Annotated in this window: 52 protein-coding genes and 3 pseudogenes (1 of these 55 only partly in view); 25 read left to right on the forward strand and 30 right to left on the reverse strand. The window is 73.8% G+C overall.

Translation table 11 applies throughout. The annotated features are described in order from the left end of the window. Positions 1-22: 22 nt before the first annotated feature. Positions 23-643 carry an L-threonylcarbamoyladenylate synthase gene (locus tag AC3IX6_RS01475; RefSeq protein ID WP_489368339.1) on the forward strand — a complete coding sequence of 207 codons (621 nt, stop codon included), beginning with the start codon at positions 23-25 and terminating at the stop codon, positions 641-643. Positions 644-710: 67 nt separating this feature from the next. Here the strand turns inward: AC3IX6_RS01475 and AC3IX6_RS01480 are convergent, their stop codons facing one another. The 6 genes and pseudogenes from AC3IX6_RS01480 to AC3IX6_RS01505 form a co-directional block, all read right to left on the reverse strand. Next, entirely contained in the window at positions 711-962 is a 252-nt protein-coding gene (locus tag AC3IX6_RS01480) for a hypothetical protein (RefSeq protein ID WP_489368340.1), read from the reverse strand. A 237-nt stretch (positions 963-1,199) separates the two neighbouring features. Then, positions 1,200-1,490 (reverse strand): helix-turn-helix domain-containing protein, encoded by a 291-nt coding sequence (locus AC3IX6_RS01485; protein WP_489368341.1) that lies wholly within the window; start codon positions 1,488-1,490, stop codon positions 1,200-1,202. Positions 1,491-1,577: 87 nt separating this feature from the next. Beyond that, positions 1,578-1,948, reverse strand: a pseudogene (locus tag AC3IX6_RS01490) (MFS transporter); the annotation flags it as partial. Positions 1,949-1,957: 9 nt separating this feature from the next. Beyond that, positions 1,958-2,845, reverse strand: coding sequence for a hypothetical protein (locus AC3IX6_RS01495; RefSeq protein ID WP_489368342.1), 888 nt, complete (start codon positions 2,843-2,845; stop codon positions 1,958-1,960). Between the two features lie 77 nt (positions 2,846-2,922). After that, the gene (locus AC3IX6_RS01500; protein WP_489368343.1) at positions 2,923-4,266 is read right to left on the reverse strand and encodes a uracil-xanthine permease family protein; all 1,344 of its coding nucleotides are present in this window, start codon (positions 4,264-4,266) and stop codon (positions 2,923-2,925) included. Between the two features lie 89 nt (positions 4,267-4,355). Continuing rightward, positions 4,356-5,486 carry an aryl-sulfate sulfotransferase gene (locus AC3IX6_RS01505; RefSeq protein ID WP_489368344.1) on the reverse strand — a complete coding sequence of 377 codons (1,131 nt, stop codon included), beginning with the start codon at positions 5,484-5,486 and terminating at the stop codon, positions 4,356-4,358. Between the two features lie 161 nt (positions 5,487-5,647). On the opposite strand from AC3IX6_RS01505, the gene AC3IX6_RS01510 reads away from it, so the two are divergent. Next, positions 5,648-6,259, forward strand: coding sequence for a helix-turn-helix domain-containing protein (locus AC3IX6_RS01510; protein WP_489368345.1), 612 nt, complete (start codon positions 5,648-5,650; stop codon positions 6,257-6,259). Between the two features lie 64 nt (positions 6,260-6,323). On the opposite strand, the gene AC3IX6_RS01515 is transcribed toward AC3IX6_RS01510, so the two are convergent. Further along, complete coding sequence (locus AC3IX6_RS01515) at positions 6,324-7,475, reverse strand: AI-2E family transporter (protein ID WP_489368346.1); 1,152 nt, start codon at positions 7,473-7,475, stop codon at positions 6,324-6,326. A 271-nt stretch (positions 7,476-7,746) separates the two neighbouring features. Between AC3IX6_RS01515 and AC3IX6_RS01520 the strand changes: the two genes are divergently transcribed. From AC3IX6_RS01520 to AC3IX6_RS01550, 7 genes are all read left to right on the forward strand, one after another. Beyond that, positions 7,747-8,118, forward strand: coding sequence for a hypothetical protein (locus AC3IX6_RS01520; protein ID WP_266901870.1), 372 nt, complete (start codon positions 7,747-7,749; stop codon positions 8,116-8,118). A gap of 216 nt (positions 8,119-8,334) precedes the next feature. Next, entirely contained in the window at positions 8,335-12,318 is a 3,984-nt protein-coding gene (locus tag AC3IX6_RS01525; protein WP_489368347.1) for an nSTAND1 domain-containing NTPase, read from the forward strand. A gap of 240 nt (positions 12,319-12,558) precedes the next feature. Next, positions 12,559-13,431, forward strand: a complete 873-nt coding sequence (locus tag AC3IX6_RS01530; RefSeq protein WP_489368348.1) for a C40 family peptidase — start codon at positions 12,559-12,561, stop codon at positions 13,429-13,431. A 68-nt stretch (positions 13,432-13,499) separates the two neighbouring features. Further along, positions 13,500-14,786, forward strand: a complete 1,287-nt coding sequence (locus AC3IX6_RS01535; protein WP_489368349.1) for a serine hydrolase domain-containing protein — start codon at positions 13,500-13,502, stop codon at positions 14,784-14,786. A 153-nt stretch (positions 14,787-14,939) separates the two neighbouring features. Beyond that, positions 14,940-15,740: an NPP1 family protein gene (locus AC3IX6_RS01540; RefSeq protein WP_489368350.1), complete on the forward strand. Its 801-nt coding sequence runs from the start codon at positions 14,940-14,942 to the stop codon at positions 15,738-15,740. Between the two features lie 81 nt (positions 15,741-15,821). Further along, on the forward strand, positions 15,822-16,076 hold the full coding sequence (locus tag AC3IX6_RS01545) for an HPP family protein (protein ID WP_489368351.1): 255 nt from the start codon (positions 15,822-15,824) through the stop codon (positions 16,074-16,076). Positions 16,077-16,174: 98 nt separating this feature from the next. Continuing rightward, positions 16,175-16,360: a DUF6381 family protein gene (locus tag AC3IX6_RS01550; RefSeq protein WP_284717145.1), complete on the forward strand. Its 186-nt coding sequence runs from the start codon at positions 16,175-16,177 to the stop codon at positions 16,358-16,360. A gap of 106 nt (positions 16,361-16,466) precedes the next feature. Here the strand turns inward: AC3IX6_RS01550 and AC3IX6_RS01555 are convergent, their stop codons facing one another. After that, positions 16,467-16,817, reverse strand: a complete 351-nt coding sequence (locus tag AC3IX6_RS01555; protein ID WP_243332017.1) for a hypothetical protein — start codon at positions 16,815-16,817, stop codon at positions 16,467-16,469. A 118-nt stretch (positions 16,818-16,935) separates the two neighbouring features. Here AC3IX6_RS01555 and AC3IX6_RS01560 point away from each other — a divergent pair, with 118 nt between their 5' ends. Further along, entirely contained in the window at positions 16,936-17,520 is a 585-nt protein-coding gene (locus AC3IX6_RS01560; RefSeq protein ID WP_489368352.1) for a YdeI/OmpD-associated family protein, read from the forward strand. 71 nt (positions 17,521-17,591) lie between these two features. Here the strand turns inward: AC3IX6_RS01560 and AC3IX6_RS01565 are convergent, their stop codons facing one another. Beyond that, positions 17,592-18,785: a cytochrome P450 family protein gene (locus AC3IX6_RS01565; protein WP_489368353.1), complete on the reverse strand. Its 1,194-nt coding sequence runs from the start codon at positions 18,783-18,785 to the stop codon at positions 17,592-17,594. A 115-nt stretch (positions 18,786-18,900) separates the two neighbouring features. Between AC3IX6_RS01565 and AC3IX6_RS01570 the strand changes: the two genes are divergently transcribed. Further along, the gene (locus AC3IX6_RS01570) at positions 18,901-19,665 is read left to right on the forward strand and encodes a dienelactone hydrolase family protein (protein ID WP_489368354.1); all 765 of its coding nucleotides are present in this window, start codon (positions 18,901-18,903) and stop codon (positions 19,663-19,665) included. 85 nt (positions 19,666-19,750) lie between these two features. Here the strand turns inward: AC3IX6_RS01570 and AC3IX6_RS01575 are convergent, their stop codons facing one another. Both AC3IX6_RS01575 and AC3IX6_RS01580 read right to left on the reverse strand, forming a co-directional pair. Further along, the gene (locus tag AC3IX6_RS01575) at positions 19,751-20,155 is read right to left on the reverse strand and encodes a hypothetical protein (RefSeq protein WP_489368355.1); all 405 of its coding nucleotides are present in this window, start codon (positions 20,153-20,155) and stop codon (positions 19,751-19,753) included. A 2-nt stretch (positions 20,156-20,157) separates the two neighbouring features. After that, a complete protein-coding gene (locus tag AC3IX6_RS01580; RefSeq protein ID WP_489368356.1) occupies positions 20,158-21,513 on the reverse strand; it encodes a hypothetical protein in 1,356 nt (451 codons plus the stop codon). Positions 21,514-21,876: 363 nt separating this feature from the next. On the opposite strand from AC3IX6_RS01580, the pseudogene alc reads away from it, so the two are divergent. Then, positions 21,877-22,968, forward strand: a pseudogene (gene alc, locus AC3IX6_RS01585) (allantoicase); the annotation flags it as partial. 150 nt (positions 22,969-23,118) lie between these two features. Here alc and AC3IX6_RS01590 read toward each other — a convergent pair. Continuing rightward, entirely contained in the window at positions 23,119-23,529 is a 411-nt protein-coding gene (locus AC3IX6_RS01590; RefSeq protein ID WP_250741571.1) for an organic hydroperoxide resistance protein, read from the reverse strand. Positions 23,530-23,656: 127 nt separating this feature from the next. Between AC3IX6_RS01590 and AC3IX6_RS01595 the strand changes: the two genes are divergently transcribed. Further along, the gene (locus AC3IX6_RS01595; protein ID WP_489368357.1) at positions 23,657-24,130 is read left to right on the forward strand and encodes a MarR family winged helix-turn-helix transcriptional regulator; all 474 of its coding nucleotides are present in this window, start codon (positions 23,657-23,659) and stop codon (positions 24,128-24,130) included. On the opposite strand, the gene AC3IX6_RS01600 is transcribed toward AC3IX6_RS01595, so the two are convergent. The 3 genes from AC3IX6_RS01600 to AC3IX6_RS01610 form a co-directional block, all read right to left on the reverse strand. Continuing rightward, positions 24,093-24,818: a cytochrome b/b6 domain-containing protein gene (locus tag AC3IX6_RS01600; protein WP_489368358.1), complete on the reverse strand. Its 726-nt coding sequence runs from the start codon at positions 24,816-24,818 to the stop codon at positions 24,093-24,095. The genes AC3IX6_RS01595 and AC3IX6_RS01600 overlap by 38 nt on opposite strands. After that, on the reverse strand, positions 24,802-25,494 hold the full coding sequence (locus AC3IX6_RS01605; RefSeq protein ID WP_489371707.1) for a molybdopterin-dependent oxidoreductase: 693 nt from the start codon (positions 25,492-25,494) through the stop codon (positions 24,802-24,804). Before AC3IX6_RS01605 ends, AC3IX6_RS01600 begins: the two co-directional genes overlap by 17 nt. Positions 25,495-25,775: 281 nt before the next feature. After that, positions 25,776-27,137 (reverse strand): FAD-dependent oxidoreductase, encoded by a 1,362-nt coding sequence (locus AC3IX6_RS01610; protein WP_489368359.1) that lies wholly within the window; start codon positions 27,135-27,137, stop codon positions 25,776-25,778. Positions 27,138-27,243: 106 nt separating this feature from the next. On the opposite strand from AC3IX6_RS01610, the gene AC3IX6_RS01615 reads away from it, so the two are divergent. Both AC3IX6_RS01615 and AC3IX6_RS01620 read left to right on the forward strand, forming a co-directional pair. Further along, positions 27,244-27,705 (forward strand): hypothetical protein, encoded by a 462-nt coding sequence (locus AC3IX6_RS01615; RefSeq protein WP_489368360.1) that lies wholly within the window; start codon positions 27,244-27,246, stop codon positions 27,703-27,705. 183 nt (positions 27,706-27,888) lie between these two features. Then, positions 27,889-28,641, forward strand: coding sequence for an HNH endonuclease family protein (locus AC3IX6_RS01620; RefSeq protein ID WP_489368361.1), 753 nt, complete (start codon positions 27,889-27,891; stop codon positions 28,639-28,641). Positions 28,642-28,677: 36 nt separating this feature from the next. Here AC3IX6_RS01620 and AC3IX6_RS01625 read toward each other — a convergent pair whose 3' ends face one another. The 4 genes from AC3IX6_RS01625 to AC3IX6_RS01640 all read right to left on the reverse strand — a co-directional run bounded on the left by AC3IX6_RS01625 (position 28,678) and on the right by AC3IX6_RS01640 (position 32,840). Further along, entirely contained in the window at positions 28,678-29,847 is a 1,170-nt protein-coding gene (locus tag AC3IX6_RS01625; RefSeq protein ID WP_489368362.1) for a YncE family protein, read from the reverse strand. Positions 29,848-30,031: 184 nt separating this feature from the next. Beyond that, positions 30,032-30,565 (reverse strand): GNAT family N-acetyltransferase, encoded by a 534-nt coding sequence (locus AC3IX6_RS01630; protein ID WP_489368363.1) that lies wholly within the window; start codon positions 30,563-30,565, stop codon positions 30,032-30,034. A gap of 165 nt (positions 30,566-30,730) precedes the next feature. Then, positions 30,731-31,720, reverse strand: coding sequence for an isopenicillin N synthase family dioxygenase (locus AC3IX6_RS01635; protein WP_489368364.1), 990 nt, complete (start codon positions 31,718-31,720; stop codon positions 30,731-30,733). Between the two features lie 61 nt (positions 31,721-31,781). Then, the gene (locus AC3IX6_RS01640) at positions 31,782-32,840 is read right to left on the reverse strand and encodes a GNAT family N-acetyltransferase (protein ID WP_489368365.1); all 1,059 of its coding nucleotides are present in this window, start codon (positions 32,838-32,840) and stop codon (positions 31,782-31,784) included. A gap of 214 nt (positions 32,841-33,054) precedes the next feature. On the opposite strand from AC3IX6_RS01640, the gene AC3IX6_RS01645 reads away from it, so the two are divergent. Then, on the forward strand, positions 33,055-33,807 hold the full coding sequence (locus tag AC3IX6_RS01645) for a VOC family protein (RefSeq protein WP_489371708.1): 753 nt from the start codon (positions 33,055-33,057) through the stop codon (positions 33,805-33,807). Between the two features lie 114 nt (positions 33,808-33,921). On the opposite strand, the gene AC3IX6_RS01650 is transcribed toward AC3IX6_RS01645, so the two are convergent. Next, positions 33,922-34,956 carry a PHP domain-containing protein gene (locus AC3IX6_RS01650; RefSeq protein WP_489368366.1) on the reverse strand — a complete coding sequence of 345 codons (1,035 nt, stop codon included), beginning with the start codon at positions 34,954-34,956 and terminating at the stop codon, positions 33,922-33,924. 80 nt (positions 34,957-35,036) lie between these two features. Further along, the gene (locus AC3IX6_RS01655; protein ID WP_489368367.1) at positions 35,037-36,107 is read right to left on the reverse strand and encodes a hypothetical protein; all 1,071 of its coding nucleotides are present in this window, start codon (positions 36,105-36,107) and stop codon (positions 35,037-35,039) included. 184 nt (positions 36,108-36,291) lie between these two features. Between AC3IX6_RS01655 and AC3IX6_RS01660 the strand changes: the two genes are divergently transcribed. The 3 genes from AC3IX6_RS01660 to AC3IX6_RS01670 are packed head-to-tail and all read left to right on the forward strand — an operon-like array spanning position 36,292 to position 39,883. Continuing rightward, on the forward strand, positions 36,292-36,804 hold the full coding sequence (locus AC3IX6_RS01660) for a mycothiol transferase (protein ID WP_489368368.1): 513 nt from the start codon (positions 36,292-36,294) through the stop codon (positions 36,802-36,804). Further along, entirely contained in the window at positions 36,804-38,741 is a 1,938-nt protein-coding gene (locus tag AC3IX6_RS01665) for a carboxylesterase/lipase family protein (RefSeq protein WP_489368369.1), read from the forward strand. The genes AC3IX6_RS01660 and AC3IX6_RS01665 overlap by 1 nt, the downstream gene beginning before the upstream one ends. Further along, the gene (locus AC3IX6_RS01670) at positions 38,738-39,883 is read left to right on the forward strand and encodes a serine hydrolase domain-containing protein (RefSeq protein WP_489368370.1); all 1,146 of its coding nucleotides are present in this window, start codon (positions 38,738-38,740) and stop codon (positions 39,881-39,883) included. Before AC3IX6_RS01665 ends, AC3IX6_RS01670 begins: the two co-directional genes overlap by 4 nt. A gap of 33 nt (positions 39,884-39,916) precedes the next feature. Here the strand turns inward: AC3IX6_RS01670 and AC3IX6_RS01675 are convergent, their stop codons facing one another. Beyond that, a complete protein-coding gene (locus tag AC3IX6_RS01675) occupies positions 39,917-41,440 on the reverse strand; it encodes an MFS transporter (RefSeq protein ID WP_489368371.1) in 1,524 nt (507 codons plus the stop codon). A 59-nt stretch (positions 41,441-41,499) separates the two neighbouring features. Further along, on the reverse strand, positions 41,500-42,060 hold the full coding sequence (locus tag AC3IX6_RS01680) for a TetR/AcrR family transcriptional regulator (protein ID WP_489368372.1): 561 nt from the start codon (positions 42,058-42,060) through the stop codon (positions 41,500-41,502). Between the two features lie 54 nt (positions 42,061-42,114). Between AC3IX6_RS01680 and AC3IX6_RS01685 the strand changes: the two genes are divergently transcribed. Next, positions 42,115-42,414, forward strand: coding sequence for a hypothetical protein (locus AC3IX6_RS01685; protein WP_489368373.1), 300 nt, complete (start codon positions 42,115-42,117; stop codon positions 42,412-42,414). Positions 42,415-42,447: 33 nt separating this feature from the next. Beyond that, positions 42,448-42,630 carry a DUF6126 family protein gene (locus AC3IX6_RS01690; RefSeq protein ID WP_489368374.1) on the forward strand — a complete coding sequence of 61 codons (183 nt, stop codon included), beginning with the start codon at positions 42,448-42,450 and terminating at the stop codon, positions 42,628-42,630. Between the two features lie 81 nt (positions 42,631-42,711). Here the strand turns inward: AC3IX6_RS01690 and AC3IX6_RS01695 are convergent, their stop codons facing one another. Continuing rightward, positions 42,712-42,972: a DUF6158 family protein gene (locus AC3IX6_RS01695; RefSeq protein WP_489368375.1), complete on the reverse strand. Its 261-nt coding sequence runs from the start codon at positions 42,970-42,972 to the stop codon at positions 42,712-42,714. Positions 42,973-43,085: 113 nt separating this feature from the next. On the opposite strand from AC3IX6_RS01695, the gene AC3IX6_RS01700 reads away from it, so the two are divergent. Together AC3IX6_RS01700 and AC3IX6_RS01705 are read left to right on the forward strand one after the other, a co-directional pair. Further along, positions 43,086-43,712: a TetR/AcrR family transcriptional regulator gene (locus AC3IX6_RS01700; RefSeq protein ID WP_489368376.1), complete on the forward strand. Its 627-nt coding sequence runs from the start codon at positions 43,086-43,088 to the stop codon at positions 43,710-43,712. A gap of 38 nt (positions 43,713-43,750) precedes the next feature. Further along, positions 43,751-45,013: pseudogene (locus AC3IX6_RS01705) on the forward strand (MFS transporter); the annotation flags it as partial. A 114-nt stretch (positions 45,014-45,127) separates the two neighbouring features. Here AC3IX6_RS01705 and AC3IX6_RS01710 read toward each other — a convergent pair. The 4 genes from AC3IX6_RS01710 to AC3IX6_RS01725 all read right to left on the reverse strand — a co-directional run bounded on the left by AC3IX6_RS01710 (position 45,128) and on the right by AC3IX6_RS01725 (position 48,824). Next, the gene (locus AC3IX6_RS01710; RefSeq protein ID WP_489368377.1) at positions 45,128-46,042 is read right to left on the reverse strand and encodes a LysR family transcriptional regulator; all 915 of its coding nucleotides are present in this window, start codon (positions 46,040-46,042) and stop codon (positions 45,128-45,130) included. Between the two features lie 142 nt (positions 46,043-46,184). Beyond that, positions 46,185-46,604: a YunG family protein gene (locus AC3IX6_RS01715; protein WP_489368378.1), complete on the reverse strand. Its 420-nt coding sequence runs from the start codon at positions 46,602-46,604 to the stop codon at positions 46,185-46,187. Between the two features lie 91 nt (positions 46,605-46,695). Further along, positions 46,696-47,832: an LLM class flavin-dependent oxidoreductase gene (locus AC3IX6_RS01720; protein ID WP_489368379.1), complete on the reverse strand. Its 1,137-nt coding sequence runs from the start codon at positions 47,830-47,832 to the stop codon at positions 46,696-46,698. After that, a complete protein-coding gene (locus AC3IX6_RS01725; RefSeq protein WP_489368380.1) occupies positions 47,829-48,824 on the reverse strand; it encodes an amino acid--tRNA ligase-related protein in 996 nt (331 codons plus the stop codon). The genes AC3IX6_RS01720 and AC3IX6_RS01725 overlap by 4 nt, the downstream gene beginning before the upstream one ends. Positions 48,825-49,170: 346 nt before the next feature. Between AC3IX6_RS01725 and AC3IX6_RS01730 the strand changes: the two genes are divergently transcribed. Further along, a complete protein-coding gene (locus tag AC3IX6_RS01730) occupies positions 49,171-49,944 on the forward strand; it encodes an SDR family NAD(P)-dependent oxidoreductase (RefSeq protein WP_489368381.1) in 774 nt (257 codons plus the stop codon). Here the strand turns inward: AC3IX6_RS01730 and AC3IX6_RS01735 are convergent. Next, the gene (locus AC3IX6_RS01735) at positions 49,919-50,860 is read right to left on the reverse strand and encodes an aminoglycoside phosphotransferase family protein (protein WP_489368382.1); all 942 of its coding nucleotides are present in this window, start codon (positions 50,858-50,860) and stop codon (positions 49,919-49,921) included. The genes AC3IX6_RS01730 and AC3IX6_RS01735 overlap by 26 nt on opposite strands. A 183-nt stretch (positions 50,861-51,043) precedes the next feature. Beyond that, positions 51,044-54,244 (reverse strand): TIM-barrel domain-containing protein, encoded by a 3,201-nt coding sequence (locus tag AC3IX6_RS01740; RefSeq protein WP_489368383.1) that lies wholly within the window; start codon positions 54,242-54,244, stop codon positions 51,044-51,046. Between the two features lie 236 nt (positions 54,245-54,480). On the opposite strand from AC3IX6_RS01740, the gene AC3IX6_RS01745 reads away from it, so the two are divergent. Further along, positions 54,481-55,134, forward strand: partial view of a chloride channel protein gene (locus AC3IX6_RS01745; RefSeq protein ID WP_489368384.1) — the beginning only. Its footprint extends 681 nt past the window's final position; only the first 654 of its 1,335 coding nucleotides appear in the window; its start codon is at positions 54,481-54,483; its stop codon lies beyond the right edge, outside the window.

Genomic DNA, 55,134 nt, shown 5'->3' on the forward strand with positions numbered 1-55,134 from the left:
CCGGATCCCGTACGCTCGTCGGATGGCAAAGTACTTCGACGTACACCCCGACAACCCCCAGCCCCGCGCCATCGGCAGCATCGCCGACGGCATCCGCGCCGGAGGACTCGTCGCCTACCCGACGGACTCCTGCTACGCGCTGGGCGCCCAGCTGGGCAACCGTGACGGTGTGGACCGGATCCGGTCCATCCGGCAGCTCGACGACCGCCACCACTTCACCCTGGTGTGCGAGAACTTCGCGCAGCTCGGCCAGTTCGTCACCATCGACAACGACGTCTTCCGCGCGATCAAGGCGTCCACTCCCGGCAGCTACACCTTCATCCTTCCGGCGACGAAGGAAGTGCCGCGCCAGCTCCAGCACCCGAAGAAGAAGACGGTGGGCGTGCGCATCCCCGACCACGTCGTGGTCCAGGCGCTGCTGGCCGAGCTCGGCGAGCCGCTGCTGTCGAGCACGCTGCTCCTGCCCGACGAGGCGGAGCCGATGACGCAGGGCTGGGAGATCAAGGACCGGCTCGACCACGTCGTGGACATGGTGGTCGACTCGGGCGACTGCGGGACGCTGCCGACGACGGTCATCGACTTCTCCAGCGGCGAGGCCGAGATCGTCCGGCGGGGCGCCGGGGACACCACCCGCTTCGAGTAGCGGTCGACGCCGGGCGGTGGGAGGGCCGGTCCTTCCCGCCGCCCGGACGCCTCACCCGGACGGCCTGTCAGGTGCGCGGGTACAGGACGGGCTTGAGGCCGTAGTCGAGCTCGGAGCCGTCCACGAGGAGGGCTTCCACCGTTCGGGTGACCGGGTCGATGTCGGCCACCATCCCGTCACCCGAATAGCGGGGGTAGCCGGAGGCGCCGTTCTGGCCGGTCGGTGCGACGACGGCCGAGCGGACGGCGTCGTCGGCCGAGCCCTCCACCACGTGCTCGGGCACCAGCAGGATCTCGAAGGTCTGCGGTTCGGTACTCATCCCCCGACGCTAACCGGCTCCCGCGGATCATGCCCTCCGGCGCCGCCGTCGATGAGCCCCTGGAGCCCGGGCGCGTACAGGTCCGCCAGTCGCCCGGAGGGGTACGGGCACCCGCGCCATCGGGCCGGTGCAGACTCGGCGTCGCCCCCAGACCCAGCGGCCGGCCCGCGATGCCGAGGAAGAAGACCACCCGCAGCAGCGGGTCCCCGCGGAGTTCGCCGCGCAACCGGACCGTGGTCAGGACGAGGTGGCGGCCCAGTACGGCCGGCTCCGCCGCGAACAGCGCGCCGGCGGCGAGCTGGAAGTCGGCACCGTGTTGAACAGCCCCTCCTTGCCGCCGAACCGCTTCACGATCAGCGACGGGCTGACGCCGGCGTCGGCCGCGATGCCGCGCAGGGTGACTTCGGCGTAGGGACGCAGGGTGAAGGCCTGCGGGCGGCGCGCACGATGCCGTCGCGGCCCGACTCCCCGGCGGTGCTCATGCGCCCTCCCGGAGCACGGGCGCGGACGTGGCCACCCCGACCGCACCGGGCCGCGCGGACGCCGCCGGCCTACCCGGCGGCAGGCAGAGGGCCGCCGCCAGCGCGGCGAGCGCGGCGCCGGCCGCGATCAGGACATGGCGTGCCAGTCGAAGTGCGCGACGACGAGGGCAGCCGCCGGGAGGCCGGTCGCGGCGCCGATCCCGAGGGTGGGGCTCATGAGGGCGATGGGCGGCAGGACGCGGTCCGGGGGAGTTCGTCGCGGATGATGCTGATGCCGAGCGGAAGGACGGCGAGCGCGGTGCCCTGGAGGGCGCGGCCGGCGATCAGGACGTCGATGTCGGAGGTGACCGCGCACAGCACGGACCCGGCGGTGAGGACGCCGAGCGAGGCGAGGAGCACGCGGCGTTTGCCGTACATGTCGCCGACCCGGCCGAGTACGGGGGTGCGGACGGCGCCGGTGAGCAGGGTGACGGTGACGAGCCGGCCCGCGGCGGCCCGAACGGCCAGCCTCGTCTACGAGCGGCGGGCGCCGTCCGCCGGTCCGGACGCCTCGCCGCCGGGCGCCGAGGGGTGGCGCAGCAGACCGCGCGCCCACCGTTCGTTCAGGCCCGCGAGGAAGCCGATCGCTCCCCAGAAGAACCAGGTCTTGACCAGGGCCCCGTGCCCGTCGGCGGAGAGCGGGCCGGGCCCGCACAGGTCGGCCGGGGAGGCCGGCGGGGTGAGGAGGGTGAGGATCCCGCCGGCGACGAGGAGGTAGAGGGCGGTGGCCAGGAACCACCCCACCACCACCCGGTACCAGCCCTCTTGGCGCAGCGCGCGGGACAGCTGGACCGGATCCACGGCCGGATCGGCCCCGCCCGGACTGTCGCGGATCAGCTGCCGGGGATCGCGCAGCCGGACGATCACGCTGAAGACCGCGCCCATCGCCCCGCCGGCGAAGCACACCAGCGCCCCGGCCAGGGCCAGCCGCTCCTGGCAGCCGAGGCCCGCGCCGAACAGCCCGGGCACCCACTCCCCCAGCGCGAAGACCACGAGCAGGATCACCGGACTGATGACGATCCCGCAGGTCAGGCCGGTGTTCAGGCCGCGCGCCCCGGCCGTGGCCGTATCCGCCTCCAGCCGCGTTCCGGCCAGCGCGACGGCCGTCTCCAGCCGGGCCACGTCCGCCCCCTGGGCCACGGCGCGCAGGGCGCGGAGCAGCTCTTCGGTGACCGCGGCGCGCGTCCGCCGTTCGAAGGCCCGCTGCGCGGCCGCGTGCAGGCCGTCGAGGCGGAGCATCAGCTCCGGTTCGGCGCACCACAGTTCCCGCAGCCGCTCCGGATCGATGCCGGGCACCTCTTCGAGTGCCCGTATCTCCCCGTCGGCCGCGCCGTCGAACCACTCGCGCACATCGCGCAGCATCGGCTTCCCCTCTTCGCACAGCAGTTGTACCCGCCTTCGCCGCGCGAGGATAGCCGCCCGCCCCGCGGGCACCGCCGTCAGCCCGTGGATCGGCCCTTCTGCCCGGGCACCGGGCCCTGCGGCTCGCCCTTGCCGAGCGCCTGAAAGAGGGCGTGGAGCAGGACAGCGGTGAGCGTGCCCGCCACCACCCCGCTGCCGAGGACGGTCCGGGCCCAGGTGGGGAATCCCTGGTAGAGGTCGGGGGCGACCACCGGCAGCAGTCCGGCGGTGAGGGCCAGCGCGACCACCGTGGAACCCCCGCCGGCGCCGGGCGCGGTCCGGCCGAGCATGTCGACGCCCATCACCGCGATGATCCCGTAGATCACCAGGGCGGATCCGCCGACGACGGGTGCGGGGACCGCGGCGATCAGCCGGGAGACGGGTGCCAGCAGGCCGACGGCGATGAGCAGCACTCCGGCGCCGGCGGTGACGAAGCGGCTGCGGACCCCGGTGAGCCGTCCGATGCCGATGTTCTCGGCGCTCGTGACCATCAGCGAGGTGCCGAACAGTCCACCGAACACCGAGATCAGGGCGTCGGCCCGGGCCACCCGGGGCGCATCGCGTCCGGGGTCGCTCTCGCGCCCCACGGTCTCGCTGTTCAGGACGGTCTGCCCGGTGATCTCCGCGAGGGTGGTGAGGCTGAAGACGAGCAGGGGCAGCGCGGCGAGCACGTCGAAGTCCGGTGCGCCGTACGGGAGGAGGTGCGGGAGGGTCAGGCCCCCGCCGGCTCCGCCCACGGGCGCGAGGTGGCCGAGGCCGGTCGTGAGCGCGATGAGGGTGCCCGCGCCCATGCCGAGGAGCACGGCGGTCTGCCGCCAGATCCCGCGCAGCACCATCAGGAACAGCACGGTGCAGCCGATGGTGGCGCCGGCCAGCACGACGGCCGAGGGCGCGGCGTACCCGGGGCTGCCCGGGCGGCCGGTGACCAGTTGGGCGGCGACCCGGATCATGGCGATCCCGATGAGCAGCACGGTGGTGCCCATGACCAGGGGCGGGAAGAGCCGTACGACCTTCGCGTAGAAGGGCAGTACGGCGAAGAGCAGCGCCGCGGCGAGGAGCACCGAGCCGGTCGCGGTCGCGGGGCCGTGGTCCTTGGCTATCTGGAGGAAGAGCGCGGTGGCCGCCCCGCCGGGGAGCATGACGAACGGCAGCCGGGCCCCGAACCGCCACACCCCGAGGGACTGGAGGAGGGTGCCGGCGCCGCAGAGCACGAGGGTGGCGCTGAGCAGGGAGGCGGTGTGCGCGGCGCTGAGGCCGAGGGCCTGGCCGGTCAGGAAGGTGGTGGAGACGGGCGCGGCCACCACGGCCAGGACGTGCTGTGCGGACAGCGGGGCCAGACGGCGCAGCGGCAGCCGCTCGTCGACTGGACTGACGGGACTCACGGGACTGACGGGACTCACGGAACTCGCCGCGCCCTCCGGGCTCTCCGGGCCTTCCGGGCCTTCCGGTGCCGGCTTCGTGGAGGCGGCGCTCATCGGGCGGCCTCTCTGTTCAGCCAGGGCAGCTCTTCGGCGGTGTACCGGTAGGCGCGGAAGACCGCGTTGGGTTCGGAGGGGAAGAGTCCGCGGACCTCGGACTCCTGGTAGGCGCCGAAGTGGGGGACGACGTACTCCCAGCACAGGTAGCCCTCGGGGGTCACCTCGAAGAGGCGGCCGGACGGGGAGTCGGTGACGAGGGTGTTGCCGCCGGCGAGCCGCTGGGCGCTGCCCATGAACGGGGCGAAGAAGGCCTCGCGGGCGGGGTCGTGGTACTCCCAGACGACCTTGCCCGAGGAGCGCTCGACCTCGATGACGCGGGAGTGGGGGACGTCCGATCCGGGGCGGAAGACGCCGTTGTCGAACACCAGCACCCTGCCGTCGGCGAGTTCGGTGGGGGCGTGCTGCTGCGAGACGACTCCGGGCTCGGTGCGCCAGAGGATCTCGCCGGTCTCCCGGCTGATGACGACCACGGCGGAGACGCTGCGCAGGCTGGCGAGGACGTTCCCGTCGGCGAGCGGTACGACGCTGTTGACGAGCGGCCAGTGTTCGCGCGCGTAGTCGGGGTGCAGGGCGTACTCGGCCCGGTCGAGGTGTTCGGCCGCGCTCCACGACCAGCGTACGGAGCCGTCGGCGTCGACCTCGGTGATGGTGTCGGCCCATACCGTGCCGTCGGCCGCCTCCGAGCCGGGTACTCCCCCGAGCACGCCCGCCGCGTCGGCGCCCCGGAGCGGTTCGAGCGCGGTGTAGAGCACACGGCCGCCGCCGAGGTGGTGGGCGTCGTGGTGCTGGAGGGGATCGCGGTGCTCGCGCAGGACGGTGCCGTCCGGGGTGGCTTCGAGCATCACGCCGCCGCGGTACTTGTGCCACATCGGGAAGAGCGCCTCCTCGCCGGGGAGCACGCCGCTGTAGGCCAGGTTGCCGTTGGCCAGGATCCGGGCGTGCCGGCCGGGGCGGTAGGGCAGCCGCCACTCGTGGACCACGTCGCCGTGGATGTCGATCAGGTACACCTCGCCGGTGCCCGTGAGCGGGGCGAAGAGGGTGTACCCGCCTTCCGAGGCGGCGGGGTCGAGGGCGATGAGACCCGTGCCGCGGCGGCGGCGGAAGTTCTGGTCGACCGGGAGCATGCTGTCCTCCTGCGGAGCGTGAAACTTTGTTTGATGCGAGCAATCTCCTTTGAAGTTAGTGGTGCATTGTTGCGGCACTGTGAAGGGAGTGCGAAGCCCGCGGCCGGGTGCGGGAAGATGATCGCCAGAGGCGGGGAACGAGGAGCGGGGTGTGCGGTCAGGTGGAAGAGGAGACGACGTCCGAGCGGCGGATCGGTGCGGGCATCCGCAGGCGGCGCAGGGCTCTGGACCTCACGCTGGCCGAGGTGGCCGCGCGCAGCGGGCTGTCCTCTCCCTTCCTCAGCCAGATCGAGAACGACCGGGCCCGCCCCAGCATGCGTTCGCTCCAGCGGGTGGCCGATGCCCTGGACACCACGGCCGTGCAGCTGCTGGCCGCCGGTGAGACCCCGCGCCGCGTGGACATCGTGCGGGCCGACGCGGATCCCGGGCTCGATGCCGGGACCGGGGTCGGTTCCGGTTCCGGTTCCGGGACCGATCCGACGGCCCGGGTCCGTCCGCTCGTACGCGGCCAGCACCAGATGCACGCGCTGGAGTTCACCGGGGACCACGACGCCGAGCGCGCGTTCCGGCACCGCAACGACGAGTTGATGTACGTGGCCGACGGGTCCGCCGAGGTGGAGGCCGAAGGGCGGACCCACCGCCTGGGCCGCGGCGACACGCTGTACCTCACGGGCGGGGTGGAGCACCGCTGGCGGGCGCTGGAGGCGGGCACGCGGGTGCTGCTCGTCGCCGTCGCCGACCACGTCGAGGCCGTCGTGGACCCCCTCGGCTGAGGCGGGACCGGTCGGTTCCCGGGTCGACCCGTACGGGCTGATCCGGGACCCGTCGACTTCCGGCTCAGCCCGTACGGGTCGTGCGCAGGGAGTGGTGCACGGCCCAGGCCACCGAGACCAGGGGCACCGCCACCACGGCCCCGACGATCCCGGCGGCAATGGCTCCCGCGACCACCGACAGGGCCACCACCATCGGATGCAGGCGCACCGCCCAGCTCATCACGAGGGGATGGAGCAGGTGCCCTTCGATCTGGCCGATGACCACGATGAGCGCGACCACCAGGGCCGCCACGAGCGGCCCCTTGGTGGCGAGGGCGACGACGGCGGCCACGCCGAGGGCCACCGGGGAGCCGATGAGCGGGACGAAGGCGGCGACGAACTCCAGCAGGGCGAGCGGGACGGCCAGCGGGACGCCCAGGAGGTAGAGCGCGATGCCCACGAGGACGGCGTTGGTCGCGGCCACCAGGACGATGCCGTGGGTGTAGCCCGTGAAGGTCCGCCACGCGGCGCGTCCGGCCCCGGCCACCCGCTCCCGTACGCCTTCGGGCAGTTGTCCGCAGAACCAGTCCCACTGCCGGTCGCCCGAGTGGATGAAGAACACCGAGCAGAACAGCGCCAGGGCCACCACGGTGAACACCGCCACGACCCGTCCCGCACCGCTGAGCGCCGTGCTCAGCAGGGTGGAGCGGTGGGTGGAGAGGTAGGTCTCGATCTTCGCCTGGACATCGCTCAGGGCGTGCGAGTCGAGCCGGAACGGCGGACCCTGGAGCCAGTTCTGGATGCGGTCCAGCCCGACCCTGAACTCGCTCACCAGCGCCGGCCATTCCCCCGCGACGGCCTCGCCGACCAGGGCGAGGGCGCCGAGGACCAGGACCATGCTGGCGATCAGCGCGCAGGCGACGGCGAGCCCGCGGGGCATCACCCGGGCCAGCAGCGCGGCCGGCGGGCGCAGCATGGCCGCCGCGACCAGGCCGAGGAAGAGGGCCAGGGCGATCTCGTGGAACCGTCCCAGGACGGCGAACACCGCGTACGCCGCCGCGCCGACGACCAGCAGGCGCCAGGCGTACCCGGCCGCGGTCCGCAGGCCCGGGGCCACCGGGGTCGCCGGGGTCGCCCCGCGCACCGGGGTACGGGCCGGTCCGGTCCGGCCTTCGCCGCGGGGGCGGGCGCCGGGCGGGAGCCGTCGGGCGGGCCGCGTCACGAGTCGCCTGGTCATGTGCGGCCGCACCTCCGGGGTGTGTTGGTCCCCTCGGGCTATCACCCCGGCGGCGGCCGCCCCGTGCGCCGCGCAGCGCGTTCGCCCGAAGGCCTCATCCGCGCTGGGCCGAAGGAGCAGGCACGTGCGTTGCCCCTCCCTCGGCGAGTTCGCTGGTCACAGGGGGTTTCCCGGACGGGGTGGCCGACGGGCGACGGGAAACCCGTCGACCCCGGTGCCCGCCGGGGACAGGCTCTAGGTGTCAGCACGGAGCAAGACCCGAGGGGACACCATGCGCAAGATGATCCGCGGCGCCGCCGCGTTCGCCACCGCCGCGGCCGCCGTCGTCGCACTGAGCGGAGCCGCCGGGGCGTCCGGCGCGCAGCCGGCCGACACGTGGGCCGGCTGCCCGGACGGAGCGGTCTGCATCTACCCGCAGAACCAGAACCCCGCCGTCAGTCCGAGCCACGTCTTCTACAGCTACGGGGCCCACAACCTGACCAACCAGTACGGCAACCACTGGGTCCTGAACAACCAGTACGGCGGGGCCACCGCACGCCTGTGCGCCGGTTCCAACGGGGTCAACTGCGGCAATCCCATCGCCCAGGGCACCGGGGTCTACGCCGACCTCGGGCCGATCAACTCGATCACCCTCAACCGCTAACCGCTAACCGCTAACCGCCAACCGCCAAGCACCGACTGCGAACCGCGCACGGGCGGGACAGCCCGTTCGGCACTCGCAAGGACGTTCCGGATCCCGGCCCCCGGCCGGGCTCCGGAACGCCGCCGTTTCATGCGACACCGCACGATCGGCCGGTCGGCCGTCCGACCCCCGCGATAGCCTGGGCACCTGCCTCTCACAGCCTGGGCGCACATTGCCATGGGGGACGTCTTGGGGGATCCGGACCGCGCGAGCGGGGCCGCGGCGGCCTTTCCCGCCCAGTTGCGCAGGCTGCGCGTGCAGCGCGGCCTGTCGCTGGGCGACCTCGCCCGCCGGACGCACTACAGCAAGGGCTATCTCAGCAAGATCGAGACCGGTGCGAAGCCGGTCACCCTCGATGTCGCCCGCAGCTGCGACCGGGTCCTCGAGGCCGGGGGCGAACTCCTGCGGCTGGTACCGGAGGGCGAGGAGTCCGGGCGCCCGGCAGCCGGATCCCGCGCCGAGCAGGCCGACCGACCCGGTCCCCCTGGCTCTTCCGGCCTTGCCGGCACTCCCGACGCCCCCGGTCCGCCCCGCCAGCGCGGTCCGCAGTCGGACGGCGCGTGCCCCTACCGCGGCCTGTCGGCTTTCACCCCGCAGGACTCCCGGTGGTTCTTCGGCCGGGAGCGGGCCACGGCCGCCCTCGTCGAGCGGGTCCACGACCGGCTCGGCCACGGCCCGTTGCTCCTCGTCGCCCGCTCGGGCGCGGGCAAGTCCTCCCTGCTCAGCGCGGGTCTGGTACCGGCCCTGCGGCGCGGCGGCTTCCCGGTGGCGGGGGCCGACGGCTGGCCGGTCGTCCGGTTCACCCCCACCGCGCACCCGCTGCGGGAACTGCTCGAAGCCACCGGCAAAGCAGTGGGGGCCGACCTCGGCGTCACCCCGGGGCAGTTGAGCACCCACCCGGAACAGCTGCTCGAATCCGTGCACCGGCTGACGAGCGGGACGGACCCCCTGCCCGGGGCGGACGGGCTCCGGCTCGCGACCGTGCGGCCGGTGTTGCTGGTCGACCAGTTCGAGGAGCTGTTCACCCTCTGCTCCGACGAGGAGGAGCGCCGTTCCTTCGTACGGGTGCTCCTCGCCCTGGCTTGCGCTTCTCCGGCGGCGCCCGGCGGCGGGTACGACCCCGCCGTCGTCGTGCTCGGTGTGCGGGCCGACTTCTCCGGGGAGTGCCTGGACCTGCCGGAGCTGGCCGCCGTGTTCAGCGACGGGCTCTTCGTCCTGCCCCCGATGTCCGTGGCGGAGCTGCGGGAATCGATCACGCGCCCGGCGGAGCTCGCCGGGCTCGCCCTGGAGCCGGGGCTGGTGCCCCTGCTGCTGCGGGACGCGGGCGTACGGGACCCCGGCGCCGGTGACCCCGTGGCCCGCCCCGGCGGCGGCCCTGACCCCTGGCCGGGGGAGGCGCCGTCCAGCGCCCTGCCCCTGATGTCCCACGCGCTGATGGCCACCTGGCAGCGGCGCGAGGGATCCACGCTCACCGTCGCGGGGTACGAGTACGCCGGCGGCATCCAGGGCGCCGTGGCCCGCAGCGCCGAGCAGGTGTTCGCCCGCCTGTACCCGGCCGAGCAGCGGATGGTCCGGCGGCTCCTCGTCCGGCTGGTGCACATCGCCGAGGGCACGGGGCCGACCCGGCGCCGGATGAGCCGTAGCGCCCTGCTGGAGGGGCAGGCCGACTCCGTGCGGGCCGCGGCCGCCCTGGGGCCTGCCGGCCTCGACGCCTTCGTCCGGGCCCGGCTGATCAGCGCGGACAGCGACACCGTCGAGATCACCCACGAGGCCCTGCTGCACGCCTGGCCCCGGCTGCGCGGCTGGATCCACGCCGACCGGGCCGGGCTGCTCGTCCACCAGCAACTGGCCCAGGCCGCCGACGAATGGGTGCGCGAGGCCCGCGACCCGTCCGTGCTCTACCGCGGCAGCCGCCTCGCCACCGCCCGCACCTGGGCCGACGAGCTGGACGGCCGCAGCCGGCTGGGCCCCCGGGAGGCCGCCTTCCTCGACGCGAGCCGGGCCGCGGAGGAGGCCCGGCGCCGTCAGGACCTGCTCCGGGTCCGCCTGCACCAGCGGATGCTGGCCACGCTCGTCGTCCTGCTCCTGCTGGCGCTGACCGCCGGCGGGGTGGCGTACCAGCAGCGCGCGGGAGCCCTCGGGCAGGAACGGACCGCCCGGTCCCAGGCGCTGGCCGCCCGGTCGCTGTCCCTGTCCGCCGGACAGCCCGAGGCCTCCATGCTGCTCGCCGAGGAGGCCTACCGGGCCGAAGCGACGCCCGAGGCGCGCGGCGCCCTGCTCAGCACCCAGTCGCAGCCTTTCCTGGCCCGGCTCGGCGGGCACGGCGGGCCGGTCAACGCGGTGGCCTTCGCCCCCGACGGCCGGCTGCTGGCGACCGCCGGCTCCGACGGGAAGGTGCTGCTGCGGCGGGTTGCCGGCCGGAGCACGGTCGCCGCCTTCACCGCGCCCGGCCGGGTGCGCACCGTCGCCTTCAGCCCCGACGGGCGGACCCTGGCGGCCGGTTCCACCGACGGCCCGGTCCGGCTCTGGCCCCTCCGTTCCGGCGACGGCGGCTCCGTGTCGGTGCTGCCCCCGAGTACGGCGGGCGCCCGGGCGGTGGCCTTCGCCCCCGACGGTGCCACCGTGGCCGTGGCCGCCGCCGACGGGACCATCCAGTTGCGGGACACGGCTGGGGACCACCGCGAGCGGGCCGTCCTGACCGGGCACACCGCTCGGGTCAACACCCTGGCGTACGCCCCGGACGGCCGGAGCCTCGTATCGGCCGGCGCCGACGGGACCGTACGGCTGTGGGACACGCGGCGGGCGGAGCCGGCCGGCGTGCTGGAGGGGCACACCGGGGAAGTGCTCGGCGCGGCCTTCGCACCGGACGGGCGTACGGTCGCCACCGGCGGGGTCGACCGTACGGTGCGGCTGTGGGACGTCGGCGGGCGGCGCGCGGCCGCGACGCTGGCCGGGCACAGCGACGACGTCAACTCCGTGGCCTACACGCCGGACGGCACCACCGTCATCAGCGGGGGCGGCGACGGCACCACCCGGCTGTGGGACGTCCGGGGCGCCCGGCTCACGGCGACGCTCGCCGGGCACACCGACTACGTGCTCGCCGTCTCGGTGGATCCGACGGGATCGGTGCTCGCCACCGCCGCGTTCGACCAGTCCGTCGTGCTCTGGGACCTGCGGGGGCCGGTGCTGACGGCTCGCCCGTTCACCGAGGTGTGGCACGCCGCGTACAGCCCCGACGGGAAGCTCCTCGCCACGGCGGACGCCGATCACACGGTGCTGGTGTGGGACGTGCCCGAACGGCGGGTTCTGGCCACTTTCACGGGGCACGCCGAGACGGTGTTCTCGGTGGCCTTCGCCCCCGACGGACACACCCTCGCCTCGGCCGGCGCCGACGGCACCGTACGGCTGTGGGACACGGGCACGCGCGGTCCGCTCGCCACCCTCACCGGGCACACCGGGACCGTGTTCTCGGTGGCCTTCGCCCCCGACGGACACACCCTCGCCTCGGCCGGCGCCGACGGCACCGTACGACTGTGGGACACCGCCGCGCGCAGTCCGCTCGCCACCCTCACCGGGCACACCGACTTCGCCAACGACGTCGTCTTCAGCCCCGACGGCCGGACCCTGGCCAGCGCCGGGGACGATCTGACCGTCCGGCTGTGGGACGTGGCCGGGCGCCGCCCGCTCGCCGCGCTCAGCGGGCACGCGGGAGCGGTACGGGCCGTCGCGTTCGCCCCGGACGGGCGGACCCTGGCGAGCAGCGGCAACGACGGCACCGTACGGCTGTGGGACGCGGACCAGCGGCGCGTCACCACGGTGCTGACGGGGCACACCGGCTCGGCGCGGGGCATCGCCTTCTCCCCCGACGGGCGGACCCTGGCGAGCAGCGGCAACGACCGTACGGTGCGGCTGTGGGACGTGCCCGGACACCGGCTCCGGGCCGCGCTGTCGGGCCACACCAACGCCGTGTGGGGGGTGGTCTTCTCCCCCGACGGACGGACCCTGGCGAGCAGCAGCAACGACGGCACCGTACGGCTGTGGAACCCGGATCCCGGCGCCCGGCTGGCGGACATCTGCCGGACGGTGGGCCGCCTGGGACCGCGGGAGCGGCAGGAACTGGTGCCCGGCCTGCCCGAGCGGGCTCCGCGGCGCGGCTGCTAGGCCGTCTCTTTCGTGTCTTGCCGGGCCCGATCGGCAAGACACCCCCTAAGCCGTCCGGGGTTTCCTCCGGGGTTTCCCGTTGCCCGTTCGGGTGGTGCCCCGCCCGGCCCTCGACGGGACGCGGCGGCGGCCGACAGGCTGGTCACGGGTGCGGCCCAACAGCCAAGTGCCGGGCGGACGGCCGCGCTTCACCACCACCCCGTGCCCCGTGAATCGAGGTCACCCACCGTGTCACCCCTCATGTCTCCCACCGTGTCTCCCATCGTGCCGCGCCGAACAGGTCTCATCGGAACGCTCCTCGCGCTGCTGGCCGTACTCCTCTGCACCCCCGCCGGCCCGGCCGCCGCCGACGACGGTTGCCGGGTCCTGGCCCCCGGGGCCTCGGCGGCGGCCGAGCGCGCCGTCGCCGCCGCCTGCGAACAGGTGGGAAAGGGGGTCTGGTACACCTGGGGCGGTGGGCACGGCCCGGGGCCCGGTGCCACGTACGGGCAGGTGGACCCCACCGATCCGGCGAGCGAGCACGATCCCGAACGGCTCGGCTTCGACTGTTCGGGGTTCGTCCGCTACGCCTACGCGCAGGCAGCCGGCTCGGACCTGCTCGACGGGGTGGCCAGTGCGCAGTACTACACGCACCGCGCGGCCACGCGCTTCACGGCCGCCCAGGGGCTCGCGCCGCTGCTCCCAGGCGACCTGCTGGTGTGGGGGACCTCCCGCGACCTGCACCACATCGCCCTCTACCTCGGGGCGGGCAAGATGGCGGAGGCCCGGCAGTCGGGCACCAAGCTGATGGTCAGCGAGGTCACCGACGCGCGGCTGTCGAACGGCTATTACGGGGCCGTCCGGGTCGACACCGGACCGGTCACGGGGCACGTGTTCCAGACCTGGGGCTCCGGCGTGTGGACCAAGGAGCGGCCCGCCACGGCGGCCGCGCGCGTGTACGCCTTCCCCGGGCCGACGACCATCCGCGTCGCGTGCCAGAAGCACGCCGAGTCGGTGACCTCGGACGGCTACACCAATGACGTCTGGTCGTATCTTCCGGACTATCAGGCGTGGGTGACCAACATTTACGTCCGCGGGGCGGCTTGGCTGGAAAACGTGCCCACCTGCCCTTGATCATCCGTAAGGTCGGAAACGATCCGCAAACCCCCAAGCCGGCCGACCCGGCCCACCCTAGGAGCAACGTGCGCACGTCCACGTCCCCGTCCACCCTGCTGTCTTCCTCCCGCTCACGGCGTCTGGCCGTCGGCGCCGCCCTGCTCGCCGTCGTGGCCGGCGGAACGCTGCCCGCCACCGCCGCCCACGCGGCGACCGCGCCCGGCTCCGCCGCCCAGGCTCCGGTCCAGCCGGCCGCCGCGCCCGATCTGGAAGCGCTGACGCAGGCGTTGCGCAATACGACGGCGGCCGGGGCCCCCGGGGCAATGGCCCGCTTCACCGGTCCGGACGGGGTCCGGACCCGGGTGGAGGGCGTACGGGACCGGGCCACGGGTGCGGCGATGGACACGCGGGCCCGCTTCCGCATCGGCAGCGTCACCAAGACGTTCTCCTCTGTCGTCCTCCTCCAACTGGTGGACGAGGGCCGGATCGAGCTGGACCGGTCGGTCAACTCCTACCTCCCGGGCCTGCTGCCCGACGACCGGATCACGGTGCGCCACCTGCTCACCCACCGCAGCGGCCTGGCGGACTACACGAACGCCATGTTCGAGCACACCGTGCCCGGCTTCGAGGCGGTCCGGAACAAGGTGTTCACGTACAAGGAGCTCGTCGGCCTCTCGCTCGCCGAGCCGAGGACCACCGAGCCCGGGGTGGCGTACAAGTACTCGAACACCAACTTCGTCGTGGTGGGCATGCTGATCGAGAAGGCCACCGGAAAGCCGGTGGCCAAGGAGTACGAGCGGCGCATCATCAAGCCCCTCAAGCTGAAGAACACCTCCTACGTGCACCCCGGCACGACCATCAAGGGTCTGCACGCCAACGGCTACCTGCACCCGGACGAGGCCGGCGCCCCGCTGGTCGACTCCACCGAACAGACCGTCTCCTGGGCGCAGTCCGCGGGCGCGATGATCTCCAGCGCGGCCGACCTCAGCACCTTCATGTCCTCCCTGCTCGGCGGGAAGCTGCTGCGTCCGGGCACCCTGGACGCCATGCTCACCGTGACCCCGACCGACGCCACGAACACCCGGTTCTACGGGCTGGGCCTGCGCCGCTACGACCTCTCGTGCGGTGCGCAGGTCTACGGGCACACGGGCACCGTGCAGGGCTTCTACACCTACGCGTTCACCACCCGGGACGGCAAGCGCTCCCTCTCCGCCATGGCGAACACCTCCAACCGCGGCCAGACCAACACCGCCCTCGGCGGCACCCTGGAGGCGGCCTTCTGCGGTAAGGCTCCCGCCGCCGCTCCGGCCACCGCGCGCGGTTTCGCCTTCGCCCCGGCCGCGGCGGATGCGGACCTCCCCGAGAACCGCTGACGGATCCGCTGACGGGAACCGCCGCCGGAACCACCGACGGCGATTCCCGGACACGGGTCGGCTCCTGCCCCTTGGCGTGGGGGCGGGAGCCGGGAAAGCTGAACTCCGCATTCCCGCACGGGCGTTGCCCGTGTGACCGATGAGGAGGACACGATGGCCGACGTACCGCCCGTGAAGCGATCCCGCAGGGGGCCGGGCCGGCGGGCCCGCAGGATGCTCGCCGCCACGGCGGGGGCCGCGACGCTGGTCCTCGCGGTCCCCGGGGTCGCGTACGCGGCCCCGCCCCCGGCCCTGCCCGCCAACGCCGACGGGCTGGAACAGACGTTCCAGCCCGCCTACGACTACGACCGCGACGGCTGTTACTCCAGCCCCGCCATCGGTCCGGACGGCACCATCAACGGGGGCCTGAAGATGGGGGGCGACGTCAACGGCCAGTGCCGCGACCTCTCCGACCTCGACAACACCAACGGCTACTCCCGCGCGAAGTGCAACAACGGCTGGTGCGCCGTCATGTACGCCCTCTACTTCGAGAAGGACCAGGTCTCGCTCGGCCCCGGCAGCGCCGGGCACCGGCACGACTGGGAGCACGTCGTGGTGTGGATCCAGAACAACCAGGTGGCGTACGTCTCCACTTCGGAGCACGGGAACTTCAAGGTCCACGCCGCCTCACAGATCCGCTTCGACGGCACCCACCCGAAGATCGTCTACCACAAGGACGGCTGGAGCACGCACTGCTTCCGAGCCGCGAACTCCAACGACGAGCCGCCGGAGAACCACAAGGGGACCTGGCAGTACCCCGCGCTGGTCGGCTGGAACGGCTACCCCGCCGGGCTGCGCGACAAGCTGAGCCAGGCCGACTTCGGCAGCGCCCTGCTCGGCATCAAGGACGGGCAGTTCGGCGGCCACCTGGCCAAGGCCAAACCTGCCGGGATCCCCTTCGACCCCTACGCGTGACGGCCCGATCGGCAGGAGCAGGACACCCCCCGGGACCCGCGGCAGGGTGCCCGGAGGGGCCCGGATAGGGTCGTCGCGGGAGTGGTGCCGCACCGCCACGCCTGCTCCGCCCCTGCCCGGCCCACGGCCGCCGGTGTCACGCTGGCGCTGGTCATGGCCGCGCGCACCCCGCATTCACCCGCCTGCGCCACCGCCGTGGTGGTCGTGCTCCAGGCCCCGGTGGCGGCCCGGTTCGTCCCGCTGCTGTTCGGCTCGACCGTGCTGATCGTCCTGACCGGGTACGCGGCCTCCCGCGTGCGCCGCAAGGCACCGAGGTACCCCGCGTACTGGTGGTGACCGTGCGTCACCGGCGGCGGTGCTCGAGATGCGCTCGCGGTGTACTGCTGGTTCGCTGAAGTCCGCCCGGCGTCCCCCCACAGCGCCCAGGAGTGATCATGAGTGCAGGCGAATCCCACGGCCGGTCCCGGCAGCTGCGCGACAAGGCGCAGGAACTCGACGAGGCCGCCACCCGCTCGACCGACCCCGACGAGAGCCGGCGACTGCGGGACAAGGCGCGCCGCCTGCGCGAGCAGAGCGAGCAGGAGCGCGTCATCGACGACCCGGGCATGGACCTGCGGTAGACCGGGCCGGGCCAGGTCGGGCCGGGTCCCGGCTGCGGACCTGCGGAGCCGGTGGAGCCTGCGGGGCCCGTGGACCTCGCGGCTCCCCGGCTACGGGACTGCGGACCTAGGGGGCCACGGCCGCCGCGGGGGCCTCGTCGAGCTCCCACGCGTGGCGCTTGAACTCGCGGACGAAGTCGGCGTGGTCCTCCCACTGGCGGGCGATGCCGCGCAGCACGTCCCAGTGGTGCTCCACCGCCTGGTCGATGACCCGGCGGACCGCCGGCTCGGCCGTCTCCCGCTGCTCGATGAGGCCCTTGGCCACCGAGGCCTCCAGCGCCGCGTTGCGCAGGGCGCGCAGGGCGCGGGAGGTGTCGTCCATCCCGAAGCCGTTCTCGCTGCCCGTCTCCTCGGCGAAGAGCGGGGTGAGCCGCGCCTCGATGAAGGCGGTGATCCGCTCGAAGTGGCGTACGTCCATCGGGGGCTCCATCTCGGGTCGCTGCGCTGTCCGGCGCGAACCGGGCCCGCACCGGCGATCATTATCCCGCAGCCGGGCACCCGCTCCGCTCCGGGGGCGGGCCACTAATCTGGCCGGCATGGACGAGCTGGACGAGCTGGACGGCGTGGAGGTCATCGCGTTCGCCGATGCCGCCGCCTTCGAGGACTGGCTGGCCGGGAACCACGGCCGGCACGAGGGCGTGTGGGTCAGGCTGGCGAAGAAGGCGTCCGGGATCCCTTCGGTCTCCGCGGACGAGCTGGTCGACATCGGGCTGTGCTACGGCTGGATCTCCGGACAGCGCCGGTCCCTGGACGAGCGGCACTACCTCCAGAAGTACGTTCCCCGCAGGCCGCGGAGCCTGTGGTCGCAGGTCAATGTCGACAAGGTGACCGAGCTGACGGCCCTGGGCCGGATGCGCGAACCGGGCCTCGCCGAGGTGCGCAAGGCGCAGGAGGACGGCCGCTGGGCGGGGGCCTACGCCTCCCAGCGGACGGCGGAGGTGCCGCCGGACGTCACGGCGGCCCTGGCGGAGAACCCGGCGGCCCGGGCGGCCTTCGAGGCCCTGGACCGGACCGGGCGCTACCTCGTCGTCCTGCCCCTCCTCCAGGCCCTCGCCCCGGAGACCCGGCGGGCCCGCCTGGAGCAGGCCGTACGCCTCCTGGCGCGGGGCGCCGCGGGCTGACCCGGGCGGAGCCGGCGGGGCATTCACGGCCCGCCGACCCCGGGCCTGGCCGGGCCGGTTGCCGCCGTGGGCTACCAGCGGAGCGGGAGGCGGCTCACGCCGTGCATCAGGCTGCCCGGCAGCCAGGCCGGCGGGCCCGCCGACGGGTCCTCGGCCAGGTCGGGGAAGCGTTCGAGCAGGGAGCGGATGGCGATGCGGCCCTCCATGCGCGCCAGCGGGGCGCCGATGCAGAAGTGGAGTCCGTGGCCGAAGGCCAGGTGGCCCTGCGGGGCGCGGCCGATGTCGAACGCCCCGGGGTCCGCGAAGCGGGCGGGGTCGCGGTCGGCGCCGGCCAGGGAGACGAACACGGTGGCCCCGGCCGGGACGGTGGTGCCGCCCACGTCGAGGGCTTCGCGGGCGTAGCGGTACGTGGTGTGCTGCACGGGGCCGTCGTAGCGGAGCATCTCCTCGACCGCCCCGTCGAGGAGCCCATCCACGTCCGCGCGCAGCGCGGCCAGTTGGGCGGGGTGGGCGAGCAGGGCCCGTACGCCGTTGGAGATGAGGTTCACCGTGGTCTCGTGGCCCGCGACCAGCAGCAGGAAGGCCATCCCGATGACCTCGTCGGAGGACAGGGAGTCGCCGTCCTCGTCGCTGGTCCGGATCAGCGCACTGAGCAGGTCCTCGCCCGGCTCCTTGGCCTTGGCCTCGATGAGCTCCGCGAGGTAGACCCCGAGCTCCCGGTGCGCGTTGCCGTTCGAGGCGGTCGAGGTGGGGGCGACGATCTCGTTGGACCAGTACCGGAACCTGGCCCGGTCCAGGTCGGGGACGCCGAGGAGCTCGCAGATCACGGTCATCGGGAGCGGGAAGGCCAGCGTTTCGATGAGGTCTCCGCCGCGCTCCGGCCCGGCGGCCATCGCGTCGAGCAGTTCGTCGGTGATCTGCTGGATGCGTGCCCGCATGCCTTCCATCCGGCGCGCGGTGAACTCCCGTGAGACCAGGCGCCGCAGCCGGGTGTGGTGGGGCGGGTCCAATTCCAGCATGTTGGAGTTCACGGCGGTGAGCTGTGCGTCCGGGAAACCGCCCGAGGTGCGCCAGTCCTTGGACAGCGCCGGGTGGTTGAGCGCGCGGCGCGCTTCCTCGTGCCCGACGATCATCCAGCTCGGCTCGGCGTCGTCGGCGGCGAGGATGATCCGGTGGACGGGGCCCGCCGCACGCATCCTCTCGTAGAACGCATACGGGTCGGCATCGAACTCTTCCGCGCTGGCACTGATGTCCACTACTGGCATCGGACCACGGTACGCCCCCGGTTGGGACCGGGTGAGGGCGGTTTCCGGACACTCCGGGGCAAGAGCCCGATCACGGTAGTCTGCGGCCTTCGCCATACGAAAGAGGGGGACGGCCATGACGACCGCATGCGAGGTAGTCCGGACGACGGTGGAGGTCGCCACTCGGGACGGCGCCGCCGATGCCTATCTGGCCCGGCCCGACGGCGAAGGCCCGTACCCCGGGGTGCTGCTGTACGTGAACGCCCTCGGGATCCGGCCGCACATCAAGTCAGTGGCGGACCGGATCGCGGCGGCCGGCTACGTCGTCCTGATGCCCAACCTCTTCTACCGCCACGGGCGCGCACCGGTGTTCGAGCTTCCGGAGTTCGTGGACTTCGGCCGGCAGCCGGAGCTCTTCGAACGGGTGGGCCCGGTCCTGGAGTCGCTGACCGCCGAGCTGGCGATGCGCGACGCCGAGGCCTATCTGGAGCGGCTCGCGGGCCTCCCGGAGGTGGCCGCCGGGCCGGTGGCGATCACGGGGTACTGCCTGGGCGCCCGGCTGGCCCTGCTCACGGCGGGAACGTACCCGGAACGGGTGGCGGCCGCGGCCGGTTTCCACGGCGGGTTCCTGGCCACGGACGCGGCGGACAGTCCGCACCTGGTGGCCCCGCGGGTCACCGCCGAGCTGTACTTCGGCCACGCGGACCAGGACCCGACGCTGCCGGCCGAGGAGATCGACCGGCTGGGCAAGGCCCTCTCGGCGGCGGGCGTCCGCCACCGGGCCGAGGTGTACGAGGGCGCGGCGCACGGCTACACCCTGGCCGACACGAGCTCCTACCACGCGACCTCGGACGAGCGGCACTGGTCCGCGCTGTTCGCACTGCTGGACCGGACGTTCTGAGCTCCGCGGGCCCGGCGTACTGCCGGGCCCGCGGTGCTACGGGGCCGCGCGGCCCCGGTGCTGTGGTGCTACGGGCGGCCCGCGGTCACCGGCACTGGCCGGACCGGGGTCCGACGACGGTGGTCGCGGTGACGCGCGGGGCCGGTTCGTTGGCCTCGCAGCGCAGCGGTCCGACGAGCCGGCCGCCCGCGAACTCGACGCCTCCGGTGTTGGCTTCCAGGGTGACCGGACCGGTGATCGCGTCGCCGGCGCAGCCGGAGGCCTCCCCCGCGTCCGCGGCGGAGCCGATCACCACGGAACCGCTGGTGCTCCGTACGCCGACCGGGCCGGACAGTGTGGATCCGCAGAGGGACACGGCGAGCGCCCCGTCGGCGGAGAAGGGACCGGTGACCTGACCGTCCGACACGGACAGCGCGCCGCCGGGCAGGACGGTGAGCGGACCGTTCTGGCTTCCGCCGGAGGCGATGCAGAGCGATTCCCCGGCCGCCACGGTCAGCGGTCCGCGGTGGTCGTCCGTGATGCAGGGCCGGCTGAATCCGACGGTGAGGTCGGCCGGTTCACCGGTGGAGCTCGCCGTGTGGTCGGCGTCCGGGGTGTACGCGGCGCTGATCCGGTGGGTGCCGGGACGCAGGGCGCTCGTGGTGAAGCGGGCCTGTCCCCCGTCGAGTGCGACGGTGGCGAGCGGGGTGGTGTCCCCTCCGAGAAGGTGACGCTCCCGCCCGGGGCGGCGGCCGGGTCCTCGGAGCCCGTCACGGTCGCGGTCAGGGCGACGGCGTGCCCGAACAGTGGTGTGGCGGTGTCCGTGGTGAGGGTGGTCGAGGTCCCGTAGCGGAAGGAGATGACGGCCTTGCCGTCTCCGTGCTGGACGCCCGACTGCAGGGAGGCTTCGGAGACTCCGGCCTCGGCCCCGGCCGCGTAGCCGCTGCCGCCACCGCCGCCCGCGCCGTAGAGGTTGCCGGGGTTGCCGCCGCCGGAGCCGCCGCCACCGCCGCGCCAGCCGCCGCCACCGCCTCCGCCGCCGTTGCCGCCGCGGCCGCCGTTGCCCCCGGTCCCGCCGGAGCCGGGGTTGGGCTGGCCGGTGTGCTGGTCGATGTCGCTCGCGTTGCCTCCCCCCGCGCCGGTCGGGTTGGTGCGGATGCCGGTGCCGTGCTCGGTCTGGGTGCCGCCGGTACCGCCGGCGCCGGATCCCTCGGGACCGCCGCCCTGGCCGCCGTTCTCGCCGGCGGGACCGCCGCCGTGGCCGCCGTGCAGCAGGGGGCCGCCGTTGCCGGCGCCTCCACCGTTCCAGCCGACCGCGGTCCAGGAGTCGGGGTTCGTCTCGCCGTCGGCCGCCGCCTTCTGGCCGTAGGCGTGTCCGGCGTCGTTGAAGGTGGGGAAGGAGGCGATCGGCTTCAGGCTGCCGACGCCGGCCGGGGTGATCCGGGCGCCGCCGCCGAGCAGGCGGGTGTTGGCCGGGCAGGTGGCGGTGACGAGGCCCACCGTGGAGGCCGTGGTGGGGCCGGCGACCTTGTTCATCACCACTTGGGTGTGGTTGATCAGGTTGCTGGTGAAGCACATCGCGTAAGGGGTGCTGGAGAACGAGGCGTTGACCGCGCCGCCACTGCCGCCGATGCCGAGCCAGTGCGTCACGTCGGTGCCGACGACGCCCGTGGAGCCGGTGTACTCGGTGCTGCCGTCGGGGCTGGGCGAAGTGCCGTTCACCTTGTTGCCGTTGGACGAAGTCCCGGTGCCGATGGCCTGGTCGATACCGCCACCGGATATGAGCCCCGAGGAGCAGTCCGCGTGGGTGGAGATCTCGGAGAAGGCCGCCGCGGGTCCGGAGGTGGCCCCCGGAGTCTTCACCGTCACACCGACCGTGTTGGCGTAGGCCGATCCCGGCACCAGAAGGGCCAGGAGGGCGCCGATGACCAGTGACTTTACCTGCGACGGCGCGCCGCAGAACTGTCTTTGGCATGCAATTTTCTCCCTCATCCAGAGTCGCGCATGCGGACTGCAACAGCCCTTTTAACGCGCATCTACAGCGAGAACAGACTGTCTCACCTAGCAGATGAAGGGTTCGTGTCGAGGAGTCGCTCGCCTGCACCTTTCAGCTCTGCTGAAAGGAATGATCGAAAACAATCGATGGACCTGAGCAATCCCGGTGGGCGAGAGTCGAGACATCCCCCCCGAGCCCCAACTCCCTTCTCCACAGCGGAAAGCAGGCTTTCGCACATGCGTCTCTCGACCACCGACTTCGCCGCCGCCCCCTACGTGTCGGGCGACCCGTACGCCGACTATCGCGGCGGCACCTTCGACTTCTCCCACCTGACCGACCTCGCCGACCGGCGGCTCGGTGCGGGCGTCATCGCCGCCAACGACGAGTTCTTCGCCGAGCGGGAGAACCTCCTGCTGCGCACTCCGGCCGTCTTCGACGTGCACGACTACGGCAACAAGGGGAAGGTGATGGACGGTTGGGAGACCCGGCGCCGGCGCGGGGCGGGCGCGGACGAGCCGTTCCCGACGGACTCCGATCACGACTGGGCGCTGATCCGCCTCGGCTCCCCCGGCATCATCCGCGGGATCGTCGTCGACACCGCGCACTTCCGCGGCAACCATCCGCAGCAGGTCAGCGTGTGGGCGGCCGCCTTCGAAGGGACACCCTCGACCGCCGAACTCCTCGAACGGCCGGACGCCTGGGAGGAGATCGTCCCCCGCACGCCGGTGCGCGGCCACGCCGCGAACGGGTTCGCGGTCGGGTCCGGGCGCCGGTGGACGCACCTGCGGATCAACCAGCACCCCGACGGGGGCATCGCGCGCCTGCGGGTCCACGGCGAGGTGCTGCCCGACCCCGCATGGCTGGCCCTGCTCGGCACGGTGGACGTGGCCTGCGTGGTCAACGGTGGGGTCGTGGAGGAGGCCTCGGACGGTTTCTACTCCTCCCCCGGGAACACGATCATGCCGGGGCTGTCGCAGAAACAGGACGACGGCTGGGAGACGCGCCGGCGCCGCGACAAGGGGAACGACTGGATCGCGTACCGGCTGGCCGGGCAGTGCGAGATCCGTGCGGTGGAGGTGGACACCGCGAACTTGAAGGGGAACGCGGCCGGCTGGGTGTCGCTGTCCGTCAAGGACGGCGCGGACGGCGCCTGGACGCAGGTCCTCCCGCGCACCCGGCTGGAGCCCGACAGCCCGCACCGGCTGCCGCTCGCCGCGCCGGCCCTGGCCACGCACGCCCGGATCGACGTCTACCCGGACGGCGGATTCGCCCGCCTGCGCCTGCACGGCCGCCTCACCGACGCCGGAGCCGCCGCCCTCACCGCCCGCGCGGCGCGGGCTGCGGAGACGACGGCGGCGGATACCCAAACGGCTACGGCTAGGGCTAGGGCCACGGCGGGCACGACGCGCTGACGCGAAAGGGCGGCGGCTCGGGCATCCTGCCCCGAGCCACCGCCCTGGATGACCGGACCGACCGGACTACTCGACGACGAGCTCGACGGGGATGTTGCCGCGCGTGGCCCGGGAGTAGGGGCAGACCTCGTGCGCCTGCTTGACCAGCAGGGTGCCGGTCTCGCCCATCAGGGCCTCCGGGAGCTCCACGCGCAGGACGACGGCCAGCCCGAAGCCCGCGCCGTCCTTGCCGATGGAGACCTCCGAGGTCACCGAGATCTCACTGGTGTCGACCTTGGCCTGGCGGCCGACCAGACCGAGGGCGCTGGCGAAGCAGGCGGCGTACCCGGCCGCGAAGAGCTGCTCGGGGTTGGTGCCCAGGCCGCTGCCACCGAGGGCCGGCGGCATGGCCAGCGCCAGGTCGATCTGGCCGTCGGAGCTGACGGCGCGGCCCTCGCGGCCGTTGGCGGTGGCGACAGCGGTGTAGATCGCGTCCAACTCGGGGGGTCCTCTCAGGGGGCGGAGGCGGGGCCGTCGATCGACGACCTCGCCCCATCAATATGGCACACAATTCAGTTGTGCACAATTCAATTGCTGACACGGCACCCCGGGTACACTGGCCCCCATGACCGAGCAACCGACCGACGCCCTCCCCGACCAGGACTTCCTGCGCCTCGACGGCCAGATCTGCTTCGCGCTCGGCGCCGCGAACCGCGCCTTCGGCGGGCTCTACCGGGTCGTCCTGAAGGACCTCGGGCTCACCTACCCCCAGTACCTGGTGATGCTGGTGCTGTGGGAACACGGGGAGATGCCGGTCAAACAGCTCGGGCAGCACCTGAGGCTCGATTCGGGCACGCTCTCCCCCCTGCTCAAGCGGCTGGAGACGGCCGGCCTGATCGTGCGCGAGCGCAGCGCCGCCGACGAACGGTCCGTGCACGTACGCCCCACCGAGGCCGGTACGGCCCTGCGCGCGCGAGCCGTCGAGGTGCCCCGGCGCATCGCGGCCGCGACCGGCTTCGAGCTCGCCGAGGTCAAGGACCTTCAGGACCGCCTGCGCCGGCTCACCGCCGCCCTGGACGCGGCGGTTCCGCCGGAGTAGGGCGTACGGCCCGTGCTGCGGAGGATCCGCGCGGGCGCCACAGGGGGTGCTCGCGCCGCGCCCAGCCCGCGTCCACCGAGCCCGTACGCATACCGCGCCGGGCCTCCGGATCGCCGACGGCCATCATGACGTGGCCCACGACGGCCGCCGTCATGGCGAGGGCCAGCCAGTCGTGGACGAAGGTGGCCCCGGTCCGCCAGGCCAGCGGGGCCAGCCCGGTGAACCACATCAGCAGACCGGTGCCGAGCATCACGAGGGCGGCCCCGGCGCTCCAGCTCGCGTAGAGCTTCTGCCCGGCGTTGAACTTGCCCGCCGGGCGCGCCCCCGGCCGGCGGTCGCGGCGCAGGGCGGAGCGCAGCCAGGTGCGGTCGTGCGGGCCGAAGCGGTTCAGCCGGCGCAGGTCCCCGCGGAGGGCCCGGGAGCCGAGCCCCAGCAGGACGGGGGCGGGGATCAGCAGTCCGGACCACTCGTGGACGGTGACCACCAGGTGGCGGCGGCCGACGAGTTCGGCGAGGGGCGGCAGGTAGAGGCAGGCCGCGCTCGCCAGGCAGACGCCCGTCAGGGCGGCGGTGGCCAGGTGGACCAGCCGTTGGGCGGGGCTGAACCGGCCCACGCGGGCGGGGTGCCCGGCCGCGTCGTCCACGTCGGAGGCCGGGGGGCCGGCCGGGAGTTCAGACGGTCGGGGCATCGTCGCGGCGTCCGTTCGACTTGCCGACCCAGGCGTCGACGTCGTAGCCGAGTTCCTCCCAGTAGCCGGGCCGGACGTCCTCGGTGAGGGTGATGCCCGACAGCCATTTCGCCGACTTGTAGAAGTACATGGGGGCCACGTAGAGGCGGGCCGGACCGCCGTGGGCGTGACCGAGGGGCTTGTCCTGCATGTTCAGGGCGACCATGACGTCCTCGCGGCGGGCCTGCGGGAGCGTGAGGCTCTCGGTGTAGGTGCCGTCGAAGCAGGTGAACCGGATCGCGCGGGCCTCGGGGCGGACCCCGGCGGCGTCCAGCAGCCGGAAGAGCGGCACGCCCTCGAAGGGGGTCGCGGGGACCCGCCAGCCCGTCACGCACTGGACGTCGCGGACGATCCGGGTCTGCGGCAGGGCCCGCAGCGCGTCCAGGGTGTACGTGGCCGGGCGCTCGACCAGGCCGTCGACGGTCAGCCGGTAATCGGCCGGACCGCGTTCGCGGACCGAGGAGGCGACCGAGTAGTACCGGAACCCGCCGCCGCCCGGCAGCAGTCCGGTGATCCCGGTGGGGTCCTTGCTCGCGGCCGCGCCCAGCACGGCGTCGAACCCCGACTGGAGCTTCGGCGCGAGGGCCAGACCGAGGGCGCCGAGCCCCACCGTGCCGAGGACCAGCCGCCGGCCCACGGGGACACCGCGGCCGTCGGGGTCGGTGTCGGGGTCGGAGTCGTGCTCCGCGGCGACGTCCGGGCTTGGATCCGGGTCCGGGCCGGGTTGCTGGTCTGTGCTCACATGGTGATTCGACCACCCGCGACACCCCGGCGGCCAGGGTCCGCGCCCGCCCGTCAGACTTCCGTAAGACGCGCACACGTGCACGCGCTCACGCGCCCGCACGGCCGTGCGGCCGCACGGCCGTCCGGCCGGGACCGCACTCGGCGGGACCGGCCGGCCCGGCTACGGGGACCTGACTACGCCCCGCTCGCCCTGAGCATGTCCTCGCGCTCGACGAGCTTCACGCGCTCGCGGCCCTGCGGCTCGCCCAGCGCCTTCTCGGCGGCGTCGAGCTTGTACCAGCCCTCCCACGTCGTGAAGCGGACCTCCTTCTGCGCGAGGAAGGTCTCGACCGCCTCCGGCTCGGGAGCGGCCGGCGTCAGCAGGTTGCCGTTCGCGTGGTCGGCGAGCAGGCTGGCGACCGTCTCGTTCGCGTCGCCCTTGGTGTGGCCGATCAGGCCGATGGGCCCGCGGCGGATCCAGCCGGTGACGTACGTGGACGCCAGGTGCGCGCCGGCTTCGATGACGCGGCCGCCCTCGTCCGGAACCGTGCCGGAGTCGACGTCCCAGGGCAGCTTGGGCAGTTCGTCGGAGAGGTAGCCGACGGCGCGGTAGACGGACTGGACGTCCCAGTCGGTGAACGTGCCGGTGCCCTTGACGTTGCCGGTGCCGTCGAGCTCGGTGCGCTCGGTGCGCAGGCCCACGACCTTGCCGTCCTCGCCGAGGACCTCGGTGGGCGACTCGAAGAAGTGCAGGAAGAGCTTGTGCGGGCGCTCGCCTATGTCGCGGATCGCCCAGTTCTCCAGGGTCTTGGCGACCATGTCCGCCTGCTTGTTGGAGCGGCGGGTGGTGATCGAGCCCTCGTCGTAGTCGATGTCCTCGGGGTTGACGATGACCTCGATGTTCGGCGAGTGGTCCAGCTCGCGCAGCTCCATCGGGCTGAACTTGGCCTGCGCGGGGCCGCGACGGCCGAAGACGTGGACCTCGAGGGCCTTGTTGGCCTTGAGCCCGTCGTAGACGTTCGCCGGGATCTCGGTCGGCAGCAGCTCGTCGGCGGTCTTGGCGAGGATCCGGGCCACGTCGAGGGCGACGTTGCCGACGCCGAGTACGGCGACCTTCTCGGCCTCCAGCGGCCAGGTGCGCGGCACGTCGGGGTGGCCGTCGTACCAGGAGACGAAGTCGGCGGCGCCGTAGGAGCCGTCGAGGTCGACACCGGGGATGGTGAGCGCGCGGTCCGCGGTGGCGCCGGTGGAGAAGATCACGGCGTCGTAGAAGGAGCGCAGCTCGTCGAGGCTGATGTCGTTCGGGTAGTCGACGTTGCCGAAGAGGCGGACCTGCGGCTTGTCGAGCACCTGGTGCAGGGCGGTGATGATGCCCTTGATGCGGGGGTGGTCGGGAGCGACGCCGTAGCGGATCAGGCCGAAGGGGGCCGGCATCCGTTCGAAGATGTCGATGGACACACCCGGCTCGACGGCCGCCTCGGACTTCAGCAGGGCGTCGGCGGCGTAGATGCCGGCGGGGCCGGCACCGACGATTGCTACCCGCAGGGGGCGAGGCATGGCTGGGTTCCCTTCGAACGGCGAAAGACTCGATCAAGGGAACCCTAAGCTAAGGGCAGCCTAACCCGGCACCCACCCCTCGGTTATGCCCCTATAACCCTCGCTTATGGCACCCCCAAGCAGCGCTTGGAGGTCCGGAGGCCGTGGGGAGGCCGGCGCCGCCGTGCTCCTCTCCCGGGTCGATCCGGCGCTCGGCCCCCGGCTCGCGGCGCTGCCGTGCGAGCTGGTGTGGGCCACGACCTGGGGTGAGGACGCGAACCTGTGCCTGTCCCCGCGGCTCGGGCTGCCGGCCCTGCCGGTGATGGAGTGGCCCGAGCCCGCCGCCGAGGATGCCCATGGCGGCGCCGGCTACCGGAGCGGCGTGCACTGGAAGACCGGCGGCCTCGTCGCCCGGGCGGCGGGACGGGCGTTCGCCTGGGTCGACGACGAGATCGGCGACGCGGACCGCCGCTGGGTGGCCGCCCACCACCCCGGCCCGGCCCTCCTCCACCGGGTCGACCCCCGAACCGGCCTCGGAAACGCCGACTTCACCGCCCTGGAGGCATGGCTCCGCACCCACGACACCTGAACCCGACGGCTACGGGCCCCGCACCGGCCCCGCCACCGCCGGCCCGAACCCGCCCCGGCCGCCACCCGGCGTGCGCACGGGGAGCGTTCCGCGATCGCTCGGCCAACGGGGCTGGCTTCGGGCCCCGTCCGGCGTGGGTAGGCTTCGCGCGACACAGTGTGCGGCGGGGTTCGGGGTGGGGTCATGGGGCGTCAGATGCGTGTGCCCGGTGCGGTACTGGCGGCCGTGCTGCTGCTGACCGCCGCCGGCTGTTCCGGAGCGGGGAACGGGACCGGGGCGGATCCCGGTGACGATCCGAAGCCGGGCAGCGCCACGCCCACCGCGCCCGCCTCCCCCGCCGGGTCCCCGGCTCCCGCCGACGGGAAGCCCGCCTCCGGGGACGTGCTCCCCGGCATGGTCGGCGTCTCCGTGGCCCGTACCCAGCTGGCCGCGCTGAAGGTGGCTCCGCCGGGAACCATGTCCGGCTACAGCCGGGACAAGTTCACGCACTGGGCGGAGCAGGGCGACAAGTGCGACACCCGCGAGGTCATCCTCCAGCGGGACGGCGCGAACGTCACCCGGGACGCCCAGTGCAAGGCCGTGTCCGGCACGTGGAAGAGCCTGTACGACGAGGTGGTGGTCACCGAGGCCTCGAAGGTGGACATCGACCACATGGTGCCCCTCGCCGAAGGCTGGCGCTCCGGCGCGGCGGGCTGGGACGCCGCGAAGCGCAAGGCCTTCGCGAACGATCTGACGCGCCCCCAACTGCTCGCGGTGACGGCTTCCTCGAACCGTTCGAAGGGCGACCAGAGTCCCGACCAGTGGCAGCCGCCGTCGAAGACGGCCTGGTGCCAGTACGGGCGGGCCTGGACCACGGTCAAGTCCGCGTACGGGCTGACCGTGACCGAGCCCGAGAAGGCGATGCTCTCCACCATGCTGGACACCTGCGGGGCCTGACGCCGCTCGCCCCGGAACCGTTCGCTCCGGGACCGTTCACCCCAGGACGGCGATGCCCAGGGGGCGTGATCCCGCCGCGAGCCGGCGGCTGCTCCCGGTGTCGAGGTCCACGACCGTGATGCCGTTCCAGTACCCGTCCCGGGTGTAGCCGCCGGTGACGTAGGCCGTCCGCCCGTCCCGGGACACGGCCACGTCCTCGTGCGGCCCCTCCAGCGGATACACCCGCTCCGCGCCGTCCGGGGAACGGACCGTGAGGGAGGGTCCCTTGCCCTGGCCCGGTTCCACCGCCCCCGTGCCGACCACCAGCAGCCGGCCGTCCGCCGTGACGGCGGCCCCGTGCTGGTGGGTGTCCGCGGTCATCTTCTCCACCGTGGTGCGGCCCGTCCGCGGATCCACCACCGCGAGCCGCTCCCCCTCGAAGGGCAGCAGCAGCATCCCGTCCGCGGGCCGTACGACGGCGTAGTGCGGTTTCAGCCAGGAACCGAGGCCGCCCTCCGTCCCGTACGGGGCCACCTCGATGCGGCGCGGCGGCCCCGACGCCCCGCCGTCGCCGGTTCCGCCACCGGATCCGACGGGCACGACAGTGACGTCGAAGGAGTCGTGGCCGGTGACGTACACCTCCGAGCCGTCGCGCGAGACGTCCACGTCGAAGGGCCGCCGGCCCACCGGGACCACCGCCGTGACCTCGGTCTTCGCCGTGTCGATGACCTCCAGGACGCCGGTGGTCCCGGGCACGTTGACCCCTGCGTACGCGTGCGCACCGTCGGGCGAGAGCGCGATGCCCATGCCGCCGCCCCGGTACTCGCCGCCGGTCACGGGCCCGGTGCCGGTGGTGCGGTACGGGATCAGGGCCAGCCGGGTCCGCGTACGCGTGTCCACGACGGCGACCCCCTCGGCCGTGGCCACCCAGGCCCGGCCGTCCGCGCCGACCACCAGGCCGTACGGGGCCCTGCCGACCGGCACCGAGCCGACCGCGCCGCGCTCCGGATCCACGAAGGTGACGGTGTCGGCCCCGAAGTCGGCGACCAGCAGGGTGCCTCCCGGGGTGGTCGCGGCCGTCGGGAGCGAGGAGGCCGCGGGGGCGGCGGCCGCCGGTGTGTCGGGGGTGGAGCAGGCCCCCAGCAGCAGGGCTCCGGCGAGGGCCGCGAGGGCGGTACGGGTTCCCCGTACGCGGCGGCGCGGGTGCGGGCGGTCGTGCTGCGGCATGGGCGGGGCCCCTCTCGGTTCCGGGGGCGGGGCCGGTGGTGCGCCCGCTCCCCCGTACCCATCCTCACCTCGTGAGGCCGCCCGACCGCTCGGCCCGGCGGCCGACAGCGGGGTCAGCCGATCGGTCGATGCGGGGACGCGCCCGGCCTGGTTGCGCGGGACGGGGGCGCAGCTGGGGCGCGGCTCAGCCCTCGTACTCCGTCAGGTCGATGCCGTGGAGGTTGAGGAGCGCGTGGGTCTGCGGGTGGTTGATGTCCTTCTCGGCGGTCATGCCCAGCTTGCGGATCACGTTCTCGGACTCGTCGTTGCCCGCCCGGTTGACGGCGACGACCCGGTCGAGGCCCCGGTCCTGGAGCGCGAACTCCAGGGTGGCGTGGGCCGCCTCGGAGCCGTAGCCCTGCCCCCAGTAGGAACGGCCGAGCCGCCAGGTGATCTCGGCCGCGGGAAGGACCTCGGGCAGCCACCACGGCATCGAGAGCCCCACGGCTCCGATCAGCTCGCCGGAGGCCAGCAGCTCCACGGCGAAGATCCCGAAACCCTCCTCGTCCCACTCGTCCTCCCACCGCTCGATGGTCTCGGCGGTCTCCTCCAGGTCGAGGGTCTCGCCGTCGCCGATCCAGCGCATCACCTCGGGGTCGGCGAGGATCTCCGACAGGGGGACGAGGTCGTCCTCGGACCAGCGGCGGAGGAGGAGGCGGGGGGTACGGATCTCGGTCATGGCTCCCATCCTGCCGAACGCGCCGGACATCGGGTAATCGGGTCCCCCGCGGGACCGTCGCAGGGCCGCGGCAGGGGCGCCGAAGAGCTGCCACCGGGCCGTCGCAGGGCCTCCACCAGGCCCTGGCCAGTCCCCCGGACCCGCCTGACCGGCCCCCGGTTCTCCCTACCGGCCCCCTGCCGGATCCCCCGCCGGAACGGTGATCGCGTCGAGCTGCGCCCGCAGGTAGACGTGCGAGTCGACCGGCTCGTGCACGATCAGCCCCAGGGGTGCCGGGAGGGACTCCACCCGGGTGTGCGGGTCGCACTCGTAGAAGTAGACCAGCGAGATCAGTTCCTCGGCGGGCGCGTCGGCGGGCGGCGGCAGGACCCGGTGGCGGCCGGCCCGCCACCGGTCGCCCGTCCAGCGCGCCATCAGGTCTCCGATGTTCACGGTGAGCGCGGCCGGATCGTACGGGGCGTCCTGCCAGCCCTCGGCGTCGGTGTGGATCTGGAGTCCGCCGGCGCCCAGCTGGCGGTCCAGGACGGTGACGGTGCCGAAGTCGGTGTGCGCTCCGATGCGGAACTGGCCGGGCAGCGGCGGCCCGACGATCTCGGTACCGGGGTACCAGTTGACGTTGAACCCCCAGGTGGGGTGGCCGGTGTGGCGGGTGAAATGGTCCGTGCCCAGGCCCAGGGCGGTGGCCAGCAGTTCCAGCAGCTCGTCGGAGAGCGCCCGCATCGCGGCCAGGTACTCCGTCACCAGCCCGCGCAGCGCGGGCACTTCGGCCGGCCAGGCGTTCGGCCGGAACCACTCGGCGTCCACCGAGGCGATCCCCGTCGGCTCCTCCGCGGCCCAGGACCACGACTCCTTGAGGTCCGGCGGGGAGGCCGCGCCCTCCGCGTAGCTGTTGGCCTCGGCGCCCGGGCCGAGCCAGCCGCGGTCGCCGACCGCGACGGCGTACGGGGCCTTGACGGCGGCCGGGAGCCGGAAGAAGGTCCGCGCCGCCTCCCGGATCCGCCGGGGCAGCTCCGGGTCCACCCCGTGCCCGGCCACCAGCAGGAAGCCCGCCGTCCGCAGCGCCTCGTCGACCCGGGCGGCCACCAGGCGGCGCGCCTCGGGCCCGCCGGTGCGCCACGGGCCGAGATCGATCAGCGGGACCTGGGAACTCACCATGCGCGACCTGCTTTCCGAGCCGGGGGCACGGCGGGAGGCCCGGGGCGTGCCCGGGCACCGCTCAGCCCCGTAGGACGTACCGGACCAGGCCCTCCCCGGTAGCGGCCCCGGTGAAACCGGCCCGCCCCAGCACCGCCCGGGAGGAGGCGTTGTCCTCGTCCGTCGTGGCCTCCAGCCGGGTGACGCCCGGCCGTCCGAAGGCCCAGGCCGACAGGGCCTTCAGCGCCTCGGTGGCGTAGCCGTTGCCGCGTGCGGAGGGGACGAGGTCGTAGCCGAGCTCGACGCGGCCGTCCGCGTCCGGGGCGGTGTGGAAGCCCATGCCGCCGATGGCCCTGCGGTCGCTCGTGCGGACGATGACGTACGGTCCCCAGCCCGCCCGGTAGGTCCCCTCCTCGCGTGCCCTCGTGACGATCCCGGCGGCCTCACGGGTGTCGTCGAGGGGGCCGTCCCCGACCCAGGCGAAGCCGCCGTTGCCGCCCGCTTGCAGGTCGGCCGCGATCGCCGGGGACATGGGGCAGAGCAGTACGCGCTCGGCCTCGACGGGGTCGGCGTACCAGCGCCAGGCCGTCAGGCGGTCCAGGCCGGGGAGTTCGCCCCGGCCCGTGGCCCAGAGCAGGGTCCGCCAGGGCTCGTGGCCGCGCGGGAGGTGCGGGAAGAGCCGGTCCAGGACCCGTTCGGCCAGTGCGGGGTCCGGCTCCCAGTCGTGGACGCCGAGTCCGCCGAGGATGTCGCGGGTGTGCAGCAGGGCCTCGACGACGCCCATCGCCGCGAAGCCGTCCGCGCCCGCGTCCCCGTACGGGTGCCACGCGCGGGCACCGGGTCCGGCGAGGGCCACGGCGGCCGACAGGAATCCGCCGGAGGCCTCGATCATGTCGACCAGGCCTGCCGGGCCGGTGCCCTCCTCGGCCCGGATCTCCAGCGGGACGTACGCATCGGTGGCGCGGACCGTGAGCTGGGCGGCGTAGGCGGTGAAGTCCTCGGTCACGTGGACGGCGGTGTCTCGGCAGCTCCACTCCAGGCCGGCGGCCGGCGCGTCCCAGTCCAGGTGCGCCACCTCCCGCAGCGCCCGGGTGGTGAGCGACACCGCTGTATCGATGTCCTTGGAATTCATGATCGTCATAGGCGGCACCCTAGGGCGCCGTCCGGGTGCCGCCAAGGGGATATCCGTGCCCCACGGCCGGTGGTCCCGGTGGCGCGCCTGCGGGCCAGGGCCGGGGCGGGGGCGCTACTGCTTGTGCTCGGACGGCGCGCTGACCGCGCCCCGGTGAAGGGCGGAGCAAACGGTGGAGATTTCGACGAGGGACGTCTTCGGGGCCCCGTGCTGGGTGAGCCTGATGGCTCGGGACCTCGGCGCGGCGCAGCGGTTCTACGGGGAGGTCGCGGGGTGGCGGTTCCGGCCCGCGCGGCTCGGCGAGGCCTTCTCCGTCGCCGAACTGGACGGCATGCCGGTGGCCGGGATCGGGGCGCTGGCCGGGGACCTCGCGGTGGCCGTGGCCTGGACCCCGTACTTCGCCGTCGACGACGCCGACGTGGCGGTGGACCGGATCCGGGAGCGCAGCGGCACGATCGCGGTCGGCCCGGTCTCCTTCGAGTCGGGGGGCCGCGGGGCGCTGGTGGCGGACCGGGACGGGGCGGTGTTCGGGATCTGGGAGGGCCAGGTCTCCTCGGGCTGGCGGGTCGGTTCGGGGCAGGCACCGGCCTGGCTGGAGCTGCGCACGCGCGACGCCTTCGAGTCGGCGATCTTCTACGGGGAGGTGCTGGAGTGGGCCACCGGCCGCGCCGGGTGCTGCGAGGTCGCCTACGAGGAGGAGCGCGTGGTGCTGCGCCAGGACGGGGAGCCGGTGGCCCGCCTCGACAGCGGTCCCGTGGAGCCGGGCTCGTACAGCCCGTACACCCGGCCGCGCTGGCACGTGCACTTCCGGGTGCCCGCGCTGGAGCCGGCGGTGGAGGCGGCCGTCGCGCTCGGCGGCCGCGCGGTGTCCGAGACCGGGACAAGCGAGACCGAGCGGTGGGTGTCGCTGCGCGATCCGGACGGGGCGCTCTTCACCCTGACCTCGTCCCGGACGGACGGCGGTGCCGACGGGTAGGCCGGGCCGCCGGGTCCGCCGGGGCTACCGGGTCCGTCCGGTCTACCGGCTCCGCCGGGGCTACCGGGTCCGTCCGGTCTACCGGCTCCGCCGGGGCTGCCGGGGCTGCCGGGGCTACGGCAGTCGGCGGGTCCGGGTCCAGGTGAGGAGGTCGGCCGCGGACCGGGTGTTGACCACCCGGTCGGCCGTCACCCCGCATTCCAGGGCGCGTTCGCAGCCGAGGGTCTGCCAGTCGAGCTGGCCCGGGGCGTGCGCGTCGGTGTCGATGGCGAAGAGGGTGCCCGCGGCCACGGCGAGCCGCAGCAGCCGGCGGGGTGGGTCGAGCCGCTCGGGGCGACTGTTGATCTCGACGGCGGCGCCCGACTCGGCGCAGGCCGCGAAGACGGCCTCGGCGTCGAACTCCGACTCCGGCCGGGTCTTGCCCGTCACCAGCCGCCCGGTGCAGTGGCCGAGGACGTCGAGGTGCGGGTTGCGTACGGCGGCGACCATCCGCCGGGTCATCGCGGGGGCGTCCATCCGGAGCTTGGAGTGGACGGAGCCGACGACGAGGTCCACCTCGGCCAGGAGTTCCGGTTCCTGGTCGAGCGAGCCGTCGTCGAGGATGTCGCACTCGATGCCGGTGAGCAGCCGGAACGGGGCCCAGGTCGCGTTGAGTTCGGCGACCGTGCGCAGTTGTTCGCGCAGCCGCTCCGGGGAGAGGCCCCGGGCGACGGTGAGGCGCGGCGAGTGGTCGCTGAGCACCGCCCACTCGTGCCCGAGGGCGGCCGCGGCGCGGGCCATCGCCTCGATGGGGCTGCCGCCGTCGGACCAGTCGGAGTGCAGATGGCAGTCGCCGCGCAGGGCGGCGCGCAGGACGAGGGCCTCGGGGCTGGGCGGCGGGCCCGCGGGGTGGGCCGCGACCTTCTCCTCCAGCCCCTGCAAGTACGCGGGGATCGCTCCGCCGACGGCTTCGCGGACGACCTGGGCGGTTTTCGGGCCGATGCCCTTGACCGCTTCGAGGGTGCCGGCGCCGACCCGTTCGGCCAGTTCGTCCGCGCCCATCCGGCCGACGGCGGCGGCCGCCGTGCGGAAGGCCTGGACCCGGTAGGTCGGTTCCTGGGCGCGTTCCAGCAGGAAGGCGATCCGGTCCAGCGCGGCCACCGGGTCCATCGCGTGTCTCCCTCCACGAAGCGGCGAAACGGCGGAGAGGGGGCCCGGGTCGCGGAACCCGTGCCCCCTCTCCGCCCGGGTCAGGCGCCGTCGGCCGGGTCGGCCGCCGGACGCAACTGCAGGGCCAGGCCGGCGAGTACGGCGCCGGCCGCCGCGCTCAGCACCGCGGTGATGCCGGCCCACTCCAGGGAGCCGCCGACCGCGCCGCCGAGCGGGTCGAACCCGGCGACGCCGCCGACCACGTGGAGCGCGGCCACGCCGAGCGCGACCACCGCGCCGGCCCGCCACGCACCGGCCGTGTCCCGTACCGCGAGCAGGGCGCCGGCCGTCAGGCAGAGCAGGGTGACGGTCAGGGCGAGCAGCCCGCCGGGGTCGCCGGAGGCCAGGCCCGCCAGATCGCCGGGCACGTGCAGCGCACCGCAGAGGAGCAGTGCGAGGGCCACCGGCCAGCGCAGTATGTGGCGCAGGGCGCCCGCCCCCGGCCGTGCCGGGCCCCGGGCCGCGGCCGTGGACGGGCCCCGGGCCGGAGCCTGGGCTTGGGACTGCGCCTGTGCCTGCGGTGTGGGCTGGTGGAGGGGGGTCCGTACCCACTCCGCCTGCTCGGGGCGGTGCTGCGGGGGCTGTTCGCCGGTGCCGAGGATGCTGACGAGCAGGGCCACGTCCTCGATGGGCCGGCCGAGAGCGGCGGCCCGCAGCGTGATGTCGGTTTCGACCAGCTCGTGCGGGGGCTCGCCCAGCAGGGTCACCATCTCGCGGACCTCGTGGACGGGCCGGGAGACGGCGGCCGCGCGCAGCGCCGTGTGTCCGGGGTTGGGGACCTGTCCGGAGTCCTTGAGGAGGTTCACCAGATCGGTGACCTCCCGTACGGGGCGGCCGGTGGCGGCCGTCTCCAGGACGGTGTGCGCGGGTGGCGCCGCGGGCCGGGGTGCGGGGTCCGGGCGGGGTGCGCCCCCTGCCCCGGGACCGGCCTGGTGACCGGCCTCGGCCTGGGGAGCGGTCCCGGATCCGGTCCCGGACTCGGTCCGGGCGCCGGGCTCGGGGCCGAAGTCGAGGTCGTCGGCGTCGGGGGCCGACGGCCGGACGGCCGTGGTGTCGGGGAGCCGGCGCGGTTCTTCGTACTCCGTCGCGGCGAGCGTGATCGGGTCATTCATGGAAAGCTCCGTTCGCCGACGCGCGGGTCTACACATCGCGCGCCGGTCATCGTGCGTCATGGGAAGCGCACGCTTTGTTACATTCAGCGGCACCCGGCCGCGCTGCGCCATTCGGGGCGGGCAAACGGGGGTCCCCCGCGGTGCCGCGGGCCCGGTCGGCGCCCGCCGTGGGCATGGTGGGGGCATGAAGGGTACGGAGGTACTGGCCGACGCGTTCGGCCGGATCCATGGCGTGGTGCACGAGGCGGTCGAGGGGCTGGAGCCCGGGCGGCTGGACGCGCGGATCGATCCCGGTGCGAACTCGATCACCTGGCTCGTCTGGCACCTGACCCGGATCCAGGACGACCACGTGGCCGATGCGGCCGGCTGGGAGCAGGTCTGGCACGCGCAGGGCTGGGACGAGCGGTTCGGGCTCCCGCTGCCGCCCGGGTCCACCGGCTACGGGCACACCGCCGACGAGGCCGGGGCCGTCCGGGTCGACTCGGGGGAGCTCCTGCTGGGGTACTTCGACGCGGTCCACGCGCAGACGGGGCGGTTCCTTCAGGGGCTGTCCGCCGCCGATCTGGACCGGGTGGTCGACGAGCGGTGGGACCCGCCGGTGACCCTCGGGGTGCGGCTGGTCAGCGTGATCGGCGACGACCTCCAGCACGCGGGGCAGGCGGCCTTCGTCCGGGGCGTGCTGACGAGGGGCCGCTGATGGCGTCCCCGGGAGCCCTGCTGCTGACCCTCCTCCTCGTGGCGTGCGCCCCGTCCACCACGGCGTGGGCCGCCCCGTCCGCCGGTCCCGGTCACGAATCCGGGACCGGCTCCGCGCCGTTCGCCGGAGCCGGAGTCAGAGCCGGGGCCGGGGCCGGGGCCGGAGCCGGGACCGTCCGGACCGGCCACCGTCCGGGCGTGGGTGTCGGCCCCGGCTCCCGCGCCCGCGCCGCCGAGCGGCCTGTCGTCGGCACCGACCGGGGAGCCGTGCGCGGGCGGGAGGCCGCCGGGTACCGGACCTTCGAGGGGATCCCGTACGCCGCCCCGCCGACCGGGCCGCTGCGCTGGCGGCTCCCGGAGCCCGCCGTGCCCTGGGCGGGCGTGCGGGACGCGGGTGCGCCCGGGGCCCGGTGCGTGCAGCTGCCCGCGGTGGGGCCGGGCTCCCCGAGCGGCTCGGAGGACTGTCTGTTCCTCAACGTCACGGTTCCGGGCGACGCCATCGGCGCCGCACGCCCCTGGCCCACCGCCGGGATCGGACCCGGCGCCCACCCGGAGCCGGTGCTCCCACCGGGGGCGACCGGCCCAACGGGTCCGGTCGCTGCCGCGCGGACGCCCGACCCCTCGCGCCGCGCCGGAAGAACCGGCGCCCCGCCCCGGCCCGTGATGGTCTGGTTCCACGGCGGCGGGTTCATGAACGGTGCCGGGGATCCGTACCGGCCCGGCCGGCTGGCGTCGGCGGGTGGACCGGGTGGATCGGGTGGATCGGGTGGCGCCGGGGCCGTGGTCGTCACGGTCAACTACCGGCTCGGGGTCTTCGGGCTCTTCGGGCATCCCGCGCTCCACGGAGCCCCCGACTTCGCGCTCGCCGACCAGCAGGCGGCCCTGCGCTGGGTGCGGGCGAACGCCGCCCGTTTCGGCGGCGATCCCGGCAACGTCACCGTGTTCGGCGAATCCGCGGGCGGCCTGAGCGTCTGCCTGCACCTCACCTCCCCCGCCTCGGCCGGCCTGTTCCACCGGGCGATCGTGCAGAGCGGCTCCTGCTCGCTCACCGTCCCGGCGCACTCGCTGCTCCCCGCGCTGCCCGCCTACGAGCCGTTCGTGCCGGAGCACCTGACCGTGGCCCGGGGAACCGCGGCGGCGGTCCGGCTCGGCTGCGGCCGGCCGGCGGACGAGGAGGTACTGGAGTGCCTGCGCGGCCTCGCCCCGGAGGCCCTGGTGACGCCCGAGCTCATGACGCTCTTCTCCGCGGTGTCCTACGGCACCCCGCTGCTCCCCACCGAGCCCCGGCGGGCCCTGGAACGCGGGGAGTTCCACCGGGTCCCGGTGGTGCAGGGCTCGACCCGCGACGAGATGCGGATCTTCCTCGGGCAGACCCTGGCCGCCCACCCGGTCGACGGCCCGCAGGCCTACCGGGCCCGGCTGCGCGCCGCGTTCGGGGCGCGGGCCGGACTCGTGGAGGACGCCTACCCGGTGACGGCCCATCCGACGCCCGCGCTGGCCTTCGCCGCGGTGCTGACGGACGCCTCCTTCGTCTGCCCGCAGCTGCGGGACAGCCGTGCGCTGGCGCGGCACGTGCCGACGTACGACTACGCGTTCGACGACCGGCACGCACCGGACTTCACCGGGCTGCCGCCGGTGCCCGGCTTCCCGTACGGGGCCTCGCACGGGGCCGAACTCCCCTACCTCTTCGACACCGTGCTCCCGATGAGCGCCGCGCAGCGGGTGCTCGCGGAGCGGATGACCGGCTACTGGACCCGGTTCGCGGCGACCGGCGATCCGAACGCCCCCGGGGCGGGGCCCTGGTGGCCGCGCTCCCCCGCCGTACTGTCCCTGGCGCCGCGGGACTCGGGCGGCATCCGCCCCGTGGACGCGGCGGCCCGGCACCACTGCGGGCTGTGGGACTCCGTAGGACAGTCTCTCGAAAGGGCGGGCTCGTGACCGGTTTGACCGACATCCTCCAGCCGTACGTGGACGACGGGACCCTGCCGGGGGCGGTGGCCCTGGTGGACCGGGGCGACGGCAAGGAGCCCGAAGTGGCCGCCGTGGGCGGCGCGGACGCCGGGGGCGAGGCGCCGATGGTCCGCGACTCGATCTTCCGGATCGCCTCCCTCACCAAACCGGTCACGGCGGCGGCGGTCATGATGCTGGTGGAGGACGGCCGGTTCGCGCTCACCGACGACGTGACGCCCTGGCTGCCGGAGATCGCCGCACCGCTGGTCGTACGCACGCCCGGGAGCCCGGTCGACGAGGTGGTCCCGGCGAAGCGTCCGGTGACGGTGGCCGACCTGATGACCTTCCGCGCGGGGTGGGGCTTCCCCTCCGACTTCGCGCTGCCGGCGGTCTCCCCGCTCTTCGGCGAGCTGCGCCAGGGCCCGCCGCGGCCGCGGGAGGTCGCGGGGCCGGACGAGTGGATGGCCGTGCTGGGCCGGATCCCGATGCTGTACCAGCCGGGCGAGGCCTGGCTGTACAACACCTGCTCGGACGTGCTGGGGGTGCTGATCGCCCGGGTGGCGGGGTGCTCGCTGCCGGAGTTCCTGGCGGAGCGGATCTTCGAGCCGCTGGGCATGCCCGACACCGGTTTCGCCGTGCCGGCGGGGCAGTCGGGCCGGTTCACGCACTTGTACCGGGCCGGCAGGGACGGGGGCCTCGACCTCGTGGACGCCCCCGACGGGCAGTGGAGCGCCGTGCCCGCCTTCCCGTCGGGCGCGGGCGGGCTGGTCTCCACGGCGGACGACTACCACCGCTTCGCCCGGATGCTGCTCGACGGGGGCGGCCCGCTGCTGTCGCCCGATGCGGTGCGGCGGATGACCACCGACTGGCTGACCCCGGCCCAGCGGGCCGGGGCCGCTCTGTTCCTGGAGGGCCAGGGCTGGGGGTTCGGCGGGTCGGTCGACGTCACGCCGGCCGAGCCGTGGAACGTGCCGGGCCGCTACGGCTGGGTCGGCGGCACCGGGACCGCCGCCCACATCGTCCCCGCGACGGGGGCCGTCACCATCCTGCTGACCCAGCGGGAGCTGACCGGCCCGTCGCCAGCCCCGGAGGCGATGCGCGCGGTGTGGGCGTACGCGGCCGCCTCGTAGGCCGCGTACGCCCACGGCACCCGCACGTCCTGGCTAGTGGTTCTCGGTCGGCCGCAGGTCGCGCGGGATCAGCGTCCAGGTGGTCGCCGCGGCGGCGATCGCCAGGACGCCGGCCAGCAGGAACGCCGGGGTGATCGCGAGGGTGTAGGCCTGCGAGGCGGCCTCCAGCAGGGTGCGGCCGAGGCCGCCGCCGAGCTGCTCGGCGGTGTGGGCGGCCTCGCCCACGGAGTCCCGTACGGCGGCGAGCGTCGGGGCGTCCAGGTCCAGCGCCGGGAGGTTGCCCCGGTAGAGCGTGGCCGCGGTGGAGCCGAGGATGGCGACGCCCATGGCCGAGCCGAGTTCGTAGCAGGTCTCCTCGATGGCGGCGGCGCTGGAGACCTGGTCGGCCGGGGCCGTGGAGATCAGGGTCACCGAGGCGACGGTGGTGGCGATGCCCGCGCCCAGGCCCATGATGGTCAGCGCGACGGCGAAGGCGGGGTAGCCGAGGCCGGTGAACTGCTGCAGGGTCCAGGGCAGGGCCATGCCCGCGGCGAGGACCACCAGGCCGCCGCCGAGCACGTGGCGGATCGCGAAGCGCTGCATGAGGCTCGGGGCGACCATCGAGGCGCAGATCAGGGCGAGCGGGGCGGGCAGCAGGCGCAGGCCCGCCTCCAGCGGGGTGTAGCCCTGGCCGTACTGGAACCACTGGGTGACCAGGAACAGGATCGCGCCCATGCCCACCATGGGCAGGAAGATCGCGGTGGCGGCCACGCTGAAGGCGGGCTTGGTGAAGAGCCGGACCTGGAGCAGCGGGTTGTCCACGCGGAGCTGGCGGCGGACGAACAGGGTCAGCGCCATGACGGCGAGGGCCAGCAGGGCCCACGGCAGCGGGTCGGCTACGCCGCTCTTGCCGAGCTGCTTGATGCCGCCGGCGAGGGCGAGCATGCCGACGATCGACTGGCCGACGCCGGTCCAGTCCCACTGTCCGGCGGAGCGCGGGGAGCGGGATTCGGGGAGGTAGCGCAGGCCGGCCGCGACGATCACCGCGGTGACGGGCAGGTTGAGGAGGAAGGCGGAGTGCCAGCCGTAGTCCTGGACGAGGAGGCCGCCGACGACGGGGCCGAAGGCCATGCCGCCGCCGAAGACGGCGGCCCAGACGGCGAGGGCGAAGGCGCGTTCCTTGGCGTCGGTGAAGACGCTGCGCAGGATCGACAGGGTGGAGGGCATGATCGCGGCGCCGCCGACGCCGAGGAGGGCGCGGGCCGCGATGACGTGCCAGGCCTCGGTGGAGAAGACGGCGATGAGCGAGGCGAGGGCGAAGATGCCGAAGCCCGCCATGAGCAGCCGCTTGCGGCCCCAGCGGTCACCGAGGGCGCCGGCGGTGACGAGCAGCCCGGAGAGGGCGAGGGCGTAGATGTCGATGATCCACAGCTGCTGTACGGCGCCCGGCTGGAGGTCGCCGACGAGCGAGGGGAAGGCCACGTTGAGGATCGTGGTGTCCATCGAGATGAGCAGGAGACTGCCGGAGAGGATCGCGAGCACGATCCAGCGGCGCGGGTCCTGCGTGGGGGTGTGCATGGGGGTTCCGTTCACGGTTGTTTCACGGTCGTACGCGGGAGGGGTTCGGGGGTGCGGGCTCAGGCGGCCGGGGACGGCCGGGTTCCGCTGAGGAAGGAGGCGAGGACGAGCCGGCCGATGTCGCGCCGGGCGAGGTGGCCGTCGCGGACGCCCTCGGCGGCGGCGTCGAGCAGTCCCCAGAGCGAGTACCAGATCCAGTACGCGGGCAGGTCGACGCGGAGCCGGCCGAGGCGCTGGCCGAGGGCGAGGAAGGCGAGGGCCCGCTCGTCCTGGCGCTGGATCCCGGCCCGGAACTCGGGGTCGGCGAGCACGGTGGCATCGCGCGAGGTGAATCCGTAGAGGTGCGCGGCGGGCAGCAGCCCGGTGACGAGCCGCTCCAGCGCGGCGTCGAACTCCGCCCCGTCGGCGGAGGCGGGCAGGTCGGCGGGGGCGAGGCACCCGTCGACCACGTCGATGGCCCGGACGGCGACGGCCTTGAGGAGTGCCTCGCGGGTGGCGTAGCGGCGGCTGAGCGTGGCGCGGCTGGTGCCGATGCCTGCGGCGATGTGCGCCATGGAGGCACTGTGATCACCGGCGAGCACGCGTGCGGCGCCGTCCAGCAGCTCTTCTTCATTCATCATGCGATCCTCCTTCGTATCAAACGATACAAATTTGTCTCACGTGATGCAAATCTGTTGCGCGTCGAGTGGGCGATCGACGAGGACGCCGCCTGGGGACGGAACGCGGAGCCCGCGGATGCGGGGGCCGGGCCGGGGATTCAGGAGGGCGGGCCGGGGATTCAGGAGGGCGGGCACTGCGCGGTGTTCCCGCGGGGAGAGCTGGGCACCGAGGAGGACGGCGTCCTCTCGTTCCGGCTCGGCGGCATCCGCATCCTGCTGGAGGCCGCCGAGCCACTGCCGGAGGGCGTCACCCCGGCCTGGGTCCGGCTGCGCTTCGACCGGGAGCGGATCGAGATCTACCCCTACACGGTCTGAGCCGGGGCGGGCCCGCCCCCGTACGCTGTCCGGGTGATGACGGACGAGAACAAGGGTTCCGAGCAGGCCCGCTCCGCGGCGGCCGCGGCGGCGAGGTACGAGAAGTGGAAGGAGAACGGCGTCCTGCTGCGCGCGTTCTTCTACATCGCCGGCACCCACCTCTTCGCCGGCTTCGTCTGGCTGCTGTTCATGCTGGGCGAGCACGCGGAGAAGTAGGCGCCCCCGCCGCCACGGAGCCCGAGGCGCGAGAGCCGGTCGGCCACCCGCGGCGGACGGATGCCGGCAAGGGACCCCTCGCTAGCCCTGTTCTTCCGTGCCCGTGCGGGCTCGGGCGCCCGAGCGGGTGCGGCCGGTCGTCTGGGCGCGTTCCGGGTGGCGGCGCACGTACTCGCGTTCCAGTTCGTCCATCCGCCGGGTGTGCGTGAGCAGCGCGTCGTCCGAGCCGTGCAGCAGGGTTTCGTGGCGCGTGCGGTGGATGGCTTCGAGTTCCTTCATCAGGCGGCCTTCTTCCAGCCCGCCCGCCGACGGCCCGGCCTCGCGCGCCTCGTGCTCCGCCATGGCAGGTCACCTCTCCCTCGGCCGGGCCGGGCGCCTCGCCCGGCCGCGCTCATTCCATCATCCCGGAAGGGGAGGGATAGACACTGTCTACGGGTGGCTGGTAGACAGTGTCTATGGATCGACGGGAGCAGTCGGAGCAACGGGATCGGCAGGACGGGGGGCTGCGCGAGCGGCTGATCGACGTCGGTGTGGAGCTCGTGACCAGTGAGGGGAGCGCCGCGCTCGGGCTGCGCGAGATCGCCCGCCGCGCCGGGGTTTCCCACGGGGCGCCACGGCGGTATTTCCCGACACATCACGCGCTGCTGTCCGCGATCGCCCGGCGCGGGTTCGAGGAACTCGGCTCCCGGATCCCGGCCGCGCCGGCGGGCCCGGGTGCGGACGACCCGCGCGGGCAGGTGCGGGCGCTGGGCCGCGCGTACGTCGGCTACGCGCTGGAGCACCCCGGCATGTTCGAGCTGATGTTCCGCCACGACCTGCTGGACAGCTCCGGGCAGGACGGGCCGCCGGAGGCCCGGCTCCGCGATTCCACCCTGCCGATGTTCGAACTGCTCGTCTCCCTCGTCGCCCGGTGCCGGACGGGCGGCGAGCCCCGGATCACCGCCGCGGCGCTGTGGGCCAATCTGCACGGCGTGGCCCAGCTGTGGTCCCGGGGCAGTCTGCCGCTCGCCCTCGACGGCGACCCGGGGTGCTCCCTCGACCGGGTCGTCGACGCCGCCGTCGACGCCCACCTGCGCCCGTGAGGCCCCGGCTCGCGCTCGGCGTCAGCTCCGCCGCCGCGATGCTCGTCGCCCTTGACGGGACCGTGCTGCTGATGGCGCAGCCCAGCCTGCGGCGGGACCTCGGCGCGCGTCTGGCCGAGGTGCAGTGGACGAGCGGCGCGTTTACCTGCTGAGCGTGGCCGCCTTCCTGGTCCTCGCCGGCCGGCTGGGCGACCGGTACGGGCACACCCGGCTGCTGTTCACCGGCGTACTCGGCTTCGCGGCCGCCTCGGCGGGCATCGCACTCGCTCCCGGGGCCGGCTGGGTGATCGCCCTGCGCGCGGCCCAGGGGCTGTTCGGGGCGCTGCTCCAACCGGCGACGCTCGCCCTGCTGCGGCTCGCGTACCCGCCCGCGCGGCTCGGCGGGCCGGTCGCGGTGCGGACCGCGGCGATCGGACTGGCCGCGGCGGCCGGGCCGCTTCTCGGCGGCGTGCTGGTCGAACGCTTCGGCTGGCGCGCGGTGTTCGTGGCCAACGTCCCCGCCACCCTCGCGATCGCGGCGGCGGCCCTGTTCGTACGGGTCCCCGCGCCCCCCGCCCCCGGAGCCCGGCGGCCGGATCCGGCCCGGCGGCGCCGCCCTCCTCGCGACGGCCCTCGCGGCGCTGGTGCACGCGCTGGCCGGGGTACCCGAGCACGGCTGGTCGGGGCCCTGGACCCTGGCCGGTTTCGCCGCGTCGGCCGCACTGGCGGCCCTGCTCGTCCGGTCGGAGCGCCGCTCCGCCCAGCCCCTGGTGCCGCGCCCGGTGGCCCGCTCCGTCCCGGTGACGGCGTCCGTCGCGCTGCTGGCCCTGGTCTCCGCCGCCCTGTTCGGGGCGCTGTTCGGGGCCGGCTTCGCGCTCCAGGACGCGGCGGGGCCGGATCCGCTCGCCACCGGGCTGCGCGTGCTGCCGATGACGGCCGCCATGGTCGTCGGCGCACCGGTGGCGGGGGCCCTGCTGCGCCGGTTCGGAGCCCGCGGGACGGCGATGGCCGGGACCGGGCTGGTGGCGCTCGGGATCGCGGGACTGGGTCCGGGCTGGGGCTTCGGGATACGCGGCGCGGGCTTCGCCGCGGTGATGGTGACGGCCACCGGCACGGTGGTCGGGGACGCCCCGGCCGGGCACGCGGGGGTGGTGGGCGGGCTCAAGCAGACCGCGATGAACGTGGGGCCCGCCCTCGGCATCGCGGTGGCCGCGGGCACCGGGGCCTCGACCGCGGTGCTGGCCGCACTGGCCGCCGCACGCCTGCCCCCGTCACGTCCGGGCGCGCCACGCCTGCCCACTCCACAGCCGGCCTCGCCACGCCTGCCCGCGTCACGACCGGGCGCGCCACGTCCGACCTCGCCACGGCCGGCCCCGCCGCGCCCGCCCGCCTCACCACCCGCCGCCTCACCACCCGCCGCCTCACCACCCGCCGCGTCACGCCCCGCCGGGGCCGGCCGCGCGGGCCACGCAGCTGCGGGCCACCTCGTCGGCGAAGGCGCGGGCGAGCGGGGCGAGGGCGGACCAGCGCCGGACGGCCCAGCCGACGGAGAGCGGCGGCAGGGCGGGGACCGGAACCAGGCGCAGCGGCCCGTCCGATCCGGGGACCCGCCAGCCGGGCAGCGCCGGTACGACGGCGTGGCCGAGGCCCAGTTCCGCGAGGAGGAGGGCGGTGTCCCAGTCGGCGGCGCTGGTGTCCGAGCTGATCCGGATGCCCGCTTCGGCGAGGGCGGCGTCGAGGTGGGCGCGGGAGGCGGAGTTCTCGGGCAGCCGGATGTGGCGGACGGAGCCTAGGTCGGCGGGCTCCAGGCGGGACCGGGCGGCGAGCGGGTCGTCGGCGCCGACCGCGAGGACCCAGGGCAGCCGCATGACAGGACGCTGTTCGATGCCCCGCACGGGGGCGCCGATGGTGATCCACGCGAGGTCGAGGTCGTCGGCGGCGAGGGCTTCGAAGCAGCTGCGGCTGGAGTTCTCGGTCTGGAACTCCAGGCTGACCCGGGGGTGGCTGCGCCGGAAGGCCACGATCGCCTCGGCCATGAAGTGGCGCACGGTGGTGGCCCCGGTGGTGACGCGGACCGAGCCGCCGTCGCCCCGTACCAGGTCGTCGAGCCGGCGCAGGGCTCCGTCGAGCCCGGCGATGCCGTCGGCGGCGGCCGCCTGGAGGATCAGCCCGGCCCCGGTGGGCGAGACTCCGCGCGGGTGCCGCTCCAGGAGCGCGGCGCCGGTCTCCTTCTCCAGGCGGCGGATGTGCTGGCTGACGGCGGACTGGGTGCGGCCGAGGTCGCGGGCGACGGCACTGAGGCTGCCGGCCCGGCAGACCGCGACGAAGACGCGGAGATCATCGAGGGTCACAACCCCAAGGTATCCCTTGGGGGTTACCAGAAATCCGGAGGATTGACTTGGATGTCCGGCTGTCCGACGATCAGTTCACGGCCCAGGGCGGCAACCCGGTCCCGTCATCGCGAGGGCGGGACCGGGTGCCGACCCGCCGCGACTAGGTACCGGTCACCCCGGCGGGCGCACCACCGGTACGGGCGAGCTTGGCCATGACCTCGTCGCGCAGGAGCTCGTACTCCGTGCGCAGCCGGCGCAGTTCACTGTCCGGGGGGCGGGGGACGACGGTCCCCTCGGTGATCTTCTCCTCCGGTGCGAACTGCTCGCGGGTGAGGTCGATCTCTATGCCGAGACCGAGCCGGTTCCACCAGTGGTAGTCCACGCGTTCGCCGTCGACGAGGACCTCGCCGCGGATCAGCTCACCGCCCAGCAGGTCGTTGAGGACGAGCGCGGTCACACCGCACTGGTCGCGGGCCGGGTTCTCCCTGGTCCACCGGTCGCGGTACTCGGGCGTGCACGTCATCGCGCTCCAACTGCTGCGGACGGCACGGTCGATGTCGGTCAGAAGGAAAGGTGTCATGCCGCCATCCTCGCAACCGGCACTGACAAACATCCATGCCTCGGCCGACCGTCCGGTCGGGTCAGTCGCATTCCGATAAGTAGCGTTCTGTTCAGTCGCGTTTCGACCAGTCCCGCACCGGTCGGTCCCGCGCCGGGTGGGTCCAGAGGCCCTCGCGGGCGAGCAGCGGGAGGACGCCTTCGCCGAACCAGTACGCCTCCTCGAGGTGCGGGACGCCCGAGAGCACGAACTCGTCGATGCCGAGCCGGTGGTACTCGATGATCCGGTCGGCCACCTCCCGGTGCGCTCCCACCAGGGCCGTGCCCGCACCGCCACGGACCAGGCCGATGCCGGCCCACAGGTTGGGCGTGATCTCCAGGTCGTCGGAGCGCCCCCCGTGCAGGGCCCGCATCCGGTGCTGGCCTTCCGATTCGCTGTCGCGCAGACCCTCCTGGACCGATCGGATCGCCTCGGGGCCGAACCCTTCGAGCAGCCGCCGGGCCTCGGCCCACGCCTGCCCGGCGGTGTCCCGGGTGATCACGTGGAGCCGGATGCCGAACCGCGGGCGCCGCCCGGCCCGCGCGGCGCGCACTCGTACGCGGGCCAGCTTCTCCGCCACCTGCACGGGTGGTTCCCCGAAGGTCAGGTAGACGTCGCTGTGGAGTGCGGCGACCTCGATGGCCGCCGGCGACGATCCGCCGAAGTAGACGGAGGGCACCGGGTCGGCCGGCCGGCCGAGCCGGGCACCCTCCACGCGCAGATGCGATCCGTTGAAGTCGACCGACTCGCCGCCCCACAGCCTTCGCACGATCTCCAGGAACTCGCCGGTCCTGCCGTACCGGGCGTCCTTGTCCAGGAAGTCGCCGTAGGCGCGCTGTTCCCGGCTCTCCCCGCCGGTGACGACGTGGAGGAGGAGCCGGCCCTCCGAGTGCCGCTGGAAGGTGGCGGCCATCTGGGCGGTGAGGGTCGGGGAGACGAAGCCGGGCCGCAGGGCGACCATGAACCTGAGGCGTTCCGTTTCGCGCGCGAGCATGGCGGTGGTCACCCAGGCGTCCTCGCACCAGGCACCGGTCGGGGTGAGCGCGCCGTCGAAGCCCAGCTGTTCGGCCGCGACGGCGATCTGCGCGAGGTAGCGGACGGTGGCGGGCCGCTGTTCCTCCTTGCTGCCCGCGGCCACGTCGTGGCCGCCACCCACCACGTTGCGGCCGTCGCCGTACGTGGGCAGGAACCAGTGGAAGGCCAGGGTCACCGTTCGCCCGACCCGAGTTCGCCCGCCCCGATGCGCCGGTTCGGGCCGGAGTCGTGGGCCGCCAGGAGGTCCAGGACGCTGTCGGCGCCGGCGATGTGCCGTACGAGCCGTTCCAGGCCGAGCCCGAAGCCGGCCGTCTGTATCCCGGACCGCTTCTTCCATTCCGCGTACACGTGGTTCGGCTCACCGCCGAGCAGCCGGGACTGCTCCGAGATCTCGTCCGCGTCCTTCGGCCGGAGCCCTCCCGTGGCGAGTTCACCGTGGCCCGCGGGCAGCATCAGGTCGTAGGTCTCCTGGAGCCCGTCCTCACCCTGCTGGTAGAGCGAATCGCGTACGCCGAGCGGATAGCGGTGGATCCAGAACGGTGAAGTGAATTTCTCGGTGAGGATCCGCTCCTCGCCGTGGGTCAGGTCGGTGTTCTGCGGCTCCCGCGGTCCTCTCCCGGCGAGACCGAGCGCCTCGGCGAAGGAAATGCGCGGGTAGGGGCCGCTCCGCAGGCCGGCCAGGCGCTCCGCGGCCCCGCGCCCCTCCTCCGGGAGGATCGGCGCCAGGTGGCGGGCAAGCCCTCCGAGGATGCCCTCGGTCACCGAGAACACCTCGTTCGCGTCCACGGCCCGCCACTCGACCACCACCTGGAAGAACGTGTACAGGTGCCTGCCCGAGGTGTCCTCGCCGTCCATGAGGAGACGCAGACAAGGGGTGACGCAGTAGACCCGGTCCGCATGCTCGAGGGCCATCTGCTTTTCCACCGAATGGCTCACGGGAAGCTGATAGGCCCATTTGCCCTCCACCGAGACACGGTCGCCCTCGTCCTTCACGTGCGGGCGCGCCCGGTCCCCCAGGACCGCGACGGAGTGCCGTGCGCCCGGCTCGTCCTGAGCGGACAGCAGCGCGGGAAGAATTTCCAGGAATTCTTGATCGAGAAGACTGCGGCGCAATGCCTGAAGGATCCGGCCGGTCCACTGGTACGACTGCGCGGGCGAAAAACTCACTATCCCTCCGAATCAATCCGGTGACGTTGTGCCGATTACCGCTCCTCTCGGTTCTGCGCCTCGCCGACAAGCAACAAACGCCAACCCGCCACTATGGCCTGTTCCTTCTGCACACCCTTCGGCCTGCGCTCCCTTGGGCTCCGGGAAGTGAACAGCGGCCCGATCAGTGCGATCCGTCACGATGAGGCCCCGCCGTCCGACCCGGGACCTGAAATGGAGAATTCAATTCCTCAGCCTGATCCGGACAGTTTTCTCCGGCACGCCTTTACCCGTTGCCCGCCGAAAGGCTCCGCGATAGCGTGAAGCATTTCCATGACGATGCTCTTGTCGAAGCAAGGATGTGCTCATGGCCGAAGTGCGTACGGGTGGCCTCGGATTCTTCGATCCGACCGGCAAGGTGGCCGTCGTCACCGGGGGCAGCAGCGGCATAGGGGCCGCGTGCGCCCGGCGGCTCGCCGAGGCCGGTGCCCGGGTGGTCGTCGGCTACGACTCCGGCGAAGGCCGCGCGAAAGATCTCGTCGCCGCCCTGCCCGGTGAGGGGCACGTCGCGACGCGCATCCCGCTCGACGACTCCGCCGCCGTGCGCAGGGCCGCCGGCCTCGTCGCCGACCTCCACGGTGTGGTCGACGTACTGGTCAACTCCGCCGGCACCACCACGCAGGTCGCCCATGCCGACCTCGAAGGGCTGACGGACGCGGAGTTCGACCGGATTCTGACGGTGAACGTACGGGGCACCTTCTCCGTGATCCGCGCCTTCGCCCCGCTCCTGCGGTCCTCCGGTGACGCGGTCGTCGCCACCATCTCCTCGATATCCGGCTCCACGGGGCTGGGAAGCAACATCGCCTACTGCGCCGCCAAGGCCGGCCTGGACGTCATGACCACCTCGCTGGCGCGCGTGCTCGGCCCCCAGGTGCGGGTCTTCAACCTCTCGCCGGCAGCGGTCGACACCGGCTTCGTCCCCGGCCGCGATCCGGCCTCGGTCCGTACCCAGGCGGCGTCGGCGCCGCTCCGGATCGCCGCGGACCCGGACGACGTGGCCTGCTCCTTGATCGGCGCCGTCACCTCGCTGCGGCTCAGCACCGGCACCGTCGTCGTCATCGACGGCGGCGGACACCTGTAGTCGCCGGGCCGCCCGCGAGGAGTTCGCCGATGACGTGGCGGGCGATGGCCGCCATGACCGGGTTGGTCTCCTTGTAGTAGTTCAGCTCCATGAGGGCGATCGACAGGGCCCAGCCGCGGGCGCGCGTCCACATCGCGTCGTCCGCGTCCAGTGCGGCCCGGAAGGCGGGGCGGGCGGCGGCCGGGAGGACGTACCAGGCCGCGATCAGGTCGACGGCGGGTTCGCCGAGACCGGCGCAGCCGAAGTCGATGACGGCGGCGAGCCTTCCGTCCGCGAGGAGCAGGTTCCCCGGTTGCAGATCGGCGTGGATCCAGACCGGCGGCCCGGACCAGGGCTCGGCCCGCAGGGCTTCCTCCCACAGGGCGGTCACCGCCCCCGTGTCCAGGTCCGCGTCGGCGTCCGGGTCGGCGCTCGCGCCCAGTTCCGCGATCGCGGTACGGGTTTCGGCGTCGCGGGCCGCCAGGGTCTCGCTGCGGTAGGAGGCCGGGGCGTCCGCCGGATCGGCCCGGTGCAGCGCGGAGACGAACTCCGCCAGGTCCTTGGCCAGCAGGTCCGGCTCCGCGATCCGGCCGGGCACGGGGTTCTCGCCGGGGACCCAGCCGAAGACGGACCAGGACCAGGGATAGCCCTCGGCGGGCCGCCCCATGCCGATGGGGACGGGGATGGCGGCCGGCAGACCGGGGGCGAGCCGCGGCAGCCAGACGTGCTCCATGCCCACGTCGCCGGCCGCTCCCGGCGTACGGGGAAGACGTACGACCAGGTCCGCGCCCAGCCGGTACATGGCGTTGGACGTGCCGGCGGAGTCGACGCGCTCGACGGGCAGCCCCGCCCACTGCGGGAACTGACCCGCGATCAGCCCGCGCACGAGGGCGGTGTCGATGTCGGGTTCGTCGGCGTGCATCTTTCCCGCGGGCATGGGCACCTTCCTGAAGGGTCCGAGGATCGCGGCCCCCACGGTAACCGCCGGGCCCGCACCCCCACCGAGCCCGGCCCGGCTGGATGCCGGGCCGGGCTCGGTGGGGGTGTCGGGCGGTCCTCGTCAGACGGTCCTCGTCGGGCGGGGGTCACCGGGAAGCCGGGACCCCCGCCGGTCGCCGGGTCAGGGTGTGAACGTCCACCGCTGGGCCGCGGTCGTGGCGCACGCGACCCGGGTGAGCCGGGTGCCGTTGGCCGTGGCGGAGCCGGCCGGGGTCAGGCACTGGCCGGAGTTGCGCAGGCTGCCGTCCGGGCCGGTCTGCCAGGTCTGGCCGGAGCTGCCGTTGCAGGTCTGGATCGCGACGGCGGTGGCGGTGGCGGCATCCAGGCAGACTCCGCCGAGGCCGGTCAGCCGACCGTCGCCCTGCAGGGTCCAGCGCTGGTTGGGGCCGCCGTGGCAGCTGTAGAGGGTGGGCTGGGTGCCGGGGGTGGTGGCGCTGCCCGGGAGGTCCAGGCAACTGGCCGACGCCCCGTTGACCAGGGTGGCGGCCGCGGGGAGCGGCGTCGGGCGGCCGGTGAGGGTGATCTCGGCGGCGCTGGTCCAGGGGCCCCGGCCGCCCGCCTCGGTCAGCGCCTTCAGCCGGAGGTAGCGGCCCGCCTTCGCGGACAGCGAGACCGACTTGAGGGCCGCCGTGTCGGCGAAGGTGCCGGTGGCCACCGGGGATCCCCAGTCGGTGGTGGTGTCCGAGACGTACACCTCGTAGCCGCCGATCCGGCCGTTGACCCCGCCGTCCTGGCGGGGCAGGTAGCCGAGGCCGTCGGCCGTGTAGCGGGCACCGAGGTCGATCTGGATCTCGTGCGGGAGCGGCGCGGGTGCGGAGCCGGACCAGGCGGTGTGCCAGATGGTGCCGGCGTTCCCGTCGAAGGCGTTGCGGGCGGCGCCGTTCTCGCCGCTGGTCTCCTGGCTGTCGGCGGAGACCAGGGTCCAGGCCGACTGCGGGACGGGGCTGGAGGTGACCGGGATGGGGTCGGCGGCCGGGACGGAGGTGCCGGAGGCCGAGACGCTGAAGGCGGCCGATTTCGTACCGGTCTTGGTCCACAGGATTCCGCCGCGGTCGGCGGCGTCGAAGAACCAGCCCGTCGCCGCCGAATCGTAGGCGGCCTTGCTGGTCAGCCGGGTGAGGGCGGCGCCGTCCACGGTGAGCGCCGTGGGGGCGGTGGCCACGTGGAGGCTGAACTCGTAGCCGCGCGAGGCCGGTTTGCCGGTGTAGCTGCCGGCCGGGGCGGATACGGACACGGTGACCGTGCCGGAGCCGGAGGCGGGGGCGGTGACGTCGACCTGCTGGCGGGCGAAGGCTCCGGTCTGGTGGGCGCGGGTGATTCCGTCGTCCTCGTACAGGCTGAAGGAGGTGGCGCCGCGCGGGTGGATGTCGTAGGTGAGGGTGGAGACGGGCTTCTCCCCCGTGTAGTTCATCTGCGGCCACATCGGGACGATGGCGCCGCCCTTGACGAACAGGGGCAGGGTGTCGAGCGGGGCCTGGTAGCCGTTGAGCCAGCCCGGTCCGGCATAGGTCTTGCCGGTCCAGTAGTCCGTCCACGTGCCGGCCGGGAGGTAGATGCCGTCGCGTACGGAGGTGTCGGAGACCACGGGCGCGACGAGGAAGGAGTCGCCGGCCATGAACTGGCCGCTGGTCAGGTTCCCGCGCGCCACCGGGTCCTCGGGGTACTCCAGGACCATCGCGCGGGTGCTCGGGACGCCGGTCTCGTGCGCGGTGCGGCTCATGGTGTACAGGTACGGCATCAGCCGCATCTTCAGCTGGAGGTACTTGCGGTTGATCGAGAGGTAGGGCTCGGCGAACCGCCAGGGCTGCTTGTCCTGATAGCCGGCGGTCGGACCGGTCGCGCCCCAGCCGGACATGGTCATGAAGGCCGGGGTGAAGGCCTTCCACTGGAGGTCGCGGGCGTACGTCTTGGGGCTGCCGGCGAAGATCCCGTCCACGTCGCCGGTGGCGTAGTTGAAGCCGGAGAGGCCGGCGCCGGTGATGGCGGGGACGTGCCAGCGCATGTCGTCCCAGGTGCCGTTGGTGTCACCGGTCCAGACGACGGCGTTGCGCTGGGTGCCGGCCCAGCCGTCGACGGTCCAGACGTAGCGGCGGGCGTCCGAGTTCTTCTCTATGCCGTCGACGGCCTGCTGAACGCCCGCGAACGCCGTCTTGTAACCGCCGCCGATCCAGGCGACATCGGTCTTCACGCCCCGTGAACCGGCCACCCCCACCTCGTCGTTGATGTTGCCGAGGCCCGTCGAGGTCCACAGTCCGGTCTGGAATCCCTTGGCCTTCAGCGCGTCGACCGTGGACTTCAGGGGCGCGGTGTAGCCGCAGCCGTAGCCGTCGTTGGGCAGGAACCAGCCCGAGGGCATGTCCGCGGCGCGGGCGTCCGTGGCGTAGCCGACGACGTCCGGGGTGGTCTGGTGGCGAAGGCGGTCGTGGTCGCCCTGGTAGGCCGGGTTGGAGGCGTTGAAGCAGTCGGCGTTGCCGAGCTCGAAGCCCCACGCCGGAGCCATGAAGGGCTTGCCGCTGACGTCGGTGTAGGCGTCCAGGACGGTCTTGAGGGAGCCGCCGGTGAAGTACCAGGCGTCGAAGCGCTTCTCGTCGTGGGTGAGGGTGGTGGGGGCGTTGAAACCGTACGAGCCCGGGGCCCAGGTGTTGCGCATCACGCCGTAGTTGTTGGTCGACACGTAGAAGGGTGCGGGGCTGGCGTTGTTGTTCTCGCGCCACTTGTTGTCGACCGCGATCGGGACGGTCTTGCCGCGCAGCGCCCATTCGCCCAGGCGCAGGCCCGTTCCGTAGAACTGCTCGTCCGCCGCGCGCGCGAGGTACTGGGTGGTCTGGCTGCTGGTCCAGGAGGTGGGCTGCGTCTCCTGCCAGACCAGGGTGGAGTTGTCGGCCCGGTAGACGGAGAACTGCAGCGGGGTCTTGTTGGCCCGGATGGTCAGGGAACCGGTGGTGATCTTGTAGTAGGTGCCCGCGTCGGTCCACGCGGCGCTCACGGGGCCGAAGTCCGTGGTGGGGGCGAGGTCGGTGCCGGCCGGGTCGTTGGTGAAGGTGCCGTCGGGCGAGAGCCAGAGCCGGAAGATGTCGGCGCGGGCGACGACCACCCGGGCCTTGGCCCCGCCGGAGGTTGCGATCGTGAAGGTGTTCCCGGACTGGGTGACGCCGGTGGCGTTGCCCGCGGTGGCCGGGGCCGGTGCCGCGGCGGCCGCCGAAGCCGGTGAGGAGATGGGTCCGGCGGTGGCCAGACCGGCGACGGCGAGGGCCGCGGCGAGCAGTGCGGCCGCCGGGGCGCGCCGCCGCCGTGGGCTTCTGCGGATGCTGATGAGTCTCATGGGGCGGCTCCTCGTGCGGTCCGGACTGCGGACACACCTTTTGGCATGCACCGGGCAACATAGCGGTCCGGAGGCCCCATTTGAAGGAAGTTGATTGGAATGGCTGGTCAACGAGCATCTTTGAGCATGGAGGACGTACCCGGTCCTTCACTCGCATGGCCCACCCGCCCTGCGCGACCCGCCCCTCGCCGCGACCCTGAGACGAACTACGGACTTTTTTGGAGGGCCCTGCGCTCATGGAACAGGCGAAACAGCCCGCATCGCTCCGTCAGATCCTCCTCGCCCCCGGGACCCTGCGCCTGCTCGCCCTCTCGGCGCTCATCGGCATCCCGGTCTCGCTGTTCGCCTTCGGCTTCGTCAGCCTCGAACACGAACTCCAGCACTGGGTCTGGCACACCGCACCCGACCTGCTCGGCTACTCCCGCCCCCCGTGGTGGTGGGGCCTGCCCACGCTCACCCTCGCCGGACTGCTGGCCGCGCCGATCATCACGCGGATGGCCGGCGCCGGCGGACACGTCCCCGCCTACGGCTTCGGCGGCCCGCCGACCATGCCCCGCGAAACCCTGAGCGTGATCCTGGCCGCGCTGGCCTGCCTGCCCCTCGGCGTGATGCTCGGACCCGAGGCGCCCCTGATGGCGATCGGCAGCGGCCTCGCGCTGCTCAGCATCCGCGCCGCCAAGCGGGCCACCGAGCCGGAGCTGGCCACGGTGCTCGGCATGGCCGGATCCACCGCCGCCATCAGCACCATCTTCGGCAGTCCGCTGATCCCGGTGGTGATGGTGCTGGAGGGAGCCGCCCTCGTGGCCGGGGGTGCGCGCATTCTCGTACTGATCCTGCCCGCCCTGGTCGCCAGCGGAGTCGGAGCCCTGGTCTTCACCGGCTTCGGGCAC

The organism is Streptomyces sp. GL_141 (assembly GCF_057834385.1).

Coding starts and splice junctions, on each gene's coding strand:
- AC3IX6_RS01475 (WP_489368339.1), top strand. CDS start 23: ATGGCAAAGTACTTCGACGTACACCCCGACAACCCCCAGCCCCGCGCC.
- AC3IX6_RS01480 (WP_489368340.1), bottom strand. CDS start 962: ATGAGTACCGAACCGCAGACCTTCGAGATCCTGCTGGTGCCCGAGCAC.
- AC3IX6_RS01495 (WP_489368342.1), bottom strand. CDS start 2,845: ATGCTGCGCGATGTGCGCGAGTGGTTCGACGGCGCGGCCGACGGGGAG.
- AC3IX6_RS01505 (WP_489368344.1), bottom strand. CDS start 5,486: ATGCTCCCGGTCGACCAGAACTTCCGCCGCCGCCGCGGCACGGGTCTC.
- AC3IX6_RS01515 (WP_489368346.1), bottom strand. CDS start 7,475: ATGACCAGGCGACTCGTGACGCGGCCCGCCCGACGGCTCCCGCCCGGC.
- AC3IX6_RS01520 (WP_266901870.1), top strand. CDS start 7,747: ATGCGCAAGATGATCCGCGGCGCCGCCGCGTTCGCCACCGCCGCGGCC.
- AC3IX6_RS01525 (WP_489368347.1), top strand. CDS start 8,335: ATGGGGGACGTCTTGGGGGATCCGGACCGCGCGAGCGGGGCCGCGGCG.
- AC3IX6_RS01530 (WP_489368348.1), top strand. CDS start 12,559: ATGTCTCCCACCGTGTCTCCCATCGTGCCGCGCCGAACAGGTCTCATC.
- AC3IX6_RS01540 (WP_489368350.1), top strand. CDS start 14,940: ATGGCCGACGTACCGCCCGTGAAGCGATCCCGCAGGGGGCCGGGCCGG.
- AC3IX6_RS01550 (WP_284717145.1), top strand. CDS start 16,175: ATGAGTGCAGGCGAATCCCACGGCCGGTCCCGGCAGCTGCGCGACAAG.
- AC3IX6_RS01555 (WP_243332017.1), bottom strand. CDS start 16,817: ATGGACGTACGCCACTTCGAGCGGATCACCGCCTTCATCGAGGCGCGG.
- AC3IX6_RS01560 (WP_489368352.1), top strand. CDS start 16,936: ATGGACGAGCTGGACGAGCTGGACGGCGTGGAGGTCATCGCGTTCGCC.
- AC3IX6_RS01565 (WP_489368353.1), bottom strand. CDS start 18,785: ATGCCAGTAGTGGACATCAGTGCCAGCGCGGAAGAGTTCGATGCCGAC.
- AC3IX6_RS01570 (WP_489368354.1), top strand. CDS start 18,901: ATGACGACCGCATGCGAGGTAGTCCGGACGACGGTGGAGGTCGCCACT.
- AC3IX6_RS01595 (WP_489368357.1), top strand. CDS start 23,657: ATGACCGAGCAACCGACCGACGCCCTCCCCGACCAGGACTTCCTGCGC.
- AC3IX6_RS01600 (WP_489368358.1), bottom strand. CDS start 24,818: ATGCCCCGACCGTCTGAACTCCCGGCCGGCCCCCCGGCCTCCGACGTG.
- AC3IX6_RS01610 (WP_489368359.1), bottom strand. CDS start 27,137: ATGCCTCGCCCCCTGCGGGTAGCAATCGTCGGTGCCGGCCCCGCCGGC.
- AC3IX6_RS01615 (WP_489368360.1), top strand. CDS start 27,244: ATGGCACCCCCAAGCAGCGCTTGGAGGTCCGGAGGCCGTGGGGAGGCC.
- AC3IX6_RS01620 (WP_489368361.1), top strand. CDS start 27,889: ATGGGGCGTCAGATGCGTGTGCCCGGTGCGGTACTGGCGGCCGTGCTG.
- AC3IX6_RS01625 (WP_489368362.1), bottom strand. CDS start 29,847: ATGCCGCAGCACGACCGCCCGCACCCGCGCCGCCGCGTACGGGGAACC.
- AC3IX6_RS01630 (WP_489368363.1), bottom strand. CDS start 30,565: ATGACCGAGATCCGTACCCCCCGCCTCCTCCTCCGCCGCTGGTCCGAG.
- AC3IX6_RS01635 (WP_489368364.1), bottom strand. CDS start 31,720: ATGGTGAGTTCCCAGGTCCCGCTGATCGATCTCGGCCCGTGGCGCACC.
- AC3IX6_RS01640 (WP_489368365.1), bottom strand. CDS start 32,840: ATGACGATCATGAATTCCAAGGACATCGATACAGCGGTGTCGCTCACC.
- AC3IX6_RS01645 (WP_489371708.1), top strand. CDS start 33,055: ATGGCTCGGGACCTCGGCGCGGCGCAGCGGTTCTACGGGGAGGTCGCG.
- AC3IX6_RS01650 (WP_489368366.1), bottom strand. CDS start 34,956: ATGGACCCGGTGGCCGCGCTGGACCGGATCGCCTTCCTGCTGGAACGC.
- AC3IX6_RS01655 (WP_489368367.1), bottom strand. CDS start 36,107: ATGAATGACCCGATCACGCTCGCCGCGACGGAGTACGAAGAACCGCGC.
- AC3IX6_RS01660 (WP_489368368.1), top strand. CDS start 36,292: ATGAAGGGTACGGAGGTACTGGCCGACGCGTTCGGCCGGATCCATGGC.
- AC3IX6_RS01665 (WP_489368369.1), top strand. CDS start 36,804: ATGGCGTCCCCGGGAGCCCTGCTGCTGACCCTCCTCCTCGTGGCGTGC.
- AC3IX6_RS01675 (WP_489368371.1), bottom strand. CDS start 41,440: ATGCACACCCCCACGCAGGACCCGCGCCGCTGGATCGTGCTCGCGATC.
- AC3IX6_RS01680 (WP_489368372.1), bottom strand. CDS start 42,060: ATGATGAATGAAGAAGAGCTGCTGGACGGCGCCGCACGCGTGCTCGCC.
- AC3IX6_RS01695 (WP_489368375.1), bottom strand. CDS start 42,972: ATGGCGGAGCACGAGGCGCGCGAGGCCGGGCCGTCGGCGGGCGGGCTG.
- AC3IX6_RS01700 (WP_489368376.1), top strand. CDS start 43,086: ATGGATCGACGGGAGCAGTCGGAGCAACGGGATCGGCAGGACGGGGGG.
- AC3IX6_RS01715 (WP_489368378.1), bottom strand. CDS start 46,604: ATGACACCTTTCCTTCTGACCGACATCGACCGTGCCGTCCGCAGCAGT.
- AC3IX6_RS01730 (WP_489368381.1), top strand. CDS start 49,171: ATGGCCGAAGTGCGTACGGGTGGCCTCGGATTCTTCGATCCGACCGGC.
- AC3IX6_RS01735 (WP_489368382.1), bottom strand. CDS start 50,860: ATGCCCGCGGGAAAGATGCACGCCGACGAACCCGACATCGACACCGCC.
- AC3IX6_RS01740 (WP_489368383.1), bottom strand. CDS start 54,244: ATGAGACTCATCAGCATCCGCAGAAGCCCACGGCGGCGGCGCGCCCCG.